This window comes from Streptomyces sp. NBC_00457 (genome assembly GCF_036014015.1).
Lineage (GTDB): Bacteria > Actinomycetota > Actinomycetes > Streptomycetales > Streptomycetaceae > Streptomyces.
In genome coordinates this window covers 6,465,373-6,521,574 of record NZ_CP107905.1, presented here as the reverse complement: position 1 = coordinate 6,521,574, position 56,202 = coordinate 6,465,373, and the positions used below count along the sequence as shown (strand labels likewise).

53 protein-coding genes and 1 pseudogene (2 of these 54 cut by a window edge) are annotated in these 56,202 nt (G+C 70.1%); 28 read left to right on the top strand and 26 right to left on the bottom strand.

Annotated features, from left to right (window positions below):
- On the top strand, positions 1 to 30 hold the 3' end of the coding sequence (locus tag OG828_RS29835; RefSeq protein WP_210576344.1) for a TetR/AcrR family transcriptional regulator. The gene continues 513 nt to the left of window position 1, outside the view; 30 of the gene's 543 nt are visible here — the last part of the coding sequence; its start codon lies off the left edge, out of view; the stop codon is at positions 28 to 30.
- Between the two features lie 23 nt (positions 31 to 53).
- Here the strand turns inward: OG828_RS29835 and OG828_RS29830 are convergent, their stop codons facing one another.
- Both OG828_RS29830 and OG828_RS29825 read right to left on the bottom strand, forming a co-directional pair.
- Positions 54 to 983, bottom strand: a complete 930-nt coding sequence (locus OG828_RS29830; RefSeq protein WP_328502863.1) for an SDR family NAD(P)-dependent oxidoreductase — start codon at positions 981 to 983, stop codon at positions 54 to 56.
- A gap of 45 nt (positions 984 to 1,028) precedes the next feature.
- Positions 1,029 to 1,916: an SDR family NAD(P)-dependent oxidoreductase gene (locus OG828_RS29825; protein WP_328502862.1), complete on the bottom strand. Its 888-nt coding sequence runs from the start codon at positions 1,914 to 1,916 to the stop codon at positions 1,029 to 1,031.
- A gap of 71 nt (positions 1,917 to 1,987) precedes the next feature.
- Here OG828_RS29825 and OG828_RS29820 point away from each other — a divergent pair, with 71 nt between their 5' ends.
- On the top strand, positions 1,988 to 2,929 hold the full coding sequence (locus OG828_RS29820; protein ID WP_328363424.1) for a LysR family transcriptional regulator: 942 nt from the start codon (positions 1,988 to 1,990) through the stop codon (positions 2,927 to 2,929).
- A 99-nt stretch (positions 2,930 to 3,028) separates the two neighbouring features.
- On the opposite strand, the gene OG828_RS29815 is transcribed toward OG828_RS29820, so the two are convergent.
- Both OG828_RS29815 and OG828_RS29810 read right to left on the bottom strand, forming a co-directional pair.
- Positions 3,029 to 4,111: an NDP-sugar synthase gene (locus tag OG828_RS29815; RefSeq protein ID WP_328502861.1), complete on the bottom strand. Its 1,083-nt coding sequence runs from the start codon at positions 4,109 to 4,111 to the stop codon at positions 3,029 to 3,031.
- A 185-nt stretch (positions 4,112 to 4,296) separates the two neighbouring features.
- A complete protein-coding gene (locus OG828_RS29810; RefSeq protein WP_328502860.1) occupies positions 4,297 to 5,577 on the bottom strand; it encodes a peptidoglycan recognition protein family protein in 1,281 nt (426 codons plus the stop codon).
- Positions 5,578 to 5,715: 138 nt separating this feature from the next.
- Between OG828_RS29810 and OG828_RS29805 the strand changes: the two genes are divergently transcribed.
- The 6 genes from OG828_RS29805 (at position 5,716) to OG828_RS29780 (ending at position 15,132) form a co-directional block, all read left to right on the top strand.
- The gene (locus OG828_RS29805) at positions 5,716 to 6,471 is read left to right on the top strand and encodes a TIGR03089 family protein (protein ID WP_328440297.1); all 756 of its coding nucleotides are present in this window, start codon (positions 5,716 to 5,718) and stop codon (positions 6,469 to 6,471) included.
- A 133-nt stretch (positions 6,472 to 6,604) separates the two neighbouring features.
- On the top strand, positions 6,605 to 7,846 hold the full coding sequence (locus tag OG828_RS29800; protein ID WP_328363412.1) for an LCP family protein: 1,242 nt from the start codon (positions 6,605 to 6,607) through the stop codon (positions 7,844 to 7,846).
- 228 nt (positions 7,847 to 8,074) lie between these two features.
- A complete protein-coding gene (locus tag OG828_RS29795; RefSeq protein WP_328363409.1) occupies positions 8,075 to 9,805 on the top strand; it encodes an LCP family protein in 1,731 nt (576 codons plus the stop codon).
- An 81-nt stretch (positions 9,806 to 9,886) separates the two neighbouring features.
- On the top strand, positions 9,887 to 11,440 hold the full coding sequence (locus OG828_RS29790; protein ID WP_328502859.1) for an LCP family protein: 1,554 nt from the start codon (positions 9,887 to 9,889) through the stop codon (positions 11,438 to 11,440).
- Between the two features lie 280 nt (positions 11,441 to 11,720).
- On the top strand, positions 11,721 to 13,451 hold the full coding sequence (locus OG828_RS29785; protein WP_328440293.1) for an LCP family protein: 1,731 nt from the start codon (positions 11,721 to 11,723) through the stop codon (positions 13,449 to 13,451).
- A 31-nt stretch (positions 13,452 to 13,482) separates the two neighbouring features.
- Complete coding sequence (locus OG828_RS29780; RefSeq protein WP_328502858.1) at positions 13,483 to 15,132, top strand: LCP family protein; 1,650 nt, start codon at positions 13,483 to 13,485, stop codon at positions 15,130 to 15,132.
- A 10-nt stretch (positions 15,133 to 15,142) separates the two neighbouring features.
- Here OG828_RS29780 and OG828_RS29775 read toward each other — a convergent pair whose 3' ends face one another.
- On the bottom strand, positions 15,143 to 16,180 hold the full coding sequence (locus OG828_RS29775) for a glycosyltransferase family 2 protein (RefSeq protein ID WP_328502857.1): 1,038 nt from the start codon (positions 16,178 to 16,180) through the stop codon (positions 15,143 to 15,145).
- A gap of 141 nt (positions 16,181 to 16,321) precedes the next feature.
- On the opposite strand from OG828_RS29775, the gene OG828_RS29770 reads away from it, so the two are divergent.
- On the top strand, positions 16,322 to 17,791 hold the full coding sequence (locus tag OG828_RS29770; RefSeq protein ID WP_443062443.1) for an LCP family protein: 1,470 nt from the start codon (positions 16,322 to 16,324) through the stop codon (positions 17,789 to 17,791).
- 236 nt (positions 17,792 to 18,027) lie between these two features.
- Positions 18,028 to 19,302 (top strand): LCP family protein, encoded by a 1,275-nt coding sequence (locus OG828_RS29765; protein WP_328440289.1) that lies wholly within the window; start codon positions 18,028 to 18,030, stop codon positions 19,300 to 19,302.
- A gap of 63 nt (positions 19,303 to 19,365) precedes the next feature.
- Here OG828_RS29765 and OG828_RS29760 read toward each other — a convergent pair whose 3' ends face one another.
- Both OG828_RS29760 and OG828_RS29755 read right to left on the bottom strand, forming a co-directional pair.
- Positions 19,366 to 19,731, bottom strand: coding sequence for a four-helix bundle copper-binding protein (locus OG828_RS29760; protein WP_328363391.1), 366 nt, complete (start codon positions 19,729 to 19,731; stop codon positions 19,366 to 19,368).
- A 136-nt stretch (positions 19,732 to 19,867) separates the two neighbouring features.
- Positions 19,868 to 20,659 (bottom strand): SAM-dependent methyltransferase, encoded by a 792-nt coding sequence (locus tag OG828_RS29755; protein ID WP_328502856.1) that lies wholly within the window; start codon positions 20,657 to 20,659, stop codon positions 19,868 to 19,870.
- An 87-nt stretch (positions 20,660 to 20,746) separates the two neighbouring features.
- Between OG828_RS29755 and OG828_RS29750 the strand changes: the two are divergent.
- A pseudogene (locus OG828_RS29750) lies at positions 20,747 to 21,302 on the top strand (M15 family metallopeptidase).
- Positions 21,303 to 21,384: 82 nt separating this feature from the next.
- Here the strand turns inward: OG828_RS29750 and OG828_RS29745 are convergent.
- Positions 21,385 to 22,542, bottom strand: coding sequence for an acyl-CoA dehydrogenase (locus OG828_RS29745; protein WP_282615163.1), 1,158 nt, complete (start codon positions 22,540 to 22,542; stop codon positions 21,385 to 21,387).
- Between the two features lie 175 nt (positions 22,543 to 22,717).
- On the opposite strand from OG828_RS29745, the gene OG828_RS29740 reads away from it, so the two are divergent.
- The 7 genes from OG828_RS29740 (at position 22,718) to OG828_RS29710 (ending at position 30,046) form a co-directional block, all read left to right on the top strand.
- The gene (locus OG828_RS29740; protein ID WP_328363385.1) at positions 22,718 to 24,061 is read left to right on the top strand and encodes a UDP-glucose dehydrogenase family protein; all 1,344 of its coding nucleotides are present in this window, start codon (positions 22,718 to 22,720) and stop codon (positions 24,059 to 24,061) included.
- 306 nt (positions 24,062 to 24,367) lie between these two features.
- Complete coding sequence (locus OG828_RS29735; RefSeq protein WP_328502855.1) at positions 24,368 to 25,072, top strand: hypothetical protein; 705 nt, start codon at positions 24,368 to 24,370, stop codon at positions 25,070 to 25,072.
- A complete protein-coding gene (locus OG828_RS29730) occupies positions 25,069 to 26,472 on the top strand; it encodes a copper resistance CopC/CopD family protein (RefSeq protein ID WP_328363379.1) in 1,404 nt (467 codons plus the stop codon). The genes OG828_RS29735 and OG828_RS29730 overlap by 4 nt, the downstream gene beginning before the upstream one ends.
- A gap of 27 nt (positions 26,473 to 26,499) precedes the next feature.
- On the top strand, positions 26,500 to 27,486 hold the full coding sequence (locus OG828_RS29725; protein WP_328440284.1) for a cupredoxin domain-containing protein: 987 nt from the start codon (positions 26,500 to 26,502) through the stop codon (positions 27,484 to 27,486).
- 114 nt (positions 27,487 to 27,600) lie between these two features.
- Complete coding sequence (locus OG828_RS29720) at positions 27,601 to 28,110, top strand: hypothetical protein (RefSeq protein WP_328502854.1); 510 nt, start codon at positions 27,601 to 27,603, stop codon at positions 28,108 to 28,110.
- Positions 28,107 to 28,805, top strand: coding sequence for a plastocyanin/azurin family copper-binding protein (locus OG828_RS29715; RefSeq protein WP_328502853.1), 699 nt, complete (start codon positions 28,107 to 28,109; stop codon positions 28,803 to 28,805). Before OG828_RS29720 ends, OG828_RS29715 begins: the two co-directional genes overlap by 4 nt.
- Before the next feature lie 50 nt (positions 28,806 to 28,855).
- Positions 28,856 to 30,046 carry a hypothetical protein gene (locus tag OG828_RS29710; protein WP_328440281.1) on the top strand — a complete coding sequence of 397 codons (1,191 nt, stop codon included), beginning with the start codon at positions 28,856 to 28,858 and terminating at the stop codon, positions 30,044 to 30,046.
- Positions 30,047 to 30,079: 33 nt separating this feature from the next.
- Here the strand turns inward: OG828_RS29710 and OG828_RS29705 are convergent, their stop codons facing one another.
- Positions 30,080 to 30,580: a CGNR zinc finger domain-containing protein gene (locus OG828_RS29705; protein ID WP_328502852.1), complete on the bottom strand. Its 501-nt coding sequence runs from the start codon at positions 30,578 to 30,580 to the stop codon at positions 30,080 to 30,082.
- Positions 30,581 to 30,680: 100 nt separating this feature from the next.
- Here OG828_RS29705 and OG828_RS29700 point away from each other — a divergent pair, with 100 nt between their 5' ends.
- Positions 30,681 to 31,040: a VOC family protein gene (locus OG828_RS29700; RefSeq protein WP_328440280.1), complete on the top strand. Its 360-nt coding sequence runs from the start codon at positions 30,681 to 30,683 to the stop codon at positions 31,038 to 31,040.
- 17 nt (positions 31,041 to 31,057) lie between these two features.
- Entirely contained in the window at positions 31,058 to 31,453 is a 396-nt protein-coding gene (locus OG828_RS29695) for a VOC family protein (RefSeq protein WP_328363359.1), read from the top strand.
- Here OG828_RS29695 and OG828_RS29690 read toward each other — a convergent pair whose 3' ends face one another.
- From OG828_RS29690 to OG828_RS29675, 4 genes are all read right to left on the bottom strand, one after another.
- Positions 31,454 to 32,584: a dipeptidase gene (locus tag OG828_RS29690; protein ID WP_328440279.1), complete on the bottom strand. Its 1,131-nt coding sequence runs from the start codon at positions 32,582 to 32,584 to the stop codon at positions 31,454 to 31,456.
- A 111-nt stretch (positions 32,585 to 32,695) separates the two neighbouring features.
- Entirely contained in the window at positions 32,696 to 33,874 is a 1,179-nt protein-coding gene (locus OG828_RS29685; RefSeq protein WP_443062442.1) for a dipeptidase, read from the bottom strand.
- A 5-nt stretch (positions 33,875 to 33,879) separates the two neighbouring features.
- Entirely contained in the window at positions 33,880 to 34,377 is a 498-nt protein-coding gene (gene purE, locus OG828_RS29680; RefSeq protein WP_210576562.1) for a 5-(carboxyamino)imidazole ribonucleotide mutase, read from the bottom strand.
- A gap of 20 nt (positions 34,378 to 34,397) precedes the next feature.
- On the bottom strand, positions 34,398 to 35,537 hold the full coding sequence (locus OG828_RS29675) for a 5-(carboxyamino)imidazole ribonucleotide synthase (RefSeq protein WP_328440277.1): 1,140 nt from the start codon (positions 35,535 to 35,537) through the stop codon (positions 34,398 to 34,400).
- Between the two features lie 163 nt (positions 35,538 to 35,700).
- On the opposite strand from OG828_RS29675, the gene OG828_RS29670 reads away from it, so the two are divergent.
- Positions 35,701 to 36,264 (top strand): GtrA family protein, encoded by a 564-nt coding sequence (locus OG828_RS29670; protein WP_328440276.1) that lies wholly within the window; start codon positions 35,701 to 35,703, stop codon positions 36,262 to 36,264.
- Positions 36,265 to 36,433: 169 nt separating this feature from the next.
- Here OG828_RS29670 and OG828_RS29665 read toward each other — a convergent pair whose 3' ends face one another.
- On the bottom strand, positions 36,434 to 37,705 hold the full coding sequence (locus OG828_RS29665; RefSeq protein ID WP_328363344.1) for an ATP-binding protein: 1,272 nt from the start codon (positions 37,703 to 37,705) through the stop codon (positions 36,434 to 36,436).
- A gap of 45 nt (positions 37,706 to 37,750) precedes the next feature.
- Positions 37,751 to 38,428, bottom strand: coding sequence for a response regulator transcription factor (locus OG828_RS29660; protein WP_055614806.1), 678 nt, complete (start codon positions 38,426 to 38,428; stop codon positions 37,751 to 37,753).
- A gap of 334 nt (positions 38,429 to 38,762) precedes the next feature.
- Here OG828_RS29660 and OG828_RS29655 point away from each other — a divergent pair, with 334 nt between their 5' ends.
- The 3 genes from OG828_RS29655 to OG828_RS29645 all read left to right on the top strand — a co-directional run bounded on the left by OG828_RS29655 (position 38,763) and on the right by OG828_RS29645 (position 41,118).
- Positions 38,763 to 40,259 carry an oligopeptide:H+ symporter gene (locus OG828_RS29655; protein WP_328502850.1) on the top strand — a complete coding sequence of 499 codons (1,497 nt, stop codon included), beginning with the start codon at positions 38,763 to 38,765 and terminating at the stop codon, positions 40,257 to 40,259.
- Positions 40,260 to 40,405: 146 nt separating this feature from the next.
- Positions 40,406 to 40,897 (top strand): DUF2975 domain-containing protein, encoded by a 492-nt coding sequence (locus tag OG828_RS29650; protein WP_328502849.1) that lies wholly within the window; start codon positions 40,406 to 40,408, stop codon positions 40,895 to 40,897.
- The gene (locus OG828_RS29645; protein ID WP_328363335.1) at positions 40,897 to 41,118 is read left to right on the top strand and encodes a helix-turn-helix domain-containing protein; all 222 of its coding nucleotides are present in this window, start codon (positions 40,897 to 40,899) and stop codon (positions 41,116 to 41,118) included. The genes OG828_RS29650 and OG828_RS29645 overlap by 1 nt, the downstream gene beginning before the upstream one ends.
- A 78-nt stretch (positions 41,119 to 41,196) precedes the next feature.
- Here the strand turns inward: OG828_RS29645 and OG828_RS29640 are convergent, their stop codons facing one another.
- Complete coding sequence (locus tag OG828_RS29640; protein ID WP_328502848.1) at positions 41,197 to 41,613, bottom strand: zinc-binding dehydrogenase; 417 nt, start codon at positions 41,611 to 41,613, stop codon at positions 41,197 to 41,199.
- Here OG828_RS29640 and OG828_RS29635 point away from each other — a divergent pair.
- Complete coding sequence (locus OG828_RS29635) at positions 41,612 to 41,917, top strand: hypothetical protein (protein ID WP_328502847.1); 306 nt, start codon at positions 41,612 to 41,614, stop codon at positions 41,915 to 41,917. The genes OG828_RS29640 and OG828_RS29635 overlap by 2 nt on opposite strands.
- Before the next feature lie 11 nt (positions 41,918 to 41,928).
- Here OG828_RS29635 and OG828_RS29630 read toward each other — a convergent pair whose 3' ends face one another.
- From OG828_RS29630 to OG828_RS29605, 6 genes are all read right to left on the bottom strand, one after another.
- On the bottom strand, positions 41,929 to 43,257 hold the full coding sequence (locus tag OG828_RS29630; RefSeq protein WP_328372278.1) for a hypothetical protein: 1,329 nt from the start codon (positions 43,255 to 43,257) through the stop codon (positions 41,929 to 41,931).
- Positions 43,258 to 43,319: 62 nt separating this feature from the next.
- Entirely contained in the window at positions 43,320 to 44,399 is a 1,080-nt protein-coding gene (locus tag OG828_RS29625) for a hypothetical protein (RefSeq protein ID WP_328502846.1), read from the bottom strand.
- Positions 44,396 to 45,250 carry a COG1470 family protein gene (locus OG828_RS29620; protein ID WP_328504959.1) on the bottom strand — a complete coding sequence of 285 codons (855 nt, stop codon included), beginning with the start codon at positions 45,248 to 45,250 and terminating at the stop codon, positions 44,396 to 44,398. The genes OG828_RS29625 and OG828_RS29620 overlap by 4 nt, the downstream gene beginning before the upstream one ends.
- A gap of 41 nt (positions 45,251 to 45,291) precedes the next feature.
- Positions 45,292 to 45,981: an LPXTG cell wall anchor domain-containing protein gene (locus OG828_RS29615; protein ID WP_328502845.1), complete on the bottom strand. Its 690-nt coding sequence runs from the start codon at positions 45,979 to 45,981 to the stop codon at positions 45,292 to 45,294.
- A gap of 193 nt (positions 45,982 to 46,174) precedes the next feature.
- Positions 46,175 to 46,657: an ATP-binding protein gene (locus OG828_RS29610; RefSeq protein WP_328363320.1), complete on the bottom strand. Its 483-nt coding sequence runs from the start codon at positions 46,655 to 46,657 to the stop codon at positions 46,175 to 46,177.
- A gap of 203 nt (positions 46,658 to 46,860) precedes the next feature.
- On the bottom strand, positions 46,861 to 47,238 hold the full coding sequence (locus OG828_RS29605) for an STAS domain-containing protein (protein ID WP_210576388.1): 378 nt from the start codon (positions 47,236 to 47,238) through the stop codon (positions 46,861 to 46,863).
- A 240-nt stretch (positions 47,239 to 47,478) separates the two neighbouring features.
- Between OG828_RS29605 and OG828_RS29600 the strand changes: the two genes are divergently transcribed.
- Both OG828_RS29600 and OG828_RS29595 read left to right on the top strand, forming a co-directional pair.
- On the top strand, positions 47,479 to 48,405 hold the full coding sequence (locus OG828_RS29600) for an RNA polymerase sigma factor SigF (protein ID WP_328502844.1): 927 nt from the start codon (positions 47,479 to 47,481) through the stop codon (positions 48,403 to 48,405).
- A gap of 210 nt (positions 48,406 to 48,615) precedes the next feature.
- Complete coding sequence (locus tag OG828_RS29595; protein ID WP_328502843.1) at positions 48,616 to 50,118, top strand: RICIN domain-containing protein; 1,503 nt, start codon at positions 48,616 to 48,618, stop codon at positions 50,116 to 50,118.
- A 48-nt stretch (positions 50,119 to 50,166) separates the two neighbouring features.
- Here OG828_RS29595 and hutI read toward each other — a convergent pair whose 3' ends face one another.
- The 4 genes from hutI to hutU form a co-directional block, all read right to left on the bottom strand.
- Positions 50,167 to 51,342, bottom strand: a complete 1,176-nt coding sequence (gene hutI, locus OG828_RS29590; RefSeq protein WP_328440269.1) for an imidazolonepropionase — start codon at positions 51,340 to 51,342, stop codon at positions 50,167 to 50,169.
- A 32-nt stretch (positions 51,343 to 51,374) separates the two neighbouring features.
- Complete coding sequence (locus tag OG828_RS29585; RefSeq protein WP_328502842.1) at positions 51,375 to 52,712, bottom strand: formimidoylglutamate deiminase; 1,338 nt, start codon at positions 52,710 to 52,712, stop codon at positions 51,375 to 51,377.
- Positions 52,709 to 53,911, bottom strand: a complete 1,203-nt coding sequence (locus OG828_RS29580) for an allantoate amidohydrolase (protein ID WP_328440267.1) — start codon at positions 53,909 to 53,911, stop codon at positions 52,709 to 52,711. The genes OG828_RS29585 and OG828_RS29580 overlap by 4 nt, the downstream gene beginning before the upstream one ends.
- A 170-nt stretch (positions 53,912 to 54,081) precedes the next feature.
- Positions 54,082 to 55,746: a urocanate hydratase gene (gene hutU, locus OG828_RS29575; protein ID WP_328363301.1), complete on the bottom strand. Its 1,665-nt coding sequence runs from the start codon at positions 55,744 to 55,746 to the stop codon at positions 54,082 to 54,084.
- A gap of 174 nt (positions 55,747 to 55,920) precedes the next feature.
- On the opposite strand from hutU, the gene OG828_RS29570 reads away from it, so the two are divergent.
- Positions 55,921 to 56,202, top strand: partial view of a diaminopimelate decarboxylase gene (locus tag OG828_RS29570; RefSeq protein WP_328502841.1) — the start only. Its footprint extends 1,098 nt past the window's final position; only the first 282 of its 1,380 coding nucleotides appear in the window; the start codon lies at positions 55,921 to 55,923; the stop codon falls past the right edge of the window.

The window sequence follows — 56,202 nt, the reverse complement described above, 5'->3', positions numbered from 1 at the left end:
GACGGACTCCGCACCCAGCCGCAGCGCTGAGGCCGCGTGCCGGGACTCCGCTCTCAGCGGGCGTGGGCGAGCAGTTCCTGCGACAGGGTCCACAGACGTCGGGCGTTGTCCGGGTCGACGGCGTACCGGGCGACGCCATGCAGGGTGCCGGAGCGGCGCTCAACGACCTCGGTCTCGTTGCAGTCGACGAAGTAGCGGCCACCGACGCCTTCGAGGAGAGGCGATGTGGCGAGGAGGACGGAGGTCGCCGCGCCCTGTTCGACGGTTTTGATCAGGTGGGCGGGGACCCTTCCGCTGCCTCGGCCACCGGTGTGCCGTTGCAGGTTGGTGTAAATGGCGCCGGGCATGAGGGCATTGGCGGTGATGTGGTCCGCGGCCCAACGGCGGGTGGCCTCGACCGCGAAGAGGACATTGGCGGTCTTGGACTGGCCGTAGGCGAGCCACGGGTCGTAGGGGCGGAAGGCGAAGTTGACGTCGTCCCAGACGACGGGTGACCGCTGATGGCCGGTGGAACTCACCATGACGACGCGCGCGTTGCCGTCGGCGGCCAGCGCGTCGTGCAGTCCGGTGGTGAGGGCGAAGTGGCCCAGGTGGTTGGTGGCGAACTGCCACTCCCATCCCTGTTCGGTGTACTGCTCGGGGCAGGCCATGACGCCCGCGTTGTTCACCAGGACGTGCAGCGGGCCCCGCCATGAGGCGGTGAAGGCGGTGACGGACGCGGAATCGGCCAGGTCGAGGTATGCGACATGCACCTCGTGATTGCCGGTCGATGCGGTGATGTCCTTGGCGACGCGTTCGCCCGCCGCCCTGTCCCGGACAGCGAGGGTGACCGCCGCTCCCGTGGCGGCCAGGGCCCGGGCCGTCTCGGCCCCGATGCCGGAGGACGCGCCGGTGACCACCGCACGACGGCCGGTGAGATCGACGCCTTGCGCCACCTCGGCAGCCGTGCTGGAGAAGCCGAAGGGCGTGGTGATGGAACCCATGAGTGAACTCCCGGCGGTGTGATGTGAGGCGTGTGCGACGGAGTGTCAGGGGGTGAGCATCCGGTCCTGTTCCACCGGGGGTGTGCCGCCGTACCAGTCCAGGGCTTTGCCGAAGCGGACGAGTTCGCCGTAGAGGGCGGGGTCGACGTGGTCGGCGAAGACCAGGTCGAGCAGGGCTTCGGCGGCCCGGGCCGGTGACTGGGCGTGGCTGTAGTCGCTGAACCAGGGGCGCGAGGTGGCGGTGTCGACCATGCCGGGACACACGGCCGCGATCAGCGTGCCGTCGGCGAGATCGTTCTCGCGGCGTTCGGCGGCGACGGCACGGACGGCGGCGACCTGAGCCACCTTCGAGGGCACGTTCAACCAGAGGGGCCAGCCGGCCTCCCGCGCGGTCCGGTTGTGGAGGGCGGCACGCCACGACTCGACGGCGTACTCGACCTGGTTCAGGCTCGCGCCGTCGAACAGGTGGTGCAGCCGGGCGTCGAGGTGGCCGAGGGTGCCCAGGCTGCTGGCCACGACGAGCAGCCGGCCGCCCGGGCGAAGGACCGGGGCGAAGGAGCGCAGGATCGCGTGCGTGGCGGTGTTGGAGACGTCGATGAACTCGTCGGCCCGCTCGGCCTGTGACTCTTCGGGCAACAGGCGGGCGATCGCGTTGGAGATGACGACGTCGACACCGCCGAACCGGACTCTCAGGTCCTCGGCGAGGCGGACGATGGCGTCGGCGTCGGAGACGTCCAGGACCCGCCCCTCCACGCGGGCCCGCGTGCCCGGCAGCTCGGTGACCTCGCGGGCGGCGTCCCGCACGCGCTGGTGGTTGCGGCCCGTGAGGAGGACCAGGTCGTCGGGGTTCATCCGGGCGGCCAGTCCTTCGACGAGGGCGCGGCCGAGTCCCTGGTTGGCGCCCGTGACGAGCGCGATGCGCGAAGTGTTCATACACGCCACGCTAGGAATGCGACTTCCATGAGTCCAACGAAGATTTGGCACATCTGGTATGCGTAAACGTCATGGACTTCACGGACGTGTCGCTCACCGCCCTGCGGGTCTTCCGTGCCGTGGCCGAGCAGGGAACCTTCACTGCGGCCGCCGCCTCGCTGGGCTACACGCAGTCGGCGGTGTCCCGCCAGATCGCCGCGATCGAGCGGGCGGCAGGTGCCGAGTTGCTGGAACGTCGGCGTGAGGGTGTACGACTCACTGCGGCCGGCCGCCTCGTCATGCGCCACGCGACGACCGTGCTCGACGAAATCGAAGCCACCGCCCGCGAGCTGTCCGGCCTGCCCGGACAAGCCGCGACGGTCCGCCTGGGATGGTTCCCCAGCGCCGGAGCCGTCCTGCTCCCCCGAGCCCTGACCGCGCTCCGCCGCACGGACCCCGCCCTGCACGTCGTCGGCCGGGAGGGCAGCACCCCCGCGTTGATCCGCGCCCTGCGGGCCGGCAGCCTCGACCTGGCCCTGCTCGCGTCCGCACCGCCGTTCCGGCCGCCGGACACCCAGACGCCCCCGCTCGCCCTGCAGACCCTCACCGAACGGGCCCTTCGCCTCGCGGTGCCCGCCGCCCACCCGCTGGCCCGCGGCGACTTCGTCGACGTCGCCGACCTGCGCGGACAGCGCTGGATCGCAGGCTCCACCTCCGGCGAGGACCGGTTGATGGGCGTATGGCCGGGCCTGGACGAGCGGCCCGACATCGCCCACACCGCACGTGACTGGCTGGCCAAGCTCCACCTCGTCGCGGCCGGCTTCGGACTGACCACCGTGCCCGCCGTCCTCGCCCCGGCCGCACCACCGGGCGTACGCGTCCTCCCCGTTCGCGGCGGACCCCAAGAACAGCGCCGGCTGCTCCTGGCCCGTCTCCCCCACCCGCCCACGGAGTCCGTCACCCGCGTGGCAGCCGCCCTCCGCGCAGCAGCCCTCGACGCCGACACACCCGCCCCCTCCTCCTCGCCGCCGTGACGACAGGACCGGCATGTACGGCTTGGTCGGCGTCGGGATCCGGGACTTGAAGAGCCAGGTGAGTGAAGGTCTGCACTGCGAGGTGCAGGCACCGCTTCTTTACTGGTCCGAGGAGAAGCGCACCGCGCCCGCCGGGATTCTCGCGTCGCACCAGATCCGGGCGCCGTCGATGAGTTCGTTGTCGGGGCCGATGATGGCGCCGTCGCCGATGACCGTGCCGGTGAGGATGGAGCGTTCGCCTATGCGGGCGCGGGTGCCGATGAGGGAGTCGGTGATGACGGCGCCGGGTTCGATGACGGCGCCGGGGAGGATGGTCGTGCCGGAGACTCGGGCGCCTTCGGCGACGTACGCACCCTCTCCGACCACCGTGCCGCCCGTCAGTTTCGCGTCCGGGGCGACCCTCGCCGTCGGCAGGATCAGACGGTCGCCGCAGCGGCCGGGGACCGCGGGGGACGGGGCGCGGCCCAGGACCAGGTCCGCCGAGCCTCGTACGAACGCCGCGGGTGTGCCCAGGTCCAGCCAGTAGGTCGAATCCACCATGCCTTGGAGGTGGGCGCCGACCGAGAGCAGGTCGGGGAATGTCTCCCGCTCCACGGATACCGGGCGGCCCTGCGGGATCGTGTCGATCAGTGAGCGACGGAAGACGTATGCCCCCGCGTTGATCTGGTCGGTGACTATCTCCTCCGGCGTTTGGGGCTTCTCCAGGAACGCCAGGACACGGCCCGTGTCGTCCGTGGGGACCAGGCCGTACGCCCGGGGGTCCGTCACCTTCGTGAGGTGCAGGGAGACGTCCGCGCCCGTCGTGCCGTGGGTCTCCACCAGCGCCTCGATGTCCAGGCCCGTCAGGATGTCGCCGTTGAAGACCAGGACCGGGTCGTCGGGGGCGGAGTGCAGGCGGCTCGCCACGTTGCGGATCGCGCCACCCGTGCCGAGCGGTTCCTCCTCGGTGACGTACTCCAGATGAAGGCCGAGGGACGAGCCGTCACCGAAGTGCGGCTCGAAGACCTCGGCCAGATAGGACGTCGCCAGCACTATGTGGTCGACGCCCGCCGCTCTCGCTCTCGCCAGCTGGTGCGTGAGGAACGGCACGCCGGCCGCGCGGACCATGGGCTTGGGCGTGTGCACGGTGAGCGGACGCAGCCGGGTGCCCTTGCCGCCGACCAGGAGGATCGCTTCTGTCACCTGTCGTCTCTGCTTCCTGCCGGGACCGGCCGATCTGTCGTTCGGCGGGCCAGTTTATGCAGACCTGTCCGGCACGCCGTCGACGGCCGTGCGGCGTTCCGTCCCCTGTTCACAGACGTTTCATTCCTGCGCTTTGGTTCAGCCGTCCGGCGAAGCCCTGCGGTTCAGCTGCCCGGCCTCGCGGTTCACCGGCCCTGGTAGCGGGCCGCCGTGGCGCGGGCAGAGCCGAGCTTGCGGTAGAGCTGCCGTCCCGGGCATGCCGTGTCGAAGCCGTCCCGGTGGCCGGAGATCACGTTCAGTCGAACTTTCTTTCCCTTCCGGTAGAGATTCCCACCGCCGGACTTCAGATATGTCTTGCCGCGCGGATTCACGCCGTACAGGCCGAGCTTCCAGGCCGCGAGCCGGGAGATCGCCTTCAGCGCGTTCCCGGACGGCTTCTTTGACTCGAAGGTGCCGAGGACGGCGATCCCCATGCTGTTGCTGTTGAACCCGAGGGTGTGCGCGCCGAGCACCGGCTTCGCCACGCCCCCGGCCCGGCCCTCGTAGATGTTTCCGCACCTGTCGACGAGGAAGTTGTAGCCGACATCGCGCCAGCCCATGCTCTTGACGTGGTAGCGGTAGATACCGCGAATGACGGAGGGGGCCTGCTTGCACCAGTACTTGTTGCCGGTCCCGGTGTGGTGCACGAAGGCCACCTTCACCTTCTTCGTGTAGCGGACCTTCTTCTCCCGCAACCTCTCGTTCGCGCCCCAGCCGCGGCGCGTGACGATGCGCGGACGTGGGCCGATGTAGGGCGTCGCCCGTTGCCTGTCCGTCAGTTGCCGGCCCGTCAGTTGCTGGTCGGCGTGGCGGTCGGTCTCCCGCACAGCACCGCCCTCACCTGCTGGAGCCACTCCCGGATCCACCAGTTCCAGACGCATGCCCGGAGGCAGCGCCCCGCCCGGACGGTCGGCCCCGTCACCTCCCGTCGCCTGCGGCTCCGCGCTGACCCGTACCTCCACCCCGTCGGAGTCCCCCACCCACAGCGGGGCCGTGGCCCCGTGGACGCGGCCCGAGGCTGCCTCGTCGGTGTCCGGGTCGGGGGCGTGCTCGTGGTTGTGCGTCTCGACGTCCTGCCAGCCGGACCAGGTGCCGGTGACGGCGTCTCGGGTACGGACCTGGACGCGGCCGTGGAGTTCGGTGTCCGGGTTGTCCCAGACGACTCCGACGAGGGAGAAGCGCCGTACGTCCCGGCGGGGCAGGCCCTGTTCGGCGGTGGGGCCGGCGGTGCGGTCGCCGTCGAGGGGAATGAGGGGCAGGGACTGGGTGCTGCCGGGGACGTCCGGCTCGGTGGCCCGGGCGACGGTCGTGGCCGCCTCCGCGCCGGGTGCCGGTCTCGCTGCCGCCGCGACTGCGGGCGGGGTCAGCGGGAGGGCGAGGGCGGCGGCGCAGGTGACGCCGATCGAGGAAGCAATGAGTCCACGCATGCTCCTGATGTTGGACATATGCATTCATATTTGTCCATTGGGGAATTGACGGACCGTTGGACGCTCTGGGCCGAACCGGTGGCGGAGGCGTGGACGGACGTTGGCTGGGCACCCGCGTGCGCCATTACGCTTGCGCGGGTGAACGCCACCGATCGCACCCCTGCCGACCTGCTGCGTTCCGCGCTCGCCGCGGATCCCGGACGTCCCCTGGTCACCTTCTACGACGACGCCACCGGGGAACGCGTCGAATTGTCCGTGGCCACCTTCGCCAATTGGGTGGCCAAGACCGCGAATCTGCTGCAGGGCGAGTTGTCCGTGGAACCCGGGGACCGGGTCGCCCTGCTGCTGCCCGCGCACTGGCAGACGGCGGTGTGGCTGCTGGCGTGTTCGTCGGTGGGCGCGCTCGCGGACGCCGGCGGCGATCCGGCCTTGGCCGACGTGGTCGTCAGCGGGCCGGACGCGCTGGACGCGGCGCGGGCGTGTTCCGGAACGCGGGTCGCGCTGGCGCTGCGGCCGCTCGGCGGTCGCTTCCCGCAGCCGCCGGAGGGGTTCGTCGACTACGCCGTCGAGGTGCCGGGGCAGGGCGACCGGTTCGTGCCGTTCGCGCCGGTCGATCCGGAGGAGCCCGCGTTGATCGTGGCCGGACGGGAGTTCAGCGGGGCCGAGGTCGTCGAGCGGGCCCGGGACGAGGCGACGGGGCTGGGACTGACGGGGCCGACGTCGCGGATCCTGTCCGGGCTGCCGTACGACACCTGGGAAGGGCTCAACGCCGGGCTGTACGGGCCGCTGGCCACCGGCGGCTCCGTGGTGTTGTGCCGCCATCTGGACGAGCTGAGCGAGGAAGCGCTGGCCAAGCGGATCGAGAGCGAGCGGGTCACGGCGACGGCGAGGTAGCGAGCCGCCACCGCAACCGCCCCCCAGGCCCCCCTTGTCCCCCATTCGGCCCAGCATCACCCACCCCCCGGCCCTCACCCGGGTCATGGTCGTAACAGCAGCCGCACGACACGTTCGTACGCGTTCGTACGCCATGAGGGGTGGAACTGACGTGAGCGACACCGCAGCGGGGGCGTCGCCGACCGGGAGTGGGCTGATACGGCGGCGCCGGCGGCGTTGGATACGCGGCACCGCCCTCGGGCTCGGCGTGTTGACGCTGGCCGCCGGCGGGGGCGTATGGGCCGTCTATGTGAAGCTCGACGCGAACATCACGCCGGACCAGGCGGCCGCGGCCGAGCTCGCGCGGTACGAGAAGGAGCGGCCCACCGCCCTGGTGAAGGGCGCGATGAACCTGCTGCTCATCGGGTCCGACACCCGGGCCGGCCAAGGGAACCGGCGGTACGGGCAGGACTCCGGGACCGAGCGGTCCGACACCACGATCCTGCTGCATCTGTCCGCCGGGCGGCGCAGCGCCACCGCCGTCTCGCTCCCCCGCGATCTGATGGTCGACGTGCCCGCCTGTCTGCGCCGGGACGGCAGCCGGACCGAACCGATGTTCGCGATGTTCAACTACGCCTTCCAGGCCGGTGGTTCGGCCTGCACCATCCGAACCGTCGAGAAACTCACGGGTATTCGGATCGACCACCACATGGTCGTCGACTTCAACGGGTTCAAGGAAATGGTCGACGCCGTCGACGGCGTGGAGATCTGCCTCAAGGAACCCATCCGCGACAAGGACGCCAAACTGCGGCTGCCCGCCGGCAGGGTGACGCTCGACGGCGAGCAGGCCCTCGGGTACGTCCGCGTCCGCAAGTCCCTCGGCGACGGCAGCGACACCGACCGCATGAACCGCCAACAGCGCTTTCTCGGCGCGCTGGTGAGCAAGGTGCGCAGCAATGACGTCCTGCTGAATCCGGTGAAGCTGTATCCCGTGCTGGACGCCGCCACCTCGTCGCTCACCACCGACCCGGGACTGGCCAGTCTGCGTGGTTTGTACGATCTCGCGCGCGGAGTACGCGACATCCCCACCGAACGTGTGCAATTCCTGACCGTTCCGCGGGAGTCGTATGTCTACAACGCCAATCGCGACCAGTTGGTGGAGCCCGAGGCGGAGAAACTGTTCGAGCGGCTGCGTACGGACGCGCCGGTGGCGGTCGCCGCGGAACTTCCGCGGGATTCCACCGCAAAAGGCCGCGACGGCACGTACGACGATTACTCCTTGTACGGGCCGGACGACGGAAAGTCCGCCGCGCGGCGGCCCGATGAGCCCGTCGCGGCCGATTCGCCCGCGCCCACGTTCAGCGGGACGACCGCCGACGAGGACACCTGTGAATAAAGCGAACGCAAAGCAGGCCAACAGCTTTCAAAGAAATGGGCGGATTGCCCAGTTGTAGGGGCGTGGCATGGGTCACCGGCGTCGCTCCGCGCCGATCCGTGCGGTTAGTGTGAGCGCTTCGGTGCGCTCGACCTGGGGATTGCAGTCCCGGGCGGCGCACTGCTTGTACGAGACCCGAGCGCCGATGGGGGAGAAGGCGCCGCGCCCCGACGGAGGATTCGGACAACCGTGGACGCGCAAGGACGAGGGCAGCGGGACGACATCGATCCCGCGGACCAGTGGGTACTCAATCCGAACACCGGCGAATACGAACTGCGACTGACTCCTTCCGCACCGCAGTCGACGGTCCCCCGTCCCCGCCGACCGGCCCCCGGCACCGGAGCGCGGGTCCCCCGAAGCCGTACGGCGTCTCCCGAGGCCCCCGGACGCGCGGTTCCGCCGCAGCGCAGGCGCCGTGGGGCGCCGCCCGAGGAGCCGCTGCCCGGTCGGCGCGGACGGCGGCCGGCGAAGCAGAAGAAGGCGAAGAAGGTCCTGCTGTGGACCGGCGGCACCATGGCGTTCGTGGTGCTGGCCGCCGCGGGTGCCGGATATCTCTACATCGAGCACCTCAACGACAACATCACCTCCGTCTCCGACGACGGCGCGAGCACCGGCGGCTTCAGCAAGGACAAGGCGATCAACATCCTGCTGATCGGCACCGACAAGCGCACCGGGGCGGGCAACGAGAGCTACGGCGACTCCGGCAGCGTCGGACACGCCGACACCACGATCCTGCTGCACGTCTCCAAGGACCGGACGAACGCGACCGCGCTGAGCATCCCGCGTGACCTGATCGTCGACGTCCCGGACTGCCCGACGACGCAGGAGGACGGCAGCACGAAGACGATCCCGGCCACCGACGGCGTCCGCTTCAACACCAGCCTCGGCCAGGACGGCCGTACGCCCAGCTGCACTTCGCGGACCGTCACCGAGTTGACCGGGATCACGCCCGACAACTTCATGGTCGCCGACTTCAACGCGGTGAAGACGCTGACCTCCGCAGTGGGCGGCGTCGAGGTGTGTCTGGCCAAGGACATCGACGACCCGGACTCGAAGCTGCAGCTGTCGAAGGGCACGCACACGATCGAGGGCGAGGAGGCGCTCGCCTTCGTCCGCACCCGGCACTCGGTGGGCTTCGGCGGTGACCTGAGCCGGATCGGGCTGCAGCAGCAGTTCCTCAGCTCGCTGATGCGGAAGCTGAAGTCCAACGACACGCTCACCAACCCGTCGAAGATGATCAAGCTGGCGGAGGCGGGCACCAAGGCGCTGACCGTCGACTCCCAGCTGAACAGCATCGGCAAGCTGAAGGACCTCGGTCTGGAGCTGGGCAAGCTCAACACCAAGAACCTGACCTTCACCACGGTGCCGGTGATCGACAACCCGGCCGAGAAGGTGAAGGCGACCGTCGTCGTCAACGACACGACGGCGCCCGAGGTCTTCGACATGATCAAGAACGATGTGTCGTTCACCGAGGTCAAGGCGCAGAAGAAGAAGGAAGCCGCCGCCGTGGCCGCCCGACTGAAGGGCACCAAGGCCGACGCCTCCGAGGTGCGGGTGCGGATTCTCAACGGCGGCGCCGCCGCAGGCAGCGCGCAGGCGCAGCTGGCCTACCTGCAGAACGAGGCGGGCGTACTGAAGTCGGAGAACGCCGGAAACGCCGACGCCGAACTGGCGAAGACGACGCTCGAGTACTCCCCCGACCAGGCCGACCAGGCCCGCAGGCTCGCCGACATCATGGGCCTTTCCGGTTCCGCGCTGAAGCCGGGCGAGAGCGTGGAGAACGCCCAGGGCCTGCCCACGATGACCCTCACCCTCGGCAAGGACTTCGAGGGAGCCGGGGTGAAACTCAACTCCTCCTCGGGTTCGACGCCGGAGGGCGTGCAGAAATCCACGGCCGACAAGGTCGAATGCGCCAAATGAGGTGACCTGACGGGCCTGCTTCACGTCTCACAGGACGTGAAGCAGGCCCGTTTCACTGGCGCGAGGGTGGGAGAACAGCGGATGACGCTCAGCGTTGAGGAGAAGGAGGGGGCGCCATTCGGGCACCGTCGGCGGCCCAGGCGCAAGCACCGGGTGCTGAGATGGTCCGCGACGACGCTGTCGGTTCTGATACTCGGGACGGCCGGCGCCGGATACCTCTACTACCAGCACCTGAACGACAACATCGTGAAGGGCGAGCGCGCCAGCGGCGACTCCAAGGTGGGCAAGGCCGCGCCGAACGCCGCCGGGCAGACCCCGCTGAACATCCTGATGATCGGCTCCGACAGCCGTAACTCCGACGAGAACGTGGCGCTGGGCGGCAGCCGGGACAACCGCGGCAACCCGCCGCTCGGCGATGTGCAGATGCTCATCCACCTGTCCGCGGACCGCAAGAGCGCGGCCGTGGTGAGCATTCCCCGGGACACCCGGGTCGACATCCCCGAGTGCGAGGACCCCGACACCGGCAAGACGTTTCCGCCCACCGACACGATCATCAACGAGTCGCTGGCCCGTGGCGGAGCCGGCTGCACGCTGGCCACCTGGCAGAACCTCACCGGGGTCTACATCGACCACTGGATGACCATCGACTTCGCGGGCGTGGTGAGCATGGCGGACGCCATCGGCGGCGTCGAGGTGTGCGTGAAGCAGAACGTGTGGGACCGTCCGCTGCCGAATGTGCCCGGCGGCTCCGGTCTGAAGCTGACGGCCGGCCGCAAGAAGGTCGAGGGCAAGCAGGCGCTCCAGTGGCTGCGCACCCGGCACGCCTGGGGCAGCGACCCGTTGCGGGCGCGGGCCCAGCACATGTACCTGAACTCGATGCTCCGCACCCTCAAGCAGCAGAACGTCTTCAGCGACACCGGCCGGCTGATGGACCTGGCCGAGGCGGCCACGAAGTCCCTGACAGTCTCCCAGGAGATCGGCACCGTCAAGCAGCTCTACGACCTGGGCACCCAGCTCAGGACGGTGCCCACCGACCGCATCACCATGACGACCCTGCCCACGGTCCCCGACTCCCAGAACAGCGACCACCTGGTGCCGGACGGCGCCGCCGCCGAGAAGATCTGGTCGATGCTCCGGGACGACGTGCCCTTCGACGACAAGGGCGGCAAGGCGCAGCAGAAGAAGCCGGCGAGCGAGGAGCAGCCTGCCCCCGCTGTGAACAAGGCCGCGGTCGGCGTCCTGGTGCGGAACGCCACGCAGTCCTCCACCGCCGCCCCGGTCTCCGGTCGCGCCGGCGCGGTCGCCCAGGCCCTCGCGTCCAAGGGCTTCACCAAGGCCACGGCGGACACCTCGGCGACGCTCTCCGAGGACCGTACGGTCGTGCGCTACCCGAGCGCCGAGTTGCGGGGTGACGCCCATGCTGTCGCCAAGTCCCTGGGAATTCCCCTGAGTTCGGTGAAGAAGTCGACCGACGTCTCCGGTGTCACGGTCGATGTCGGCGGCGACTGGCGCACGGGCACCGCGTATCCGAAGCAGTCGGCGCCCAAGGCGGGGGATCTGCCGGGCAACTCCGATGAAATCAACGGCTCGGACGCCAAGCAGTGCATGGATGTGTACGCGCCCTACCGCTGGTGATTCGAACGCTGCGCGCTCTTCGTACGTACTGAAGGCTCAGGGGGGACTCGCACACCAGGACAGGGAACTCGCTTTCAGGGAAATGGGGTGGAATGACCGGTTGTAGGGTCGTGGAGTTTGTCACTGCCGCGCTCGATGCCCAACTGGGCGGATAGTGTGAGCGATTCAGTGATCCCCGGCCACGAAATCTGTCCTGGGGGTCGAGCACTGTGTTGACCAACACCCGTGCGCTTTCCGGGGGGAGAGCGCCGCGTGGCCCTGACGGAGGTTTCGGACAACCGTGGACGCGCAAGGCCGTGGGCGGGGGGACGACATCGATCCCGCAGACCAGTGGGTACTCAATCCGAACACCGGTGAATACGAACTGCGATTGAGCCCTTCCGCTCCGCAGTCGGCGGTTCCCCGGCCCCGCAGACCAGCCGCCGAGACAGGCACGGGTGCTCCCCGAAGCCGTACGTCCCCCAAGGCCCCCGGCCGCGACATCCCGCCGCAGCGGGGGCGCCGCGGGGTCCCGCCCGAGGAGCCGCTGCCCGGGCGGCGCGGGCGCCGGCCGGCGAAACAGCAGAAGTCGAAGGCGAAGAAGGCCGTGCTGTGGACCGGCGGCACCATGGCGTTCGTCCTGGTCGCCCTGGCCGGTGGCGGATACCTCTACCTCAAGCACCTGGAAGGCAACGTCGCCACGACGGACGTCGGCGACGCGGGCGCCAGCAACTTCAGCAAGGACGAGGCCTTCAACATCCTCATCATCGGCACCGACAAGCGGACCGGTGAGGGCAACGAGGGCTACGGCGACACCGGCAACGTCGGGCACGCCGACACCACGATCCTGCTGCACGTCTCCAAGGACCGCTCGAACGCGACCGCGCTGAGCATCCCGCGCGACCTGATCGTCGACGTCCCGGACTGTCCGACGACGAAGGAGGACGGCACCGAGACGGTGATTCCGGGAACGCAAGGCGTCCGCTTCAACGCGAGTCTCGGTGAGAGCGGCCGGGACGCGGGCTGCACCATGCGCACCGTGAAGGCGGCCACCGGTATACAGCCGAACCACTTCATGATGGCCGACTTCAACGCGGTGAAGACGCTGACCGCGGCCGTGGACGGCGTCGAGGTCTGTGTGGAGGACGCCGTCAACGACAAGCAGTCGAAGCTGGTGCTGCCCGCCGGCACGTCGACGGTCGAGGGCGAGCGGGCCCTCGCCTTCCTCCGTACCCGCAAGAGCTTCGGCAACAGCGGCGACCTGGACCGCATCAAGGTGCAGCAGCAGTTCCTGGGCTCGCTGATGCGCAAGATGTCCTCCGGCAACACCCTCACCAACCCCGCCAAGCTGCTGAAGCTGGCCGAGGCCGCCACCAAGGCGCTGACCGTGGACGAGCCGATCGGCAACGTCAACACGCTCAAGGACATCGCCCTGGAGCTGAAGAAGGTGCCGACGAAGAACATCACCTTCGCCACGATCCCGGTGAAGGACAACCCCGCCGAGGTGGTCAAGGCGACGGTCGTCGTCGACGAGGCGAAGGCGCCCCAGGTCTTCGACATGATCGCGAACGACATCTCGTTCACCGAGGTCAAGGCGCAGGAGAAGAAGGAGAAGGCCGAGGTCGCCGCCCGGCTGAAGGGCACCAAGGCCGCCGCCTCCGAGGTGCGGGTGCGGATCCTCAACGGCGGCGCCGCCGCGGGCAGTGCGCAGGCGGAGCTGGCCTACCTGCAGACCGAGGCGGGCGTCACCAAGTCGGAAAACGCGGGCAACGCCGAGGCAACGCAGGCGAAAACGACTCTGGAGTACGCTCCCGACCAGGCGGACCAGGCGCGACGGCTCGCCGACATCATGGGCCTGTCCGGTTCGGCGATGAAGCCGGGCCAGAGCGTGGACAACGCCCAGGGTCTGCCGACGATGACCTTGATCCTCGGCAAGGACTTCAAGGGCGCGGGCGTCAAGCTCAACTCCGCCTCGGCAGCGACGCCGGACGTGGACAAGTCCACCGCCGACAAGGTCCAGTGCGCCAGTTGAGGCCTTAGGGGCAACCTCAGGGGCCCGTCGTATGTCTTCCGGACAGACGGCGGGCCTCTGTGTGACGCCGGTGTGGGCGCAAAGGGTGGGGAGGACGGGCGAGTTGACGCAGAACGGTGTGCGGGAGGCCGTACCGGTCGCCGAGGGGGCCGGCGAGCGGGACGGCGGGGTGGACCGCGGTCGGCACGGCTCACGACGGCCGGGGCAGGGGCGGCGGGTTCTTCGCTGGTCGGCGATGACCCTGGCGGTCCTCATACTCGGCGCATCCGGCGCCGGTTACCTCTACTACCGCCATCTGAACGGCAACATCAAGCAGGACGAACTCAACCTGGGCGACAACAAGGTCGCCGAGCCCACGCCGAACTCCGCGGGCCAGACCCCGCTGAACATCCTGCTCATCGGCTCCGACGCACGGGACACCGAGGAGAACCAGAAGCTCGGCGGCGCCAAGGAGACCTTCGGCGCGACCCCGCTGGCCGATGTGCAGATGCTGGTGCACCTGTCCGCCGACCGCACCAACATGTCGGTCGTCAGCATGCCGCGCGACACCCTCGTCCAGATCCCGAAGTGCACCGACCCCGACGACGGCGAGGTGTACGAGGCGAGCGACGGCCGGGTGATGACCAACCGGAGCCTGGGCCACGGCGGTCCCGGCTGCACGGTGGCCACCTGGCAGGAGCTCACCGGCATCCACATCGACCACTTCATGATGGTCGACTTCGCAGGCGTGGTGTCGATGGCGGACGCCATAGGCGGCGTCCCGGTCTGTGTGGACGCCAACATCTACTCCAAGGACAGCCGGGGCCATGGCTCAGGTCTGAAGCTGGAGAAGGGCACGCACCCGGTGAAGGGCGAGCAGGCCCTGCAGTGGCTGCGCACCCGCTACGGCTTCGAGGACGGCAGCGACCTCGCCCGCGCCAAGGCCCAGCACATGTACATGAACTCGATGGTCCGCGTGCTGCGGGAGAACGCCACCCTGAGCAACCCGAACAAGCTGCGCCGCCTCGCCGAGCAGGCCACCGCGGCCCTCACCGTCGACCCGGGCCTGGGCACCGTAAAGGCGCTCTACGACCTCAGCAACGAGCTGCGGAAGGTCGAGCCGAAGCGCATCACCATGACCACCATGCCGAACCGGTACGTCGGCGCGCGCGTCGAGCCCACGGAGGACGCCGAGCAGCTCTTCCGGCTGGTGCGCGAGGACATCGCGCTGGACGGCAAGGACGCGAAGAAGCCCGGGAAAGCCGCCGAGAAGACCGCCGACGACCCCGCCGCCCCCGACTCCGAGATCGCGGTCCTGGTCCAGAACGGCACCGGGTCCGACACCCTCGCCCCGCGGAACGGACGCGCGAGCGACGTGGTCAACCTGCTCGTCGGCAAGGGCTTCGACGAGGCGATCGCCGACCCCGCCGCCGGGAGCGAGGCCACGACACTGGTCCGCTACCCGAGCGCCGAGCTGGAGGGCGATGCCCGCGCCGTCGCCAAGTCCCTGGGCATTCCGGCGAGTTCGGTCAAGCAGTCGACCGACGTCTCCGGTGTCACGCTCGTCGTGGGAGCGGACTGGCGCGAGGGTACGGCCTACAAGGCGCCGAAGACCGACGACACCACCCCGGACACGGCCGAGGCCCTCAACGGGGCGGACGACGAGGCGTGTATGCAGGTGAACCCGGCGTACACCTGGTGACGAGCGCCGCTCAGCGCGCGTCGGCGTCCACGCGCACCGCGGGACGCCGGCTCGCGATCACCTTGCGGGCCAGCGAGCGGGGGCTGGTCAGGAAGCCCCAGCCCCACGACATGTGCATGGTGGCGAGCGCGACGGGGATCTGCAGCCGTGCCTTCAGCGGCAGCCCCTTGCCCGCGGGGACGGAGCCGAGGACGATCGCCGCGAGATAGCCGCCGGGGACCACGAAGCCCCACGGCGTCACCAGCGCGCCCACGACCAGGCCCGCCGCGATGGCGCACACCGCGGTCGGCGGAGCGAGGTAGCGCAGGTTGATGGAGCCCTCGTGGTAGCGGGCGACAACGTGCCGCCAACGGCCGTAGTTCCGGTACTGCTTGGCGAGTTCGCGCATGCTCGGGCGCGGCCGGTACGACACCTTCAGCTCGGGCGAGAACCAGATCAGCCCGCCCGCCTCGCGGATCCGGAAGTTGAGCTCCCAGTCCTGGGCGCGGATGAACTCCTCGTTGTAGCCGCCCTGTTGCTCCAGCGCCTCGCGCCGGAAGACCCCGAGGTACACGGTCTCGGCCTGCTGCGCCTCGCCGCCGGTGTGGAAGGCCGCGTTGCCCACGCCGATCTTCGACGTCATCGCGGCGGCGACCGCGTGCTCCCAGTCGTTCTCGCCCTCGGCGTGCATGATGCCGCCGACGTTCTGCGCGCCGGTCTCCTCCAGGAGCCGTACGGCCGTGGCGATGTAGTTCGGCGAGAGCATGCCGTGCCCGTCGACGCGGACGACGATCGGATGGCGTGAGGCCTTGATCGCGGCGTTCAGCGCGGCGGGCGTACGGCCGGTCGGGTTGGGGACGGTGTGCACACGGGAGTCCTCGGCGACCAGCTCGGCGGCGATCTCGTCCGTGCGGTCCGTGGACGGACCGAGGGCGATCACGACCTCCATCTCGCCGGCGTACTCCTGGGCGAGGATCGCTTGGACGGCTCCGCGCAGATGCCGCTCCTCGTTGAGGACGGGCATGATCACGGACACGGCGGGGAGCTGCACGTCGGGCTTGGCGTTCATAGGAGGCTCACGTTACCGCGAATGGGGGACAGCGATGCGCCCCGCCGGTGGCGGTGCCCCGGGCCACAGATCGTATGGGCCTACGGTGCTCACAAATCGCACACCCAGCCCACCGTACGGCCCTCGCGGAGGTGTCCTTCCTTGCCCACGCCGCCCACGCCGCCTCGGTCCAGAGCCCAGACGCCGCGCCGCCACCAGCCGACGTCCCGTGCGCCGCGGCCGCCCGTACGGCGGAACAAGCCGCGCTGGGCCATGCGGGTGGTGACCACGCTGTCCGTGGTGGTCCTAGCCTCGGCCGGCATCGGGCACTCGGTGATCACCAGCCTCGACTCCGACATCGCCAGGGTCGACCCCTTCAAGGACATGAAGAACCGTCCGCAGGCCGGCGACGGCATGAACGTGCTGCTGGTCGGCACCGACAGCCGCGACAAGATCGGCGAGGCGGAGCGGCGCAAGTACCGGCTGGGCGGCGAGCCCTGCCACTGCACCGACACGATCATGATCGTGCACATCTCGGAGGACCGGGAGCGGGCGAGCGTGGTGAGCCTGCCGCGCGACTCGTACGCCGAGACTCCCCCGCATGTCGACCAGACCACCGGCAAGCGGCACCACGGCCACCCCCTCAAGATCAACGCGGCGTACGCGGAGGGCGGGCCGCAGCTGACCGTGCGGACCGTGGAGCACATGACGCATGTGAAGATCGACCACTATCTGGAGGTCGACTTCACCAGCTTCATGAAGACCGTGGATGTGGTCGGCGGCGTGAAGATCTGCCTCGCCGAGCCGATGAAGGACACGTACACCGGACTCGACCTGCCGGCCGGCACGCATCAGCTCAGGGGTGGTGAGGCGCTGCGGTTCGTCCGCTCCCGGCATGTCGACGGGGCCTCCGACCTCGGCCGGATGAAGCGGCAGCAGCGGTTCATGGCCGCGCTGATCGACCAGGCCACGTCGTCCGGGGTGCTGCTGAACCCGATCAAGTTCCGGGACGTGACGCGGGCGGTGCTCGGGTCCGTGCGGGCCGACAAGGGCTTCGGCACGGACGAGCTGCTGGACCTGGGGCGGGCGATGCGGAACTTCTCCCCCTCCTCGTCCGAGTTCACGACCGTGCCGATCGGCCAGATGGGATACGCCGTGAAGGACGTCGGTTCCACGCTGAAGTGGGACCCCGTCAAGGCGGACCGGATCTTCCAGGCCCTGCGCCAGGACAAGCCGCTGGCCCTGCAGCGCCCGAAGACCACGGCCGTCAGCGTGGAGGTGGCCCCGCAGCAGATCCGCGTCCAGGTGGAGAACGGGTCGCCCACGGCAGGGCTCGGCACCCGCGCGGACAAGCAGCTGGCGGCGACCGGGTTCCTGACCACCCGGCAGCCGGTGACGGCACGGGAAGCCGTGAAACGCACGGTCGTCACCTTCGACCCCCGCTGGGACCGCTCCGCGAAGACGCTGGCCGCCGCGCTGCCGGGGAGCGAGCTCCGGGCGGTCAAGGGGCAGGGGCCGATGCTGAAGGTGATCGTCGGGCCGGACTTCCGGGACGTGCGGAAGGTGCGGGCGGAGGATCCGGAGCAGACGGAGTCCGGGGTGGTACGGGGGGACGAGGTGAAGTGCGGCTGAGAGCCGGGGTCAGTCCTCGAAGCCCTCGCCCGCGCGCCGCTCCCGCGGCTCCATGAACCAGGGCCTGTCCGGTATGGCCGCGGTGTCGCAATCCATGACGCTGGCCTGGTCTGTCATGACCCCCACCTTATGCCGAGTCGACATGCGCGGACTTTGTGTCAGATTGGCAACAGCCGCGCCCTTATTTTCCGACGAACCTTGTAAGGGACACGGCCGTGCCCTGCACACTGGGGCCCATGAACGATTGGCCCGAGGCATGGTCCGACGACAACCGCGGCCGCCGGTACGGACACGGTAGCGCGAGCGCACAGCCCGAGGGCGCGCGCGTGATGCGGCAGGTCCGCCGCGGCCCGGCGGCCACGCCGCCCGGGCAGAGCGCGTACGGCGGCGGGGTCCCGCAGCAGCCGTCGTACGTCAATGGCGGCTACGACGACGCGTACGGCAACGACTACAACACAGGCCAGGTCTACGGCACCCCCGGCGGCGGGGGGCCGGGCGGCCCTGACGACCCGTACGGTCCGCGGCCCCGGCCGAACTGGCGACGCCGCATCAAGTGGACGGCACTCACGCTGGTGACGCTGCTGATCGTGGTGTCCATCGGCACGTACTTCTGGGCCGACTCCAAGCTCAACCGCGACGTCGACCTGTCGAAGGTGATCGACCGGCCGGAGGCGGGCGCGGGCACGAACTATCTGATCGTCGGCTCCGACAGCCGTGAGGGCTTGTCCGACGAGGAGAAGAAGAAGCTGCGCACCGGGTCCGCCGAGGGCAAGCGCACGGACTCGATGATGATCCTGCACACCGGCGACAACGGCCCGACGCTGATCTCCCTGCCGCGTGACTCGGACGTGGAGATACCGACCTTCGTCGGCTCCGAGTCCGGCAAGACGTTCCAGGGCACGGGCCGGCACGTGAAGTTGAACGCGGCCTACGCGGAGGACGGTCCCGAACTGCTCGTGCGGACCGTGGAGTTCAACACCGGCCTGCACATCGACCACTACGTCGAGATCGGCTTCGCGGGCTTCGCGAACATCGTGGACGCGGTGGGCGGCGTGGAGATCGAGATCCCCAAGGGCGGGATGAAGGACACCAAGTCCGGCGCGAACTTCCAGGCGGGCAAGCAGACCCTGAACGGCGAGCAGGCCCTGGCCTTCGTCCGCACCCGGTACGCGCTCGCGGGCAGCGACCTCGACCGGACGAAGAACCAGCAGAAGTTCCTCGCGGCCCTGGCCAACCAGACCGCGACGCCGAGCACGGTCCTCAACCCCTTCAAGCTCTACCCGACGATGGGCGCGGGCCTCGACACCCTCGTCGTCGACAAGGACATGAGCCTGTTCGACCTGGCCGACATGTTCTGGGCGATGAAGGGCGTCACCGGCGGCGACGGCAAGTCCATGAACATGCCGATCTCCGGCTCCTCCGGCGGCAACCTCGTCTGGGACGAGGCCAAGGTCAAGACGCTGGTCGGCCAGCTGAAGAACGACGAGAAGGTCACCGTCTCAAGCAACTGACGGGCACGGCACCCAGCATCAAGGGCACCCCTCGGGGTGCCCTTGAGCGCGTTCGGGCGAGCGTCACATCGTGGCGCCGGCCATCGTGCGGCAGGTCTCGGCACAGCGGCGACACGCCTCCGCGCACCGCATCATCTGGGGGTCCTCCGGCATGGACATACACGCCTCGGCGCACATGTCGCAGGCCTTGGCGCACATCGCGCACATCTCGGCCGACATCGGCGAGCGGCGCATCATCATGTCCGCGCACATACGGGTCGTCTCGGCGCAGTCCATGAGCGCGCGCATGATCTGCATCTGAGCCTGGCCGCCCATCTGCATACAGGAGCTCATGGTCTCCTCGCACACGCTGTGACACGTCATGCACGCCTCGACGCAGTCCTGCATCTGCTTGCTCATCGCGGTCATGGTGGTGGACTGCTGCTGCATGGTTCCTCCTCGGATCGGCGGGGCCCGGAGTCGGACCCTCGCCCTACCGTCGTACGCCCCTCCGCGCGCCCCCGCCATGGGACGGACGTAAGAATTCCACCATGCGTGCTGATTACGGGCATCCCGCCCGTACCGACTACGGCTTCCTGCCCACGCCGCCGAAGTGGGTGACCTCGGCACTCTCGCCCTCCGCGGCGTCGGGGCGCCAGCGGGAGCAGGTGACGATGCCGGGCTCCAGGATCTCGACGTCCTCGAAGAACCGGACGAGTTCGGCGCGGCTGCGCAGCGTCATCGGCGCGGTCCCCTGCCCGTTCCAGTAGTCCACCGCCTTGGTCATCGCCTCGCCGTCGACCTCGGTGGTGGGGTGGGAGACGACCAGGTAGCTGCCGGAAGGTACGGCGTCCAGCAGCCGGCGCACGACGGAGACGGCCTCGTCGGTACGCAGCACGAAGTTCAGGATGCCCAGCATGGTGATCGCGACGGGGCGGCTGAAGTCGAGCGTCTCGGCGGCGTCCCGCAGGATCGCCTCCGGGTCGTGCACATCGCCCTCGATGAAGACGGCGGCCCCCTCCGGCGTGCTGTTCAGCAGTGCGTGGGCGTGGGCGAAAACGAGCGGGTCGTTGTCCACGCAGACGATCCGGCACGACGGATCCACCCGCTGGGCGATCTCATGGGTGTTGTCGGTGGTGGGCAGCCCGGTCCCGATGTCCAGGAACTGCCGGATTCCCGCCTCCTCGGCGAGATACCGCACCGCACGCGTCAGAAACCGCCGGTCCGCGACGGCCGACCGGGGCAGCGCCGGCACGAGCGAAAGTATCCGGTCGCCGACCTCGGCGTCCACCGGGTAGTGGCCCATGCCGCCGAGCCAGTAGTTCCAGATCCGCGCCGAGTGCGACACATCGGTACGGAATCGCGAGGAGCCAATCATGCGACCAAGTTAAGGCCGAAAACGCACCCATGGGGGCGCCTCCCGAGGTTTGATGCGATTGGAGATGATCGCGTCATGAACGAGATCGTGAACGAGATCGTCCTGATGGCGGACCCGAGGGTCGCCGCCATACCCGTCGCGGAGTGCGGCGAACCTCTCGTCGACGTCCGCCGCGAAGGCTCGCTGCTGGTGGACACCCGCAAACAGGACCCGTCCGCCGCCTTCGCCCACCTGCGGAAAGGCGTCCTGCAACGGCTCATCGAGGCCCAGTCGCTGCTCCCGCAGGGCCTGCGCCTGCTCTTCGTCGAGGGCTACCGGCCGCCCTCCCTCCAGCGCACGTACTTCGAGGAGTACGCCGCCGAACGGACCCACTCGGCGGCAAGCGCTACGTCTCCCCAACCGAGATCGCCCTCCACAGCGCCGGCGTCGACCTCACTCTGGCCGAACTCTCCTGCTGCGAGCTGGACTTGGGCATCCGCCTGAACGCGAGCCCCGAGGACAGCGAGGGCGACTGTTACACCGACGCCGCAATATCAGCGGGGAGGCCAGGGCCAACCGGGAGACGCTGGGTGCCGTGCTCGCGGCCGCGGGGCTGGTGAACTACCCAACGGAGTGGTGGCATTGGACCTTCGTGACTGGCTGACGTACGACGACAGCCCCCGGCGTGCCGCTGCCGGGGGCTGTGCGTGTGGCCTTCACGAGCCTTGTCGGGCCCAAGAGTCCTGTCAGGGAAGGTTCCTGGCCATCACGATCCGCTGGACCTGATTCGTACCCTCATATATTTGTGTGATCTTCGCATCGCGCATCATCCGCTCCACCGGATAGTCACGCGTGTAGCCATACCCACCCAGCAACTGGACCGCGTCCGTCGTGACCTCCATGGCCACGTCCGAGGCGAAGCACTTGGCCGCCGCGCCCTGGAAGGTGAGGTCGCGGTCGCCGCGTTCGGACTTGGCGGCGGCGGCGTACGTGAGCTGACGGGCGGCCTCGATCTTCATGGCCATGTCCGCCAGCATGAACTGGATGCCCTGGAACTCGGCGATCGCCTTGCCGAACTGCTTGCGCTCCTGGACGTAGCCCTTGGCGTAGTCGAGGGCGCCCTGGGCGATGCCGAGGGCCTGGGCGGCGATGGTGATGCGGGTGTGGTCGAGGGTCTTCATCGCCGTGGCGAAGCCGGTGCCCTCCTCGCCGATCATGCGGTCCGCGGGGATGCGGACGTTGTCGAGGTAGACCTCGCGGGTCGGGGAGCCCTTGATGCCGAGCTTCTTCTCGGGGGCGCCGAAGGAGACGCCCTCGTCGGACTTCTCGACGACGAAGGCCGAGATGCCCTTGGAGCGCTTCGTCGGGTCGGTCACCGCCATGACCGTGTAGTACTCGGACACGCCCGCGTTGGTGATCCAGCGCTTCACGCCGTTCAGCACGTAGTGGTCGCCGTCGCGGACCGCCTTGGTCTTCATGCCGGCCGCGTCGGAGCCCGCGTCCGGCTCGGAGAGGCAGTACGAGAACATTCCGTCGCCCTTGGCGAGCGGCGTCATGTACTTCTTCTTCAGGTCCTCGGAGCCGGAGAGGATCACCGGCAGCGAGCCCAGCTTGTTCACCGCGGGGATGAGGGAGGAGGACGCGCAGACACGCGCCACCTCCTCGATCACGATCACCGTGGCGAGGGCGTCGGCGCCCGCGCCGCCGTACGACTCCGGTACGTGAACGGCGTGCAGGTCGTTGGCGACCAGCGCCTCCAGCGCCTCCTGCGGGAAACGGGCCTCCTCGTCCACCGCTGCGGCGTACGGCGCGATCTTCGCCTCGGCCAGCGAGCGGATGGCGTCACGGAGCATGTCGTGCTCCTCGGACGGGCGGTACAGGTCGAAGTCAGCCGATCCGGCCAAGGTCTCTCACGCTCCAAAGCTGTGATGCTGGCGCTAATTACCGTTAAGTAACTCAAATTTTAGAGGCAGGCTCACGGGACGGGGACGTGAGCTTGGCGACAGCGGGAAAACTGCCCGTCAGACCCTCCGACTATGCTCGGCCCCGCACTGCCGACGAAGACTCCTGGAGCACCCCATGGCCCTCAAGATCACCGTGATCGGCACCGGCTATCTCGGCGCCACACATGCCGCGGCCATGGCGGAGCTCGGATTCGAGGTGCTGGGCCTCGACGTGGTGCCCGAGAAGATCGAGATGCTGCAGCGGGGCCAGGTCCCGATGTTCGAGCCGGGCCTCGAGGAACTGTTGAGCAAGCATGTCGCGGGCATGGAAGGGTCCTCCGGCCGGCTGCGCTTCACGATGGACTGGGCCGAGGTGGCCGCCTTCGGCGACATCCACTTCGTGTGCGTGAACACCCCGCAGCGCCATGGCGAGTACGCGGCCGACATGAGTTACGTCGACAGCGCCTTCGAGCTGCTCGCCCCGCATCTCACCGGCCCCGCCCTCGTCGTCGGCAAGTCCACCGTCCCCGTCGGCTCCGCCGAGCGCCTCGCCGCCTACCTCGCCACGCACGCGCCGGCCGGCGCCGACGCCGAGCTGGCCTGGAACCCGGAGTTCCTGCGCGAGGGCTTCGCCGTCCAGGACACACTGCACCCCGACCGGCTCGTCGCCGGCGTACGCAGCGAGCGGGCGGAGAAGCTGCTGCGCGAGGTGTACGCCACGCCGATCGCCGAGGGCACGCCCTTCGTCGTCACCGACTTCCCGACCGCCGAGCTGGTGAAAACCTCCGCGAACTCCTTCCTGGCGACCAAGATCTCGTTCATCAACGCGATGGCCGAGGTGTGCGAGGCCGCGGGCGGCGATGTCGCCAAGCTCGCCGAGGCGATCGGGTACGACGACCGGATCGGCAAGAAGTTCCTGCGGGCCGGCATCGGGTTCGGCGGCGGCTGTCTGCCGAAGGACATCCGGGCCTTCATGGCACGCGCGGGTGAGCTGGGGGCCGACCAGGCGCTGACCTTCCTGCGGGAGATCGACTCCATCAACATGCGGCGCCGCGGCGCGATGGTCGAGATGACGCGGGAGGCGCTCGGCGGCGGCTCCTTCCTCGGCAAGCGGGTCGCCGTGCTCGGCGCCAGCTTCAAGCCGGACTCGGACGACGTCCGTGACTCGCCCGCGCTGAACGTCGCCGGGCAGATCCACCTCCAGGGCGGCCAGGTCACGGTGTACGACCCGAAGGGCATGGCGAACGCCCGCAGGCTCTTCCCGACGCTCGGCTATGCCGACACCGCCGTCGACGCCGTCCGGGGCGCCGATGTCGTACTCCATCTCACCGAGTGGCGCGAGTTCCGCGAGCTGGACCCGGCCGCGCTCGGCGAGGTCGCCACGGCCCGTGTCCTGCTGGACGGGCGCAACGCCCTCGACCCGGAGCTGTGGCGGCGGGCGGGCTGGTCGTACCGCGCGATGGGGCGTCCGACGGCCTGACCAAGGAATTCATGTCGGCTTCCGGGGCGGATTTCACCGGGGGATTTGCTTGATGACAGAGACCACCCCGCTTGCCGCCCCTCCCCGAAACCCTCAAACGTGGTTCGAATTCAATTCGAGCAATGTGAGGGAATTGCACACCCTCAACCCGAATTCTTCACGGCCGAATTGCGCGTATTGACATCGGTGTCGCCCCATCTCACAGCGCACCCCCACCTGAAAGAGAGGCAGGCAACAAGCGCTTAACTGCCGCGTAGTCATGCGGACTCCACGCCACCCCCCAATGGTCCCCATTCACTGACGGGAATGACCAGACCATGCCAGGAGTGGGTGATCATGCCCTTGTTCCGCAAGGCGCAGTGGCCGACAGACCACCGGGACGAATTCGTCGCGGGGGCCCTCGTCGGGGCGGTGGTGATCGTGCTCGGGTACGCGTCGGGTATCGGCCCCTCCTCCGTCCCCGGCGCTGTCGAGGCCGCCGCTCCCCCTCCGTCGCCGCCCGCGGCCACGGCTCCGCCGAGCGGCACGACGCCGGCTCCCGGGGACTCCGGGCCCGGAGTTCCGGGCTCCGAGGTTCCGGTGGGCGGCGGGGTGGTGCCGGTGCCCGGCGGAAGCGGCGCGCACGCCGGGCACGACAGCGGCGCGGGGCACACCGGCGACGGCTCCGGACACGACCACACCGCTTCGCCCGGCCCCGGCACCACGCCCTCCCCCTCCCCGTCCCCATCGGGCTCCGCGCCCACGGAGCCGCCGCAGGGCGACGACACCTGCCAGAACGGCGAGGTGCGCCTCGTGGCACCCGTCCTCACCGGCCTCACCGAGCCGCTGTTCGGCCTCTTCAACGGCACCGACGAAGGCACGGGCAACGAGACGGACGACGAGACCCCCGAGCCCTCCGGCTCCCCCTGTGTCGGACTCGTCACCCCCACCGGACTGCTCGGCATCTCGGGCACCGGCACCGGACTGTTCGGCATCACCAACGCCTCCCCGCCGCCGGAGGCCACCCCATGAGCCGCACGACCCGCCGCCGCGCCCTCCTCCTGCTCCTCCTCACACCGCTCCTCTACGGCCTGTTCGGCTCTGCCCCCGCCGCCGCCCACACCGAGCTGGTCCGCTCGGCCCCCAAGGACGGCGCGGAACTCACCAGGGCCCCCGACCACCTCACCCTCGTCTTCGACGAACCCGTCGACCTCGCCGACGTCCGCGCCATGACGCTCGACGGCGACCGGCTCCCCGTCGCCCGTGCGGCGCAGGGCGGCAACGACACCGTGCGGGTGTCCCTCGGCCGTCCCGCGGACGGCGAACTCGCCGTCGTCTGGTCCGTCGTCGACGAGGAGGACGGCCACGCCTCCTCCGGCCGGCTCACCTTCACCGTCCGCACCGAGAGCGCGGAGAGCACCGCAGGGCCGGCGGGGACGGCGGCCGTCGCCCAGGACCGCGGCGACGAGGCCACCGCACCTTCTCCCTCGTCCCCGGTGCGGAAGAGCCTCGTCGCCGCTCGCTGGACCGGCTATCTCTCGCTGGCCCTGTTCATCGGAGGGCTCGCCTTCGTCGCGCTGCTGTGGCCGCGCGGCGCGGACGAACCCCGGGCGCGGGCGCTGCTCACGCTGGCCTGGGCGGGCGGACTGCTGTCGACGGTCGCGGCGATCGGACTCCAGGGCGCGTACTCCCCCACGCTCGGCTTCGCTCGCGCGGGGGGACCCCCACCTTTCGGCGGCCTGGGAGACGTACTGCGCCCGGCGACGTACGCGGACGTCCTCACCACCGAGCCCGGCATCGCACTCGCCGCGCGCGGACTGCTGTGGGTGCTCGCGGCCGTGGTGCTGAGCGCGCTGCTCCAGGGCGGTGCGGGCACGTCCCGCTCACCGGGCTGGCGCGTGGGCGCTCTCGCCGTGACCCTGGGACTGCTCCGCACGACCGGCATGCGGGGCCACAACTCTGAGGGTAGCGAGCCGACTTGGGGCGCGATCGCCGATCTCGTCCACCTCCTCGGCGCCGCCCTGTGGATCGGCGGCCTGGCGATGCTCACGCTGGCCGTACTGCCGCGCCGCGAGCCCGGCGAACTCGCGGCGGTGGTGCCCGGCTACTCACGGCTCGCGGCCGTCTCCGTCGCCGCGATCGCCGCCGCAGGGCTGGTGCTGGCCTGGCAGGTCGTGGGGTCGTACGACGCCCTGCTGCACACCTCGTACGGACAGCTGCTGCTGGTCAAGACAGCCGTGCTCGGCGGCGTCCTGGCGGCCGCCCAGTGCAGCCGCCAGTGGGTGCGCACCCGCCTCGATCTCGCCGTGCTGTTGCGCGGCGACGCCGCCACCGTGCGGCCCTTCGGTGTCTCGGTCGCGGCGGAGACGGGGCTCGTCCTCGTCGTACTCGCCGTGACGAGTCTGCTGGTCACGGCCGATCCCGGCCGCTGAACTCCCCTAGAAACAATAGGAGTTGAAGTGAAAAGTAGTAATGAGACCGGTGACCGGCGGCGCAGGCCGCCGATCGGGAACCGGTCCCTGCTCGTCGCGGGACTCGGTGCGGCCGTGGCTGCCGTCCTCAGCCTCGGGCTGCTGGCGGCCTCGGGTTCCACCACGGCAGCCTCCCAGGAGGCAGCGGGCGCGGCTCAGGCGCCCGTTGCCGCCGCCGAGGCCCAGCCCGCCGCTGCTGCTGCCGCCGACCACCAGGTCGACATCATGAGTTACAAGTACGGCGACGGGAAGCAACTCGTCGTCGAGGTCGGCCAGACCGTCCAGTGGACCAACCACGACAGCGCGCCGCACACGGTCACCACGACGAAGGCCCCGGTTTCCTTCGACTCGGGGTCGCTGGAGCAGGGCGAGTCGTGGTCGTACACCTTCACCAAGGTGGGGACCTACGAGTACTACTGCGCCGTGCACCCGGACATGGTGGCGTCGGTGAAGGTGGTCGCGGCCTCCGACGGCGGCGGCTCGACGCCGACGCCCACGGCCACGGCCACGCCGACATCGACCCCCACCGCCACCCCCACGGCGACGCCGACCGCCACCCCGACCACCGGGCCGACGGCCACCCCGACGGCCACGGGCGGCACCGGTGACGGCGGCGACGAGCAGTGCGCCAGCGTCCAGAACGTGCTGCTGCCGATCCTCCAGCACCTCTACTCGGCGCACCTGGAGCAGTCCCCGGGCCAGCAGGTCCAGGACGCGCTGGCGCTCGACTCGTACATCAAGATGCACACGGTGTGGGTCGAGAGCATCCTCAAGCCGGCCATCGAGGATGGCAGCACCGTGCTCGACAGCACGCTCAGTGTGTTCCTTGCACACGTCAACTCCGCCCACCTGGAGGAGTCGCTCGGGCAGCAGATCACCGATCTGCTCGACATCGACAGCTACGTGAAGATGCACACCGTCTGGGCCGAGCACATGCTCACGCCCACCACGGACTTCCTCACCACCAACTGCTGACCCTCCCCCGAAGGCGGACGCCGGTCCGGCCGAGGCTCAGTCGGCCGGACCGGCGCCCGCCCCATTCTCCACAACTCCGCCATAGCTCGGGAACCGCTTTCAAGGAGATCCGGGATGACGACCGTCACCCTGCCCACCGTCCCGCCCCCGCCTCAGTCGCGTGGCACCGCGTCCGCCCTGCCGCTGCCCGGCCGGTACACCGTGGCCCCCGGCCGCTCGCTCGTCGAACTCACCGCCTGGTACGGCCCGTTGCCCACCCGGCGTCGGCGCATCACCCTCGCCTCGGCCGCGTTGACCGTGCCCGACGATTCCGAACGCCCCGCCCTGCGCTTCGAGTTCGAGGGCCTCGACCGGGCCGACGCCCCGGTCGCGCTCACCTCCGAGGACATCGAACCCCTCGACGGCGGACGGCGGCTGCAGCTGACCGGCGACCTGGAGCTGAGCGGGATCCTCTTCCCCGCCCTGCTGCGTCTGCGCGTCGTGGAACGCGCCGACGACCGGCTGCTCGTGGTGGGCACCGCCCGGCTGCCGTACCGGCTGCTGCGCCGGGCGACCGGGTTCCGCCTGGGCCTGCTGCGCCCAGCCACGCGGCTGCGGCTGCTGGTCGCCGCGGAGTTCGCGTGAAAACGGCACGGTGGGCGGCCCTGTCCGCCGTACTCGCCCTCGTCGCCCTCCTGGTGGCCGTCCCCGGCGAAGCGTCGGCGGCCACATACCAGGTGACGATGAAGGGGTACGCCTTCGTGCCCGCGCGCCTGACCGTCCCCGCCGGATCCACGGTGACCTGGACCAACCAGGACACGGCACCGCACGACGTGAAGACCACCTCGGGCCCGGCCTCGATCCACTCCCCCATGCTGGACAAGGGCGAGAGCTGGAGCTTCACGTTCGGCACGGCGGGTTCGTACGGCTACTACTGCACCGTGCACCCGGACATGACGGCCGGGATCACGGTCCGGGCGGCGGCACCCGCCACCTCCGCGGCGCCCACGCGGACCCACACTCACCAGGAGACGAGCACGGGCGGGCAGCAGGAGGACCACTCCGAGCATGCCGAGACGGCCACGGTCGGGCCGACGGCGAGGGCGCCGCGATCGCCCTCCTCAACCCCGTCCATGGCCATGCCCACGACCACCGCCGCGGCCGTGCCGTCCGCCTCGCCCACGGTGGCCGCGGCTGCTCCCCAGACGCAGCCCGTCGCCTCGGCCCGGCCACTGGACCCGCTGCTCATCCTGACCGGGATCGTCGCCGGGGTCGCCGTACTGTGCCTCCTGTTGGTGGGCTCCCGGGCGGCCGCTCCGCGCGGAAGGAACGAGACCTAGCCGTCCCGGGCGCGGGACCCGTCCCGGAAGGGATCCCTTACGGTCCCGGCATGTTCTCTGGGTCAAGGGCGATCGCGGCGGTGGTGACGGCGTTCCTGCTGGTGACGGCGACCGGATGCGACAGCGAGGGAAGCGACGACGCCAAGCCGCGCTGGACACGCTGGCACCTGGATTACGTCAGCCCGTCCCCTGACGGCGCTGTGGTCGACCTGGCCGCCACCGCCAAGGACGAGGGCTGGGCGCTCGCCAACCGGATACCGGACGACGGCCCCACCGAGTACCACCTGCTGCACCGCCGCGGCACCACATGGAAGCGTGCCGAGTTGCCGCTGGGCCGGGCGAAGGACGCGGAGTTCTCCAACATGCACCTGGACGCCTCCGGACCCGGCAACGTGTGGCTGTTCGCCAGCCAGTTGAAGTTCAGCACCGACGACTTCGAGGGGACGTCGACGGCGATGCGCTGGGACGGCCGCAGGTGGCGTACGACATCGGTGGACTTCAGCGTGTCGGACGTGGCCGTCCTGGCGCCCGACGACGTGTGGGCGCTGAACGCGGGCTCGGAAACCACAGATGCCGATCTGCTGCACTGGGACGGCAAGCGCTGGACCGGGCAGGACCTCCCCGTCGATCAGGCCAACGTGCTGGCCGCGAACGGCCCGGACGACATCTGGGCGGTCGGCTTCCGCGACGACCAGCCCGCGACCGTGCACTTCGACGGGAAGAAGTGGCGGTCGGTCCCGGCGCCCGAATTCCGCCGCCCCGAGCCGGATTCGGAGGACGATGCCTCGCTGTGGGACATCGTCGCCGTCTCCCGGAACGAGGTGTGGACGTTCGGCACCCACAGGTACCGGAAGGGCGAGGAGGACCTCGAGACGGGCATCGCCCTGCGCTGGGACGGCCATCGCTGGCGCAAGGCACCGAAGCCCCTCGACACCGCGCTGCGCAAGAACCCCGACCTCGGGTCGTACGGGACCCGGGACGGCGCGGGCGGGTTCGTCCTGGGCGACGGGCTCCACCGGACGGCCGACGGCGCACTGCACATGATCAAGGCGCCGAAGCCGGTCGCCGGCCGCTCCGGGAAGATCACCAAGGCGGACCGGCGGCAGGACTTCGACACCAGCGAACTCGAACTCGTCCCCGGCACCCACGAGATCTGGGCCGCCGGCAACGTGAGCCTCGATGTCACTGACAACACGAACTTCATGCGGGGCGTGATCGCCTCCTACTTCGCGGGCGGCTGACCCGAGGGGCGCCCGCCGGCCCCGGCGGCACGGCTACTTCGCGCGATACCGCCGCATCTTCACGCGCGCCCCGCACACCTGCATCGAGCACCAGCGACGACGTCCGCCCGGGCTGCGGTCGTAGTACGCCCAATGGCATTCGGGCAGTTCACAGGCTTTGAGGCGCAGCCAGGTGCCCTCCGTCAGCGCCTGGGCCACGGCCCCCGCGACCCGGGAGAGCAGCGGGCCGTCGTCGGCGGGCGCGAGCGTCGCGGAGCCGTCGCGCTCGTCCACGGCGACGTACAGCGGCGCACGCGCCAGCAGCTCGCCCAGCGGTGTCACTTCGCGGTGCGGCGGGTGCCCGGCGTGCGCGAGACAGGCGGCACGCAGGGACTCCCGCAGCTTTCGTACGTCCGCCAGGTCCCGTTCCGTGATGCCGAACCGGTCCCGTACCTCGGCGGTCTCCAGGCCGTCGACGCCGGATTCCAGGTCGACGGTGTTGACCAGCGCCTCCACGAGGGCGAGCCCGCCGGGTGCGGCCGTTCTGTCATTCATGGTTGCGACGTTACCTCCTATGGGGGAGCATGGAGTAACCGCGTTACCGGTAGAGCGGCACATACAGGTAACTCAGATAGCTCCCGACAGGAGGAAAGCCATGGCTCTCGCGAAACTGGGCGTCGTCGTCCTGGACTGTCCCGACCCGCGCGCACTGGCCGGTTTCTACGCCGAGGTGCTGGGCGGCACCGTGGAGGGCGACGGTGACTGGGTGGACCTGGCCGTGCCCGGCGGCCAGTCGCTCTCCTTCCAGGCCGCCCCCGGATTCGTACCGCCGAAGTGGCCGGCGGCCGATCAGTCGCAGCAGTTCCATCTGGACCTGACCGTCGACGATCTGGACGCCGCCGAGCAGGGCGTGCTGGCGCTCGGCGCGCAGCCGCTGGACACCGAGGACCGCTCGCGGGGCTTCCGTGTGTACGCGGACCCGGCGGGGCACCCGTTCTGTCTGTGCGCCTGCTGACCGAGGAGGAGTACGTCATGGCACCCGTGGCCCGCATCCGCAACGTCGTCGTCGACTGCCCCGATCCCGTCGCGCTGGCCCGCTTCTACGCCGCGGTCGCGGGCGGCACCCCGCAGGAGGAGGACCCGGAGTGGGTCGTACTCCAGGTGCCCGGCGGTCCCCGGATGGCCTTCCAGCCCTCGCCGGACTACACGCCGCCGGAGTGGCCGCGGGCGGATCGGAACGGGCAGCAGTTCCATCTGGACTTCGACGCGGGCCCGAACTGGGCGGACCTCGACGCGGCGCAGGAGAAGGTGCTGGCGCTGGGGGCACGGCCGCTCGACCTGGACGACCAGGGCGGCAAGAAGGACTTCCGGGTGTTCGCCGACCCGGCGGGGCATCCGTTCTGCCTGTGCGTGATCCCGGAGGGGTGATCACCCGTCCAGTGCGGCGATCTTCGCTGTCGACGGCTCGCGGCGCTGCTGTGCGGCGCGGGCCGTGAAGTCGGCGCCGCGGAGCACCCGCTGGACGTTTCCCCAGGTCAGCAGGGTGATGTCGGCCTCGGTCCAGCCTCGGTCAAGGAGCTCGGCGATGAGGCGCGGGTAGCAGGAGGCGTCGGCGAGTTCGCGGGGGTGGGCGGTGCCGACGTCGTAGGTGCCGGAGAGGCCGACGCAGTCGGGGCCCGCGAGCGCGCGTACATGGTCGAGGTGGTCGGCGACGTCGCGGACGGTCGGGCCGGTCTGCTGGGCGGTCAGCGGCACCATGCACAGGCCCTTGGCCTCGCCCAGCCCGGCGAGCAGCTCGTCGGGGAGGTTGGCCGGGTGCGGGCGCAGGGCGTGAGCGGCCGAACGGGTGCACAGGACGGGCGACTTGGAGAGCACGAGGGCACGGCGGACGGTCTCCTCGGAGGCGCCGGAGAGGTCGGCGAGGACACCGAGCCGGTTCATCTCCCGCAGGACCTCCTCGCCGAACCGGGTCAGCCCGGCCTCGCTCGCCCAGGACACCCCGGACAGCGTGAGGACCCGCAGGCCGAGGGCGCACAGGGAACGCAGGATGCCCAGCGAATCACCGATCGCGGCGGCTCCGGCGGGACCGAGCAGCACGGCCACGCGTCCGCAGCGGAGCGCATCCGTGGCCTGCCCGGCGGTACAGGCCAGCCGCAGCCCCTCGGGGTGCGTACGGACCACCGTCCGCACCAGATCCAGCTGCTCCAGCGTCGCGCCGACCGCCCGGTCACCGTCCATCCCCTCCGGCAGATGCAGCGACCAGAACAACGCCCCCACATGCCCCTCCCGCAGCCGCGGCACGTCCGTGTCGACAGCGGCCTCACCGGTCTCCAGGTCGTAGAAGGGCAGATGCCGCAGCGCCCACGGCAGCCCGCTGTACCCGTCGGCGACCGGATGCGCGGCGAGGATGGCATGGGCGCGCTCCAGCGGGTCGGTGCCCGGCCCGGAGACGGCCGGCAAGGACTCCCCGGAGCCGGAGCCCCCCGGCTCGTCCGCGAACGGCCCGTCCGACCCGTCGACATCGGCCGTCGTGTGCACTTCGTCCTGGAGGTCTGCCATGGCGGGCTCCGTACGTCGTGATCGTCCCGGGGGTACGGTCACCGTCGCACGGCGTCCAGGGGGCTTCCTGGTGGACGGGGCGTTCGGGGGTACGGCTACGACTGAGGCCGATCAGCCGTCCAGTTCCCCGATGGTCGCGTTCGACGGCCCCCGCGTCGCCTGGAGGTCGCGGGACACGGCCTCTGCGGCGCCGAGGACTCGTACCGCGTTCTGCCAGGTCAGCTTGGCGAGGTCGGGGCGGGACCAGCCGCGGTCGAGAAGTTCCGCGATCAGGTTGGGGTAGCCGGAGACGTCGCCCAGGCCGTCGGGGGTGAAGGCCGTGCCGTCGTAGTCGCCGCCGATGCCGAGGTGGTCGATGCCGGCGACCTCGCGCATGTGGTCGAGGTGGTCGGCGACCGTGGACGCGGTGGCGACCGGGCGCGGGTGCCGTTCCTCGAAGGCGCGGTGGACCTTCATCGCCTCGGGTGTGGTGTCGAGGTGGTGGAAGCCGTGCGCGCGCATGTTCTCGTCGGCGGCGGCCGTCCAGTCCACGGCCGCCTGGAGCACGAACTTCGGCACGAAGGTCACCATCGCCATGCCACCGTTGCCCGACAGGCGTTCCAGGACGTCGTCCGGGATGTTGCGCGGGTGGTCGCAGACGGCCCGCGCGGACGAGTGGGAGAAGATGACCGGCGCCAGGGTCGCGTCCATCGCGTCCCGCATGGTCGTCGCCGCCACGTGCGAGAGGTCGACGAGCATGCCCTCGCGGTTCATCTCCCGCACCACCGCACGGCCGAAGGCGGACAGCCCGCCGACGCCGGGCTCATCCGTCGCCGAGTCCGCCCAGTCCACGTTGTCGTTGTGGGTGAGGGTCATGTAGCGCACGCCGAGCGCGGACAACGCCCGTAGCGTGGCAAGGGAGTTGGCGATGGAGTGGCCGCCTTCGGCGCCCATCAAGGATGCGATACGGCCCTCCGCGCGCGCCGCCTCCATGTCGGCGGCCGTCGTCGCGGGCCTCAGGTCCTTCGGGTAACGGGCCAGCAACTGCCGTACGCAGTCGATCTGTTCCAGCGTCGCCGCGACCGGTTCGGGCTGGTCCGCGCGGACGTACACCGACCAGTACTGCGCACCGACGCCGCCCTCGCGCAGGCGCGGGATGTCGGTGTGCAGATGGGTGCTCTGGGACGTGGCGATGTCGCGGGCGTCGAGGTCGTAGCGGACCTGTTCGCGCAGTGCCCAGGGCAGGTCGTTGTGCCCGTCGACGACGGGGAACTCGCGCAGGAGTTCCCGGGCTGCGTCCAGAGAGATCACGGCCGTCACTTCCCGAAACCGAAGCCGTTCGTGCCCTCGACCTTGCCGCGCAGGCGCCTGCCCTTCTCGGCGGCCTGGTCGTTCAGCTCCTGCTGGAACTCCCGCATCTTGCCGAGGAGTTCCTGGTCATGGGCGGCGAGGATACGGGCCGCGAGGAGACCGGCGTTGCGCGCACCGGCGACGGAGACCGTCGCGACCGGGACACCGGCCGGCATCTGCACGATGGACAGCAGCGAGTCCATGCCGTCCAGGTACTTCAGCGGCACGGGGACGCCGACGACCGGGAGAGGGGTGACGGAGGCGAGCATCCCGGGGAGATGGGCGGCGCCACCCGCCCCCGCGATGATCACCTTCAGCCCGCGCTCGGCGGCCTGCTCCCCGTACGCGACCATCTCGCGCGGCATGCGGTGCGCGGAGACGACGTCGACCTCGTACTCGATCTCGAACTCGTCGAGGGCCTGCGCGGCGGCCTCCATGACGGGCCAGTCGGAGTCCGACCCCATGACGATGCCAACTACAGGGCTCATTCTGTGATCGTGCCTCTCAGATAACCGGCAGCGTGACGGGCGCGCTCCAGCACGTCGTCCAGGTCGTCGCCGTAAGTGTTGACGTGGCCCACCTTGCGGCCGGGCTTCACGTCCTTGCCGTACATATGGATCTTGAGCTGGGGGTCGCGGGCCATGCAGTGCAGGTACGCGGGGTACATGTCGGGGTAGTCGCCGCCGAGGACGTTGACCATGACCGTCCACTTGGCGCGCGGACGCGGGTCGCCGAGCGGGAGGTCGAGGACGGCCCGTACGTGATTGGCGAACTGCGAGGTGATCGCGCCGTCCTGGGTCCAGTGACCGGAGTTGTGCGGGCGCATCGCCAGTTCGTTGACGAGTATGCGGCCGTCGCGGGTCTGGAACAGCTCGACGGCGAGATGGCCGACGACGTCCAGTTCCTTGGCGATGCTCAGGGCCATCTCCTCGGCGCGCAGGGCGAGCGCCGGGTCGAGATCGGGGGCGGGCGCGATGACCGTGTCGCAGACGCCGTCGACCTGCTGGGACTCCACGACGGGGTACGCGACGGCCTGCCCGTGCGGCGACCGTACGACGTTGGCGGCCAGCTCCCGTACGAAGTCCACCTTCTCCTCGGCGAGCACGGGAACGCCGGCGCGGAAGGGTTCCGCGGCCTCCTCGACGGTCCGTACGACCCACACGCCCTTGCCGTCGTAGCCACCGCGGACGGTCTTGAGGACGACAGGGAAGCCGTCCCCCTCCGCCGCGAACGCGGCCACGTCCTGCGGATCGCCGACGATGCGGTGCCGCGGACAGGGCACGCCGATCGCGTCGAGCTTCGCCCGCATCACGCCCTTGTCCTGGGCGTGCTGGAGCGCGTCGGGGCCGGGGCGGACGGGGATGCCGTCCGCTTCGAGGGCCCGCAGATGCTCCGTCGGGACGTGCTCGTGATCGAAGGTGATCACGTCACAGCCGCGTGCGAAGGCGCGCAGCGTGTCCAGGTCGCGATAGTCGCCGATGACGACGTCGCCGACGACCTGCGCCGCGGAATCCTGGGGGGTGTCACTGAGGAGCTTGAACCTGATGCCGAGCGGGATGCCTGCCTCGTGCGTCATACGAGCGAGCTGGCCCCCGCCGACCATGCCGACTACCGGGAATGTCACGACCCCAGGGTATCGGTCACGCCACCGCGGCCGGATTCCGCGCCTTTCCCAAGGGTTTCCTCTGCCTTTCCCCTGCGTGTGTGCGGCCGCACAAGCGTTTGGGCAGGCGGCTGGTTAGCATGGCTGAGTTGAAGTAATCCGACCGATGGGGGCCTGCACGACCATGGGACATGGTTCCTCGGGGCTTCATTCGGCCCCCCAAGCGCTACGGCAGCGCATCGACCTGCTGGTACGTGAGATCGCCAAGTTCGGTGCGGTGGGCGGCGCGGGGCTCCTGGTCAACCTGCTCGTGTTCAACCTGGTACGGCATGTCACCGACCTCCCGGTGGTACGGGCCAGCGTCATCGCGACGGTGGTGGCCATCGTCTTCAACTACGTCGGGTTCCGCTACTTCACGTACCGCGACCGCGACAAGAGCGGCCGCACCAAGGAACTGACCCTGTTCCTGCTGTTCAGCGCGGTCGGCCTGGTGATCGAGAACGGCGTCCTCTACGCCGCCACCTACGGCTTCGACTGGGACAGCCCCCTCCAGTCCAACATCTTCAAGTTCCTCGGCATCGGCATAGCCACGCTCTTCCGCTTCTGGTCCTACCGCACGTGGGTCTTCAAGACCCTCCCGGCCCGCGAGGCCGTCTCCGACGCGGAATCGTTCCTGACGGAACAGCGAACGCCTTCAACGCCAGAGGACCACCCAGCCCCGGCAGGAGCAGGCCGCCGCACCACGTGAGCTCAAGCTGCGGGCATGCGTGCCTCTGCCCCAGCTGCGGGCATTCGTGCCGCCTGGGGCGGCACGGGTGGGCGCAGGCGGCACCCCGCAAGCGCCGGGCCGCGCGACGCCCCCGGCCGACGCAAACCCCGGGCACCCAGCAAACTCAGGGCCCCGCACCCACCCCCGGCTACCGAACCGTCCGCTCCGACTCCCCCGCCGACTTCCCCGTAGCCGTACGAGACAGAAACAACCCGAACACCGGCGGCGCAGCCTGCAGCATCTCCAGCCGCCCCCCATCCGCCTCCGCCAGATCCCGCGCGACAGCCAGCCCGATCCCGGTCGAGTTCCGCCCACTGATCGCCCGCTCAAAGATTCGCGCCCCAAGATCGGCAGGCACCCCGGGCCCCTCGTCCGTCACCTCGACGACCGCCTGATTCCCGGTGACCCGCGTGCGCAGCGCGACCGTACCGCCCCCATGCATCAGCGAGTTCTCGATCAACGCGGCCAGCACCTGCGCCACCGCCCCCGGCGTACCCACCGCATGCAGATGCCGCTTGCCCGAGCTGACGATCGCCCGCCCCGCACTCCGGTACGCGGGCCGCCACTCCGCGAGCTGCTGCTGAATGACCTCGTCCAGATCGAAGGTGACGGCGGAGCCGGTACGCGGATCACGGGAGTTCGTCAGCAGCCGCTCGACGACATCCGTAAGCCGCTCCACCTGCGTGATCGCGATCGTCGCCTCCTCCTTCACCGTGTCCGGGTCGTCGGTGAGGGTGATCTCCTCCAGGCGCATGGACAGCGCGGTGAGCGGCGTACGGAGCTGATGCGAGGCGTCGGCGGCCAGTCGCCGTTCCGCGGTCAGCATGCGGGCGATCCGCTCGGCGGAACTGTCCAGCACGTCGGCGACCCGGTCCAGCTCGGGGACGCCGTACCGCTTGTGCCGGGGCCGTGGATCCCCGGATCCGAGGCGTTCGGCGGTCTCGGCGAGGTCGGTCAGCGGTGAGGCGAGCCGATTGGCCTGCCGTACGGCGAGCAGCACTGCGGCGATGACCGCCAGCAACGCCACGGCCGCGATGATCAGGAGGGTCCGCCAGACCTCACGGGTCACCACGGAACGGGGTTCCTGGACGACGACCGTCTCCCCCTGCTCGCCCTTGCGCGTGGCGCTGATGGTGTCGCCGGACGGCTTGGTGCCGATCTCGATGGGCTTCTCACCCGGGATCCGGACCTGGGCGTAACGCTCCGCCGGCACCTGTTCGCGCAGCACGTCAGCCGTGACGGCCCCCGTGGCCATCAGCCGGCTGTCCACGATGCTGGCCAGCCGGATCGCCTCGGAGTCCACCCGCTCCTGCGCGGTGCTGCTGATCGTCCGGGTCTCGACAATCACGAGAGAGAGCCCGAAGACGGCGATCACGACGAGCACCACGGCGAGCGTGGACTGGATCAGTCGACGGCGCATGGACCCGTACGACCCGTACTAGTCATTGCTCAGCACCGCTCGAACTCAGCTCTTCTCGAAGCGGAAGCCCACACCGCGCACGGTGGCGATGTACCGCGGGTTCGCCGCGTCGTCGCCGAGCTTCTTGCGCAGCCAGGAGATGTGCATGTCGAGGGTCTTGGTCGACGACCACCAGGTGGTGTCCCAGACCTCGCGCATCAACTGGTCGCGAGTGACGACCCGCCCCGCGTCCCGCACCAGCACCCGCAGCAGGTCGAACTCCTTGGCGGTGAGCTGGAGTTCCTCCTCGCCCATCCACGCGCGGTGCGACTCGACGTCGATGCGCACGCCGTGCGTGGCGGGCGGCTGCTGCGGCTCGGCGGCGCCGCGCCGCAGCAGGGCCCGGACCCGGGCGAGCAGTTCTGCGAGCCGGAACGGCTTGGTGACGTAGTCGTCGGCGCCCGCGTCGAGACCGACGACGGTGTCGACCTCGTCGGCGCGCGCGGTCAGGATGAGGATCGGGACGGTGTGGCCTTCGGCGCGCAGCCGGCGGGCCACCTCCAGGCCGTCCATGCCGGGCAGGCCCAGGTCCAGGACGCACAGATCGATGCCGCCCTGGATGCCGGCGTCGAGCGCGGTGGGGCCGTCCTCGCGCACCTCGACCTCGTAACCTTCCCGGCGCAGGGCGCGGGCCAGCGGCTCCGAGATGGACGCGTCGTCCTCGGCGAGCAGTACACGGGTCATGAGGTGATGGTAGTCCGCGGATGACAAGAGCCGGGGTGTGATCGGCAGGCCGGATTCTTACCGTCCCATGGAGCGATCCTTACCTTGCCCCGGCATCGGTACGAACCTATGGCCGTAGGGTGCGATCCTGAGAATGACCTTCGAAAATACGCTTGCGGTTCCACCGACACCTGTGATTGACGTCTCAAGTCCTTCCATTTCCATCGGTGTCCTGCCTTATGGTGAATGAGCGCCTGTAGCACCACGGGGACCTTTGGCAATCATTTGACGCTGAAGGTCTCTTTTGTGTGTGCCCCACCCACTCCAGGCGCGTCCCGACCAGCAAGGATCGACCATGGCGTCCAGCCTGACGAAGGAATCCTTTGAACCGGGCACCCCCGGTTCCGGATGGACCTTCTTCGGCCACCCCCGCGGACTGGCCACTCTGTTCATGACCGAGATGTGGGAGCGGTTCTCCTACTACGGCATGAGGGCCCTGCTCCCGCTGTACCTGGTGGCCCCCGGCGGCCTGCACCTCAGTGCGGCCACCGCCACCGCGATCTACTCGGTGTACCTGTCGCTCGTGTACCTGCTCGCCCTCCCGGGCGGCTGGTTCGCGGACCGCGTCCTCGGCCCCCGCAAAACGGTCGCTGTCGCGGGCGCGATCATCATGCTCGGCCACCTCACCCTGGCCCTCCCCTGGTCGGGCAGCTTCTTCGCGGGCCTCGGTCTGGTCGCGATCGGTTCCGGTCTGCTGAAGGCCAACATCTCGACGATGGTCGGGCACCTCTACGACGGCCCGGACGACCCGCGCCGCGACGGTGGCTTCACGCTCTTCTACATCGGCATCAACGCCGGTGCCTTCGCCGCCCCGCTGGTCATCGGCACTGTCGGCGAGAACGTCAACTGGCACCTGGGCTTCGCGCTCGCCGCGCTCGGCATGGGCCTGGGTCTCGCCCAGTTCCTGCTCGGCAGCCGACACCTGAGCGCCCGCTCGGACGTCGTCCCGACGCCGCTGACCGCCGAGCAGAAGGCGGCGACGCTGCGCAAGGCCGGCTTCTGGACCGCCGTCGCGATCATCTTCTACGCCGTCGTCGGCGTCTTTGGCGTCTACACGCTGAACTGGCTGCTGGTCCCCATCACGCTCGCCGGTCTGATCATCCCGGTCATGGTCATCGCCAGGATGAAGCGGGACAAGGAGCTGGACCGTGCCGAGCAGTCGAAGCTGACCGCGTACATCTGGTTCTTCGTCGCCGCGGCCGTGTTCTGGATGATCTACGACCAGGGCGGCTCGACGCTGTCGCTGTTCGCCGAGTCCTCCGCCGACAACTCCGTCTTCGGCTGGGAGTTCCCGGTCTCCTGGTACCAGTCGGTCAACCCGGTCATGATCATGGCGCTGGCGCCGGTCTTCGCCTGGCTGTGGCTGGCACTGGCCCGGCGTGGCAAGGAGCCGAGCACCGCGGTGAAGTTCTCGGCGGGCCTGATCCTCGTCGGCGCGTCCTTCTTCCTCTTCCTGGCCCCGCTGTCGATCGCCGAGGGCGGTCACAAGGCGGCGGCGCTGTGGCTGGCGGCGATCTACTTCATCCAGACCGTCGGTGAGCTGACGGTCTCCCCGGTGGGTCTGTCGGTCACGACGAAGATGGCGCCCGCGAAGTACGCCTCCCAAATGATGGGCGTCTGGTTCCTGGCCGTCACCGCCGGTGACGCCACGACCGGCCTGCTCTCCATCGCCGGCGTCGACCTCAACAAGACGGGCATCGTGGCCCTGGAAGCCACGCTCGCCGTCATCGCCGGTGTCGCCGTGTGGATGTACCGCAAGAAGGTCAAGGAGCTGATGGGCGACGTGCACTGACGCACGCCCCATACCTATGGCGAGGGCCACCGCACACATGTGCGGCGGCCCTCGCCGCATGTGCGCGCCGGGCGGCGCCGTGCAGCCCTTGCCTCACCTATCGAGATTCGATAGATTCCCATCGTAGCTCGATGGAAGGTTGGGTCATGGGAAAGCTGACCGTGCGCGCGCTGCGCGCCGTGCTTGTGGTGGTGCTCACCGGCACCGTGTTCGTGCAGGCATTGATGGTGTGGGCGTTGGTCAGCGGGAGTGACCCGGAGGACGGGGCGCTCCCGCTGACCCCGCTGCGCGTGATCACGATCCTGGGCATCGGGACGGCCCAGGTCGCCCTGGTCTGTGTATGGCGACTGGTGACGATGGTGCGACGCGGAACCGTGTTCTCCCACGCCGCCTTCCGGTACGTGGACGTCATCATCGGCGCGATCGTGGCGGCCGCTCTCGTGTGGTTCGCGGTCACGGCCCTGAATGCGCCGGGCCAGCGGGAGGATCCGGGCGTCACCGTCATCATGGGCGGGGTTGGCGTGGCCATCCTGGGAGTCGCGCTCATCGTGCTCGTGCTGCGGATGCTGCTCGCCCAGGCCGTCGCGCGCGATGTCGAAGCGGCGCAGATGCAGGCCGAGTTGGACGAGGTGATCTGATGCCGATCGCCGTCGACATCGACGTGATGCTGGCCAGGCGGAAGATGTCCGTGGGCGAGCTCGCGGACCGCGTAGGGATCACGCCCGCCAACCTGGCGGTACTCAAGAACGGCCGCGCCAAGGCGGTGCGCTTCTCGACGCTCGCCGCGCTCTGCGAGGTACTCAAGTGCCAGCCGGGCGACCTGCTGCGCTGGGAGGCCGAGGACACCGCGGGCGAATGAACCGCGCGGCGTACGGCGCCGGAGCGACCTCCCTCAGCAGCCCGGGCCCTCGGCACCAACAGGGAGTTCGGGCACCGGTCAGAGATGGAGGACCGGCTTGACGGCCTCGCCTGATGCGGCGACTGCGGCGGCGTCGTTGATCCGGCTGAAGGAGAACGAGGTGACCAGGCGCTCCACGGGAAAGCGGCCGGCCGCGTGGAGGCCGATGAGATCAGGGATCAAGACGTGGGGAACGGACGCTCCCTCGACGATCCCGACAATCCGCTTGCTGCTGTTGACGATGTCGATGGCCTGCCGGAAGGCCCGCACATTGCCGCTGCTCTCCAGCACATGGCCCGCTCCGCCTCCGGTGAGTTCCCGGATGGCCGCCACCGGATCGTCGGTGGCGGCGGCGTCGATGGTGTCCGTGGCACCCAGCTCGGTGGCCAGCGCCAGTCGGCCGGGGTTCACATCGACGGCGATCACCCGCTCGGCCTGAGTGAGACTCGCGGCCATGACAGCAGCGAGGCCGACCGCCCCAGTGCCGAAGACCACGACCGAACCTCCCGGTGCCGGTCGCAGGCCATTCAGCACCGCCCCGGCCCCGGTTTGGGGAGGCGCGGAGAGGCGGACGGACGCGCACACGGCGATCGGGCCGTCGTACGACATCAGCCGCCCGCCCCTGCCCGTGGCCGGCTGCGAGACCTGTCGGCAACTCGCGGAACGGCGGGCCGCGGCGCGGGCGGCCTTCGACTACAGCGCGGTGGGGGACGCGAACGTGCTGATGCGCTCACACCACCGGTTGGACCATGGCACGTGAGAAGTCGGCCCTTACCGCAAACGCCTCCCCGGCATGAACGTGAACACCGCACCGCCCAGCAGTACGGCCGTCCCCGCCACCAAGCCCAGCGCCTTCAGGGTGCTGTTGTCGTCGGAGCCGGTGGCGGCCAGCCCGCCGTCCGTCGACGACGAACCGCCGCCGGAAGCCGAACCGCCGGCCGAACCCGAGCCGCCGCCCGACGCACCGCTCGCCTGCTCGGTCGTGTCCAGGGTGAGGGAGACCTCCGACTTGGTCGGCGTGCACGTCGTCGTCGTGCCCAGGGCCTCGACGGTCAGGACGCCCGGTGACAGCGTCGTCTCACCGCTCGCGCCCGGCTTGTACGTGCCGGTGAGGTCGGGGACCTCGATCGGGTCGCCGGACTTGATGGGCTCGGCGTTGGTGGGCCCCTCGACATGGACCGTGCCGCTGTCGGCGCCGCCCAGGGCCACCTCCATCGACGGCTTGACCGAGTCGGCCGGGATGTCGGCGGGGCTGTCCATCACGGACTTCTTGAACTGCACGGTGAGGTCGAAACTCCCGCCGTTCTTCTTGGCGTCGATCTGGACCGGCGAGGTCGCCTCCTTGTCCCCGATCGGCGTCTTGCACTGGTACGGGACCTGAACCTCCTTGCCGGTGAACTCGGTCTGCCCGCCGCCTCCGCCGGTGCTGGAACCGCCGGTGTCGGAACCGCCGGCACCGGAGCCGCCCCCGGCGTCACCGCCCGTCTCACTCTCACTCGGCGTCGGCGACGAGGTACCCGTGGGCAGACCGGTCGGCAGCGTCGGCAAACCCGTCGGCAACCCTCCCGTCGTACCCCCCGAACTCCCGCCCCCGTCCGTCACCTTGATGGTCGCGGCCTTCTGCACCGCCTCCTTCGGCGAGCACTTGGTGTCCGTCGAGATCGGCTTGTTGACGTTGATGTTGTACGCGTCCGGCGTCAGCGTCACCTCGCCCGCCGCCGTGAGCTTCAGCTTGCCCTTCATGTCGGAGAGCTTCATGTCGCTGTTCTTGGGGATCGGCGGATTGGTCCGCGTGCCCTGCATCGCGATGTCCCCGGTCTGGGCGCCGGCGGCCTTGAGGGTCCCGGTCGGCTGGACGGTGTCCTTCTCCAGGTCGAGGACGTCGGGGTTCTTGGAGGCGGCCTGGACGAACTTCCAGGTGATCTCGACCTCGTCGCCGACCTTGGCCTCGGCGGGCGCGGTGATCTCCACCTTGGTGGTGCCCTGGACCGGCGGCAGCCCCGAGATGGCCGGCGGGATGCACTCGGTCGCGTACGACACCTCGGCGGCCTGCGCGGGCGTCGCGGCGACGCCGATCAGGATGCCCGCGCCGCACAGCATCATGGCGACGCCCGCCGCGCCCGTTCTGCGGCCGCGGGCCGGTGTGACTCTCCTCGGCTTGCTCACGTCTGTCCCTTCCTGGTGGGAGTCGTAGGACTCGTCGGGCTGTCGTCGTGCGGTGCGGAGAGCGGACCGGCCGTGCCCGGATCGGAGTCCGGGGTGAACCACGGCAGGGTGGTGGTCGAGGTGGCAGGGGAGGGTACGTCCTCCGAAGGGCTCAACTTCGGGAGGCGGAGGGCCAGTTCGGGCATGCGGAGCCGCGCGCGGCCGGTGCTGCGCCGGGGCCGTACCCGGTCCACCACCGCCATCCCGACGCGGAACACCGCCGCCGGTACGACCAGGCAGACCAGGACCCAGAACAGGGTCACGCCCCACGGGCGGCCCACGCCCCAGGGCTGCTCGGCGAGGACCTTCCCGCCGTACTTCAGCGACACGGTGTAGTCGCCGTGCGCGCCGCCGGACAACTCGACCGGCAGCTCGATACGGGCCTTCCGGCCGGGCTCGACGGTGCCGCGCCACTGCTGGTCCTGCCACTCGGGCGCGAACACGCCGTGTGCGGTGCCGACCTGGAAGACCGGGTTCTTGATGGTGGACGTGCCGACGTTGCCGACGGTGAAGACGAGCGTGCGCGTGGGCGCCGCCCCGAACCAGGTGAGCAGCCCGCTGGACCCGTCGAGCCGCGTGTCCGTCAGCACCGACAGCCGCCCGCCGGCCGCCTCCGCGGGCAACGGCTCCACCGCGTGCCCGGCGACCTGGAAGATCGCGTCGGCCTCCGCCTTCGCCCCGGTCACGGTGGCGACATGCACCACGCACGGGCACGGTACGGGCGGCTCCGCGACCGGCAGCTTCCGCTCGAACCGCCCCTCAGCGTCCGTCGTCACCGCCCGCCCGTCCCCGTTGGCACAGGAGTTGGTCCCGCCGACGACGCCCCGGGACGGCACGGACTGCCCGCAGATCAGAATCATCAGCAGCGCCCGCTCCCGCCAGCCGCTCCCGGTGACGGTGATCGAACCCCCCGTCCCCGCCTGCGACTTGGACAGCTTGACCGCGGGCTTCTCCGCCGCGACCGCCGGTGACCCCAAGGGCGCCAGCAACAGCGCGAGCACCGCGACCAGCACCGGAAACCGCACCTTGCCCCTCACGTCACCGCTCCCGTCAACTCGACTTCCGTACGCGGGGATTCGGACACGTCACCGTCTCCGGCCGTACGGCGCCGCCGACGTCGTACGACTGCCAGCGCGGCGCCCGCCACCACAGCCCCCAGCCCGCCCGCCACCGCACCCCACGGCACGCACCACACCGACGCCCCCGCCTCGTCCCGCGCACCGCCCGCCGCCGTCACCGTCAGCCGCACGTCCACCGAGTCGAGGGCGGGGCGGTCGGGCCAGGGCTCGGTGAGTTCGACGCGGCGGCCGGGGGCCAGTTCGACGGGAAGGGTGCGCGGGGCGCGGTCGAGGACGCGGCGGCCGAAGACGCCGTCGGCGCGGACGGCGAGTGTCGGCACGAGGGCGGTCGTACCGCGGTTGACCAGCTCGTACGAGATGCCGTCGGCGCCCACCGCCACGTGCTCGACGGTCAGCGCGGAGAGCTTCGGCCCGACGGCACGCAGCCGCAGCGCCACCGTCCTGGACCGCCCCTCGTCGTCCCGCGCGACGACCGCACCCGCGAGATCGCCGGGCGCGGCCCCCGTCGGAACGCTCACCGTGAAGGGAACGTCGGCGCGAGTACGAGCGGGCACCCGCACCGACCCGTCGGCGAAAGCGACCGCGACCCCGGTCCCCCGCAGCCGCACGGTGACCGGCTCCCCGCTCCGGTTGATCACGGACACCGTGTCCTGCAGGACCGCCCCGGGCGCACCCTCGGCGTAGAAGGACGGCCGCCCACCGCCGGAGGGCGCGAGGGACCAGTCATCGGCGGAGGCAGCGGACGCGGCGGGGGCAGCACCCGACAGCATCAGCAGGGCCAGCATCAGGACACGGAAGGCGGACGACATCGGCGGCTCCAACAGTCGTTCGACACAGACGGCGACGGCGGTCAGCGTGCCGTCTGATTCCTCCGTGTCAGCCACAGCACACCGGCCGCCCCGGCCAGCAGCACCGTGCCGCCGAGGGTGCCGAGGGCGATGGCCGAGTCCAGGGGGCCGGTCTGCGGCAGTTCGGAGCCGGAACCGGTGTCCGAACCGGAGCCGGACTGGGTGGAGCCGGAGGCGCCCGCGGCGGCCGTGACGTCCAGGGTCAGGGAGGGGCCGGGACTGTTGGACGGCGTGCAGGTCGTCGTCGTACCGAGCGCCTTGATGGTGAGGACGCCTGCCGTGAAGGTGACCTTGCCGGTCTTCTTCGGGGTGTAGGTGCCCGTCAAGTCACTGATTTTGATGGGGGTGTTGGCGGGGATGGCTTCCTGGTTGGCGGGCCCGGTGACATTCATCGTGCCGCTGTCGGCACCGCCCAGCTTGATGGTGGCGCTCGGGTTCATCGCGCCCTTGCCCAGTTCGACCGGGCTGGACGAGACACCCTTCTGCCACGACATCGTGATCTTGTAGCCGCTGCCGCTCTCCACGCCCTTGATGTCGATCGGCGAGACGGCACTCTTGTCCCCGATCGGCGTCTTGCACTGGTAGTTCACGTCCACGACCTCGGCCCGGGCTGCGGGGGCGGCCATCAGCACCGCCGAGCCGGCCAGGGCCGCGACGGACGCGAGCGCGGCGGTTCGTTTCCGGTACGACACGATTCCGCTCCCTCTCAAGTTCCTGACGGCACATCAGATCGAGCCGTCAAGGTACGCCCGCCCATGAAAGGAGGGAAGACAAAGGAGGTGTTGGAAATGTGCCGAAGCGAAAGCGCCCCGACAGGGGCGCGGGGAACTGCGCGACAAGCCACGAACAACCCGCAGCCACAAGACAACCGAAGCCCTACGGCGCTTAGGCAGGAGCCCCCAACTCGGCCCAGACGGTCTTACCCGCGACGCCCGGAGTCCGCACAACCCCCCAGTCCAGACAGAGCCGCTGCACGATGAACATCCCATGCCCACCCGGCCGCCCCGCCCGATGCGGATTCCGAGGCGCCGGCTGCCCCGCCCCCCGATCCGACACCTCGACCCGGATCACTTTGTTGTCACAGGCGATCCACAACTCGTCCGGCCCTTCGGCATGCAGACAAGCATTGGTGACCAACTCGGACACGACGAGCAGCACATCCTCAGCCGCCGCCCGCTGATCCGCGGTAGCGGCCGGCATCCAGCCCCACGCATACAACGCCTGCCGAGTGAAGTCACGCGCCAGCGGAACAACCCCACTCTCCCCGCCGAAGCTCAGCCGACGGACCTGGCGCCCGGCAGACGGCACGGACGCACCGTCCTCGGGCCCCCCGGAACCGCCGGAGGCGTGGGGCCGGGTGGTGCTCATCAGCGCTTCACCTCACCGATTCACCAGTTCACGATTCAAAAGTCACTTCACGGTCAGTACGGCTGTACGGGCAGTACGCGTTTCTCCTGCCCGGCCGAACCGGGGGAACACCCCCGTCTTCGGCCACAGCGGCGGTGCGGAGGGTGCGACACCCGGAAACCGCCGGTCCCGAAGGGGCGGGCGGGGCGCTCACGACGGCCGATTCAGCCGGTCCGGTCGGCCAGGGCCGCCTCGAGCGAGTCATGCACGGTGAAGACCGCTTCGGCCCCCGTGATTTCGAACACACGTGCCACCACGGGCAGCATCCCGGCGAGATGGACGCCGCCTCCGGCGGCCTCCGCCTTGAGCCGGGCGCCGAGGAGCACATTGAGCCCGGTCGAGTCGCAGAACTCCAGACGCGAGCAGTCGACGACCAGCCTGCTGAATCCTTTGGCCAGACATTCTTCGAGTGGCTCACGCAACAAATCGGCGGTGTGGTGGTCCAACTCACCCGCCGGGGTCACGACGGCACTGGGGCCCTCTTCCCTGACCTCCACCAGAAGCCGGCCAGACTGTGCGCTGCCGACCGTGCCGCGGTCCATGCCGTCTCTCTCTCCCGACGTCGTGACTGCTGACTGACGCCCTCGAACACTACGCCTTCCACACGACCTCCGACACCCGAACATCCGCCCAGAATCGGACATTTCCACACAGAACGCACTTGCGGGAGGCTCGGTAAACCGGGTAGGGCTAGTAGAGACACGAAACCAAACACGGCCGGCTTTGGAGGCGCCGCACACCGCAGTGCACGCACAGGCTTCGGCAGCCATATGCCGAGAACGATGGAGGACATCATGTCACCCCGGCTCGACGCATCGCATACCCAGACAGCGACGTCGGCATCCCCCTCGGAACATCTGGATCCCATCGCGGACACGGACGTGCCCCCGGAGCAGGACGACCTGCTCGCCGGTCTTCCGGACATCCCCCCGTACGACGAGGTGGGGCCGGTGGACGCACGGGCTCTCTCCAAGACCCTCTTCGAGCGGCTGGAGTCGCTGGAGGAAGGCACGCACGAATACTCGTACGTCCGTAACACGCTCGTCGAACTCAACCTCGCGCTGGTCAAGTTCGCCGCCTCCCGCTTCCGCTCCCGCAGCGAGCCGATGGAGGACATCATCCAGGTCGGCACCATCGGCCTGATCAAGGCGATCGACCGCTTCGAGCTGAGCCGCGGTGTGGAGTTCCCCACCTTCGCGATGCCGACCATCGTCGGCGAGATCAAGCGCTTCTTCCGCGACACCTCCTGGTCCGTGCGCGTACCGCGCCGACTGCAGGAACTCCGGCTCGACCTGGCCAAGGCCGGTGACGAGCTGGCCCAGAAGCTCGACCGCGCCCCCACGGTCGGTGAGCTGGCGGAGCGGCTCGGTCTGTCGAAGGACGAGGTCGTCGAGGGCATGGCGGCGTCCAACGCCTACACCGCCAGCTCGCTCGACGCCCAGCCGGAGGAGGACGACGCCGAGGGTGCGCTCGCGGACCGGATCGGCTACGAGGACCACGGGATCGAAGGCATCGAGTACGTCGAGTCGTTGAAGCCGCTGATCGCCGAACTGCCGTCCCGGGACCGGAAGATCCTCTCGCTGCGCTTCGTCGCGGGAATGACCCAGTCGGAGATCGGCGAGGAGCTGGGGATCTCGCAGATGCATGTGTCACGGCTGCTGTCGCGGACGCTGGTGCGGCTGCGGAAGGGCCTGACGGTCGAGGAGTGACCGAGTCGTAGACGTGAGAGCGCGGTCCGGCCGACTGGCCCGGGCCGCTTCTCATTGCGCCTCTCGTTGCTGCCTCTCGTTGCCGCTCTCATTTCGGTTGCTGATTTCGGTTACCCGGAGATACGTCTTTCCCCAAAGGTCTCCCTCCATCACTATGGGCACCCCAAACTGGCCGGTACGTCAGGAGCGGGAGGCGAGGAGGGGCCAGGGATGGCGCAGGGCGACACAGGAAACGGCGTGCACTCCGGGGCGTCCGACGCGCGGCTGACCGAGCTGCTGCGCGCCGACACCCCGACCGCGTACCCGGCGCTGCAGGAACTGCGCGAACGCCACCGCCCTGCCGTCCTCGCCTACGCCCGCCTCTGCACGACCGGCGAGTCGGCGGCCCGGCAACTCGCCGCCCAGGCCTTCACCCTCGCCGCCCGCGAGACGGCACGCGGCACCGACCCGGGCGTGCCCTGGCGACACCGGCTCCTGCTGCTCGCCGGACAGGTCGCCGCGTCGTGGGCCGGCGACGAGCGGGCGGCAGGAGTGGACGCGGGCCTGCTACTGGTGCTGAACACGGCCGCGCCGGTCCCCTCGATGCTCCCGGCGTTCCAGACACTCCCCTCCCGCACGCAGGGCCTGATCTGGTACGCGGTGGTGGAGCGCGAACCCGACGAGCGCACCGCCGCGCTGCTCGGCCTCACCCGCGCCGACGTGACCTACGGCACCGCCCCCGCCCTCCAGCAACTCGCCCAGGCCTGTCTGCGCACCCGCCTCGCCGCCTCGGACGACCCGCGCTGCGCGGACTTCCGCCGCCTCATCGAGGAGGCGGTACGGCCGGACAGCCCACGCGACAGCGCCGACCTGCACGCCCACATGGACCACTGTCCGCATTGCACGGCCGCGTTCGAGGAGCTCTCGGCGCTGCGTGACACCCCGCGCACGGCGCTGGCGGAGGGGCTGCTGCCGTGGGCGGGGACGGCATACGTCCTCAGCGACACGAGCGAGCCGAGGAGCAACAGCCGTACGGCTACGAGTACTTGGCCTCAGTCCCGTCGCTTCGCGCTGGCCTCGGCGGTGCTGGGCGTGGCGTTGGTGCCGCTGTTGGTCTATCTGTTGTCGCCGGACGGGTCGTCGTCCGTGGGCGCCGCGGGGTCGGTCACCACACCGCCGGGTGCGCCGCCGGTGACGGTCACGGCGACGGTTCCGGTGAGCCCGTCTCCTTCCCCTTCGGTGACCTCCAAGTCACCGTCCCCGTCGCCCTCTCCTTCACCGAGTTCGAAGCCGCCGAAGTCACCCTCGCCCTCACCGACGTATGAACCGCCGGGCCCTGCGTACGCCCAGGTGGTGAACTCGGCGTCGGGGCTGTGCCTGGACATCCGCGACGGAGAGACGGAGAAGGGCACGGATGTCATCACGGCGCCGTGCGGTGCGTCCCCTACGCAGCGGTGGCGGGTGGACGCGGGGCGGGGTGTCGTCCAGTCGTACGCCGACCCCGAGTACTGCCTGGACAGCCGGGGTGACACCGACAGGGGCGTGGGCATCTGGGAGTGCGCGTCCGTGGACAGGAGCAACGGGCAGAACCTGAAGTTCGCGGTGGGCGGTGACGGGGTGATCCGTCCGGCGATCGCGGTCGAGACGGCGGTGACGCCGGATGGCGACGGGGGTGTGGAGCTGGTGGCGGTGAGCGGGGGCGCGGAGCAGCGGTGGCGGGCGGGGGGGCGGTGACAGCGGTCGCCCGGGGGCGCGTGACGGCGAGGAACAGGCGGAGGGTCCTCAGACCAGCCGCTCGCCCCTGCGCCACACGCCGGTGACCAGGGGCACGCCCGGCCGGTAGGCCAGGTGGACGTGGCTCGGGGCGTCGAGGAGGGTGAGGTCGGCCCGGGCGCCCGGGGTCAGGTGGCCGATGTCGTCGCGGCGGAGGGCTGCCGCGCCGCCCGCCGTGGCCGACCAGACCGCCTCGTCCGGTGTCATCCCCATGTCCCGTACCGCGAGGGCGATGCAGAAGGGGACGGAGGAGGTGAAGGACGAGCCCGGGTTGCAGTCGGTGGAGAGGGCGACGGTGACGCCCGCGTCGAGGAGGCGGCGGGCGTTCGGCCACTCGGCGCGGGTGGAGAACTCGGCGCCGGGGAGCAGCGTGGCGACGGTGGCGCTGCCGGCCAGGGCGTCGACGTCCGCGTCCGTGAGGTGGGTGCAGTGGTCGGCGCTGGCGGCGTCGAGTTCGACCGCGAGCTGGACGCCGGGGCCGTAGGAGAGCTGGTTGGCGTGGACGCGCGGGTGCAGGCCCTTCGCCTTGCCGGCGGTGAGGATCGTGCGGGCCTGGTCGCCGTCGAAGGCGCCCTTCTCGCAGAAGACGTCGATCCAACGGGCGTACGGGGCACACGCGTCGAGCATCTCGCCGGTGACCAGGGCGACATACGCGGCCGGATCGTCGGCGTGGTCCGGGGACACGATGTGGGCGCCGAGGAAGGTGACCTCGTCCGTGTGCGCGGCGGCGATGCGCAGGGCGCGGGACTCGTCCTCGACGGTCAGGCCGTAACCCGACTTGGTCTCGAAGGTGGTGGTGCCCTGGCGGAGGGCCTCGTCGAGGTAACGGGTCAGGTTCGCCTCGAGTTCCGCGTCGCTCGCGGCGCGGGTGGCGGCGACGGTCGTACGGATGCCGCCCGCGCTGTAGGACCGGCCGGACATCCGGGCGTTGAACTCGGCGGTCCGGTCGCCCGCGAAGACGAGGTGGGAGTGGGAGTCGACGAAGCCGGGGAGGACGGCCCGGCCGCCGGCGTCGACCCGATTGTCAGTGGCGGGTGCTTTGCTTGATTCACCGGTCCACACGATGCGGTCGCCGTCGATGACGACGGCCGCGTCCTGGATCAGACCGAGGGGAGAACCGTCACCGAGGGAGGGGTTGTTGGTGACCAGCGTGGCGATGTTGGTGATGGCGGTGCTGCTGCTCATGGCGTCCTCGTGGGTGCTGGGGTCGGCGGCCGTCAGGCGCGGAGGGCATCGACTGCCCGCGCGAGAGCTTGCGGCACATCGGGTACGAGGGCGTGCGCCCCGTCTCGTACGACGTGCCGCCCCCCGACGATCGTGTGCCGTACGTCCGCTGCCGTCGCGGCGAATACGGCTGTCTCGGCGCCGAGCCTGGGCAGCGGCCCCGCCGTTCTGACCGAGTCGAGGGCGACCGTCGTGAGGTCGGCGAGAGCGCCCGTCTCGATGGTGCCCGCGTCGCCCCAGCCGAGGGCCGCGTGACCGTCGGCGGAAGCGGCGCGCAGTAGGGCGGCGGCCGTCCAGTGACCGCGGGTGCGGGTGCGCAGCCGCTCGTTCAGCTCCATCGCGCGTGCCTCTTCGAGCAGGTCGATGACGGCATGGCTGTCGGAGCCGAGGCAGAGCGGGGAGCCGGCTTTCTGCAGGGCGGCGGCGGGCCCGATGCCGTCGGCCAGGTCCCGCTCGGTGGTCGGGCACATGCAGGTGCCGGTGGTGCCGGCGCCCAGGAGCCGGATGTCCTCGTCGGTGAGGTGGGTGTTGTGCACGCCGGTGGTGCGCGGCCCGAGGACACCGTGCTCGGCGAGGAGCTGGGTGGGCGTGCACCCGTGGACCTGACGGCAGGCGTCGTTCTCGGCGGTCTGCTCGGACAGGTGCACATGGAGCGGGGCCCGCCGCTCCTGTGCCCACCGCGCCACGGTCGCCAACTGGTCGGCGGGCACGGCCCGTACGGAGTGAATCGCCGCGCCGATTCGCGCGTGATCCCGTTCCTTGAGAACTGAACAGCGTTCTGCCCAGGCGTCCGCGCCGCCGTCGGAGAAGCGGAGCTGGTGGGTGTTGGGCGGCTGTCCGAAGCCGGAGGAAAAGTAGGCGGTGTCGAGGAGGGTGATCCGGATACCGGCGTCGGCGGCTGCCGCGATGAGGGCTTCGCCCATGGCGTTGGGGTCGGCGTAGGGGGTGCCGCCGGGGGCGTGGTGGACGTAGTGGAACTCACCGACGGACGTGATGCCGGCGAGTGCCATCTCGGCGTACACGGCACGGGCCAGCGCGTGGTAGCTGTCCGGGGTCAGCCGGTCGGCGAACGAGTACATGACCTCGCGCCAGGTCCAGAAGGTGCCGGAGCCGACCTGGACGGTGCCGCGCAGGGCACGGTGGAAGGCGTGACTGTGGGCGTTGGCGAGCCCGGGGAGGGTGAGTCCGCGGAGGATGTCGGCGCCGGGGGGCGGGGTGTCGACGCCCCGGCGGACGGCGGTGATCCGCCCGTCCTGCATGTCGATCGCGACGCCGGGCTCGACGTGGGTGTCGAGCCAGGCGTGCTCCAGCCAGTAGGTCTTCGGTGTCACCTGCGGGCCAGCCCTTCCAGTACGTCGGCGAGTGCGGTCACCCCGGCCACGCAGTCGTCCTCGGCCGCGAACTCGGCCGGGGAGTGCGAGACGCCCGTGGGGTTGCGCACGAACAGCATGGCGGTCGGGATGGTCCCGGAGAGGATCCCGGCGTCGTGTCCGGCCCCGGTACCCAGCACGGGCACCTTCAAGTCGGTGTCCTGGCCGAGGATGCGGCCGAGTTCGTCGCGCAGGGCGTGGTCGAACTCGACGACGGGCGTGAAGGACTCCCGGACGACGTCGAGGTCGATGCCGTGGGCGTCGGCGTACTCACGCGCGGCTTTCTCGACGCCGCCCACCACCGCGTCCAGGCTCTCCTGGTCGGCGGCACGGGAGTCGAGCCAGCCACGCACCAACGAGGGAATCGCGTTCACCCCGTTCGGCTCGACCACGATCTTGCCGAAGGTGGCGACGGCACCGGCGAGTTCAGCCTCCCGGCGGGCGGCCAGCACCGTCTCGGCGTACGACAGCATGGGGTCACGCCGGTCCACCAGCCGCGTGGTCCCGGCGTGGTTGGCCTCACCCCGGAAGTCGAACCGCCACCGTCCGTGCGGCCAGATGGCGCTGGCGATCCCGACCCGATCGCCGCTGAGGTCCAGCGCCCGCCCCTGCTCGACATGCAGCTCGACGAACGCACCGATACGAGCCAGCCGTTCGGGGTCCGGCCCGATGGCCTCCGGGTCGTACCCGGCGGCCTCCATGGCCCGCGGCAGCGTCACCCCGTCCCCATCGGTCAGCCGGTGCGCCTGCTCGACGGTGAGCTGCCCGGCGGCCAGCCGAGACCCGACACAGGCCAGCCCGAACCGCGCGCCCTCCTCATCGCCGAAGTTGACGATGGCGAGGGGCTTGGTGAACCGGGTGCCACGCCGACGCAGCTCATCGAGCGCGGCAAAGGAGGACACGACCCCGAGCGGCCCGTCAAAGGCCCCACCATCGGGCACGGAATCAAGATGCGACCCGGTGACGACAGCGTCCCCCTCAGCCGGATCCCCGAGCCACGCCCACTGATTACCGTTCCGGTCAAGCTCATACGTCAGCCCACGCCCCTCAGCCTGCCCCCGGAACCACTCCCGACACTCGGCATCAGCACCGGTCCAGGCGAATCGGCGATACCCGTGGGAGCCGGGATGCCGCCCGATGGGAAGCAACTCCCGCCACATCTCCTGAAAGGAGCCGGTAGCCCCGCCAGGCTGCGAGCCCGCAGTCCCGCCACCAGGCTGTGGGCAGTCGTTCCGCAGGGCGGAACGGGTGGGCACAGCCGGACCCGCGGTCGGCGACGAGACCTGAGCCCCCGCCGGAGGGTTGCCGCCCCGCTCATCTCCCGGAAGGGTCACGCGTCGTCACCTTCGCGCATAGGCACCCGCACACCCCGCTCATCCGCAGCCGACTCCGCGATGTCGTACCCGGCATCCACATGCCGGATGACCCCCATCCCGGGGTCATTCGTCAGCACACGCCGCAGCTTCTCGCCCGCGAGCTTCGTGCCGTCGGCGACCGAGACCTGCCCGGCGTGGATCGACCGCCCCATACCGACCCCACCGCCATGGTGAATGGACACCCAGGACGCACCGGACGCCACGTTCACCATCGCGTTCAGCAGAGGCCAGTCGGCGATCGCGTCGGAGCCGTCCAGCATGGCCTCGGTCTCCCGGTACGGAGACGCCACGGACCCACTGTCGAGGTGATCCCGCCCGATCGCCAGCGGCGCGGCCAGCTCACCGCTCGCCACCATGTCGTTGAACCGCTCACCGGCCTTGTCCCGCTCCCCGTACCCGAGCCAGCAGATACGCGCGGGCAGCCCCTGGAAGTGGACCCGCTCACCGGCCATCTTGATCCAGCGGTGAAGGGACTCGTTCTCGGGGAAGAGGTCGAGGATCGCCTTGTCGGTCTTGGCGATGTCGGACGCCTCACCGGACAGCGCGGCCCAGCGGAAGGGGCCCTTGCCCTCGCAGAAGAGGGGGCGGATGTAGGCGGGGACGAACCCGGGGAAGGCGAACGCCCGCTCGTACCCGGCGAGTTGTGCCTCGCCACGGATCGAGTTGCCGTAGTCGAAGACCTCCGCACCGGCGTCCATGAAGCCGACCATCGCCTCGACATGACGGGCCATGGACTCACGCGCACGGGTCGTGAACCCGGCGGGGTCCTTCGCGGCGTAGGACGCCATGTCGTCGAAGTCGACGCCGAGCGGCAGGTACGACAGCGGATCGTGCGCGGACGTCTGGTCCGTCACGATGTCGATGGGGGCGCTCTCGGCGAGCATGCGCGGCAGCAGCTCCGCCGCGTTGCCGAGCAGGCCGATGGAGAGCGGACGCCGGGCGTCACGGGCCTCGACGGCGAGCTGGAGGGCGTGCTCCAGGGAGTCGGCGCGTACGTCGAGGTAGCGGTGCTCGATACGGCGCTCGATGGCGCGCGGGTCGCAGTCGACGCAGATGGCGACGCCGTCGTTCATGGTCACGGCGAGCGGCTGGGCGCCGCCCATGCCGCCGAGCCCGGCGGTCAGCGTGATCGTCCCCGCCAGCGTCCCGCCGAACTTCTTCGCGGCGACGGCGGCGAAGGTCTCGTAGGTGCCCTGGAGGATCCCCTGCGTGCCGATGTAGATCCAGGAGCCGGCGGTCATCTGGCCGTACATGGTGAGGCCGAGCTGCTCGAGGCGGCGGAACTCCTCCCAGTTGGCCCAGTCGCCGACGAGGTTGGAGTTGGCGATGAGGACGCGCGGTGCCCACTCGTGGGTCTGCATGACGCCGACGGGGCGGCCGGACTGGACGAGCATGGTCTCGTCCTGCTTGAGGGTCCGCAGCGTGCGGACCATCGCGTCGAAGGAGCGCCAGTCACGCGCCGCCTTGCCCGTGCCGCCGTAGACGACGAGCTTGTCGGGGTGCTCGGCGACCTCGGGGTCGAGGTTGTTCTGCAGCATCCGCAGGGCGGCTTCCTGCTGCCATCCCAGGGCACTCAGTTCCGTACCGCGCGGGGCTCGTACGGGGCGGGGTCCTGACATGGTCTGCCTCCTAGCGGATGTACTGCGGATGTACGCGGACTGTTGCTGTCGTTATTCACATCCTGACTTCATGAATAGAACTAGTCAATACATGGTCGCGTCAGCATGGGTAGGTCACCGGTGTTTGGCTGGATACACAGGCCGGCCGCGGGCAACGACACGACGGGGGATGCCATGGACAACCTCACCGACCACCGCGAGAGCGGCCTCGAACGGACCGGCCGCCGCGACGACGCGGTCCGCGCGGCCGTGGAGCAGGGGCTGCTCGGCCCGGACACTCCCATCGTCGGGCTTCTCGACGTCACCGGCATCCGGGAGTCGGCGGCCGAGCTGCGGGCGGCGTTCGACGCGGTCGTGGCGCCGGGGACGCCGGTGCTGCACGCCTTCGCGGTGAAGGCGACCCCTCTGGTGCCGGTGCTGCGACTGCTGCGGGACGAGGGGATCGGCGCGGAGGTG

Bases quoted from the DNA above. Each gene is read 5' to 3' on its own strand.
- OG828_RS29830 (WP_328502863.1), bottom strand. From the start codon at position 983: ATGGGTTCCATCACCACGCCCTTCGGCTTCTCCAGCACGGCTGCCGAG.
- OG828_RS29825 (WP_328502862.1), bottom strand. From the start codon at position 1,916: ATGAACACTTCGCGCATCGCGCTCGTCACGGGCGCCAACCAGGGACTC.
- OG828_RS29820 (WP_328363424.1), top strand. From the start codon at position 1,988: ATGGACTTCACGGACGTGTCGCTCACCGCCCTGCGGGTCTTCCGTGCC.
- OG828_RS29810 (WP_328502860.1), bottom strand. From the start codon at position 5,577: ATGCGTGGACTCATTGCTTCCTCGATCGGCGTCACCTGCGCCGCCGCC.
- OG828_RS29800 (WP_328363412.1), top strand. From the start codon at position 6,605: ATGAGGGGTGGAACTGACGTGAGCGACACCGCAGCGGGGGCGTCGCCG.
- OG828_RS29790 (WP_328502859.1), top strand. From the start codon at position 9,887: ATGACGCTCAGCGTTGAGGAGAAGGAGGGGGCGCCATTCGGGCACCGT.
- OG828_RS29780 (WP_328502858.1), top strand. From the start codon at position 13,483: ATGTCTTCCGGACAGACGGCGGGCCTCTGTGTGACGCCGGTGTGGGCG.
- OG828_RS29775 (WP_328502857.1), bottom strand. From the start codon at position 16,180: ATGAACGCCAAGCCCGACGTGCAGCTCCCCGCCGTGTCCGTGATCATG.
- OG828_RS29765 (WP_328440289.1), top strand. From the start codon at position 18,028: ATGAACGATTGGCCCGAGGCATGGTCCGACGACAACCGCGGCCGCCGG.
- OG828_RS29760 (WP_328363391.1), bottom strand. From the start codon at position 19,731: ATGCAGCAGCAGTCCACCACCATGACCGCGATGAGCAAGCAGATGCAG.
- OG828_RS29755 (WP_328502856.1), bottom strand. From the start codon at position 20,659: ATGATTGGCTCCTCGCGATTCCGTACCGATGTGTCGCACTCGGCGCGG.
- OG828_RS29740 (WP_328363385.1), top strand. From the start codon at position 22,718: ATGGCCCTCAAGATCACCGTGATCGGCACCGGCTATCTCGGCGCCACA.
- OG828_RS29735 (WP_328502855.1), top strand. From the start codon at position 24,368: ATGACCAGACCATGCCAGGAGTGGGTGATCATGCCCTTGTTCCGCAAG.
- OG828_RS29730 (WP_328363379.1), top strand. From the start codon at position 25,069: ATGAGCCGCACGACCCGCCGCCGCGCCCTCCTCCTGCTCCTCCTCACA.
- OG828_RS29720 (WP_328502854.1), top strand. From the start codon at position 27,601: ATGACGACCGTCACCCTGCCCACCGTCCCGCCCCCGCCTCAGTCGCGT.
- OG828_RS29710 (WP_328440281.1), top strand. From the start codon at position 28,856: ATGTTCTCTGGGTCAAGGGCGATCGCGGCGGTGGTGACGGCGTTCCTG.
- OG828_RS29705 (WP_328502852.1), bottom strand. From the start codon at position 30,580: ATGAATGACAGAACGGCCGCACCCGGCGGGCTCGCCCTCGTGGAGGCG.
- OG828_RS29700 (WP_328440280.1), top strand. From the start codon at position 30,681: ATGGCTCTCGCGAAACTGGGCGTCGTCGTCCTGGACTGTCCCGACCCG.
- OG828_RS29695 (WP_328363359.1), top strand. From the start codon at position 31,058: ATGGCACCCGTGGCCCGCATCCGCAACGTCGTCGTCGACTGCCCCGAT.
- OG828_RS29690 (WP_328440279.1), bottom strand. From the start codon at position 32,584: ATGGCAGACCTCCAGGACGAAGTGCACACGACGGCCGATGTCGACGGG.
- purE (WP_210576562.1), bottom strand. From the start codon at position 34,377: ATGGGGTCGGACTCCGACTGGCCCGTCATGGAGGCCGCCGCGCAGGCC.
- OG828_RS29670 (WP_328440276.1), top strand. From the start codon at position 35,701: ATGGGACATGGTTCCTCGGGGCTTCATTCGGCCCCCCAAGCGCTACGG.
- OG828_RS29665 (WP_328363344.1), bottom strand. From the start codon at position 37,705: ATGCGCCGTCGACTGATCCAGTCCACGCTCGCCGTGGTGCTCGTCGTG.
- OG828_RS29660 (WP_055614806.1), bottom strand. From the start codon at position 38,428: ATGACCCGTGTACTGCTCGCCGAGGACGACGCGTCCATCTCGGAGCCG.
- OG828_RS29655 (WP_328502850.1), top strand. From the start codon at position 38,763: ATGGCGTCCAGCCTGACGAAGGAATCCTTTGAACCGGGCACCCCCGGT.
- OG828_RS29650 (WP_328502849.1), top strand. From the start codon at position 40,406: ATGGGAAAGCTGACCGTGCGCGCGCTGCGCGCCGTGCTTGTGGTGGTG.
- OG828_RS29645 (WP_328363335.1), top strand. From the start codon at position 40,897: ATGCCGATCGCCGTCGACATCGACGTGATGCTGGCCAGGCGGAAGATG.
- OG828_RS29635 (WP_328502847.1), top strand. From the start codon at position 41,612: ATGACAGCAGCGAGGCCGACCGCCCCAGTGCCGAAGACCACGACCGAA.
- OG828_RS29640 (WP_328502848.1), bottom strand. From the start codon at position 41,613: ATGGCCGCGAGTCTCACTCAGGCCGAGCGGGTGATCGCCGTCGATGTG.
- OG828_RS29630 (WP_328372278.1), bottom strand. From the start codon at position 43,257: ATGCTGTGCGGCGCGGGCATCCTGATCGGCGTCGCCGCGACGCCCGCG.
- OG828_RS29620 (WP_328504959.1), bottom strand. From the start codon at position 45,250: ATGTCGTCCGCCTTCCGTGTCCTGATGCTGGCCCTGCTGATGCTGTCG.
- OG828_RS29610 (WP_328363320.1), bottom strand. From the start codon at position 46,657: ATGAGCACCACCCGGCCCCACGCCTCCGGCGGTTCCGGGGGGCCCGAG.
- OG828_RS29605 (WP_210576388.1), bottom strand. From the start codon at position 47,238: ATGGACCGCGGCACGGTCGGCAGCGCACAGTCTGGCCGGCTTCTGGTG.
- OG828_RS29600 (WP_328502844.1), top strand. From the start codon at position 47,479: ATGGAGGACATCATGTCACCCCGGCTCGACGCATCGCATACCCAGACA.
- OG828_RS29595 (WP_328502843.1), top strand. From the start codon at position 48,616: ATGGCGCAGGGCGACACAGGAAACGGCGTGCACTCCGGGGCGTCCGAC.
- hutI (WP_328440269.1), bottom strand. From the start codon at position 51,342: ATGAGCAGCAGCACCGCCATCACCAACATCGCCACGCTGGTCACCAAC.
- OG828_RS29580 (WP_328440267.1), bottom strand. From the start codon at position 53,911: ATGTGGCGGGAGTTGCTTCCCATCGGGCGGCATCCCGGCTCCCACGGG.
- hutU (WP_328363301.1), bottom strand. From the start codon at position 55,746: ATGTCAGGACCCCGCCCCGTACGAGCCCCGCGCGGTACGGAACTGAGT.